Genomic DNA, 57,671 nt, shown 5'->3' with positions numbered 1-57,671 from the left:
CGCGCCCAGCAGGATCGACGAGGCGAGCAGCAGGCCCGACGAGTCGGTGTGCAGGGTCAGCAGGGCGAGCACCGTCGCGACGGCCGTCGAGATCAGGCCGATGCGCAGGATGCGGCCGTAGCCGAAGGACGCGGCGAGGCGTCCCGCCAGCGGGCCCATCGCGAGGCCCGCGAGCGCGTACGGCGTCAGCGTCCACCAGGTGGCGCCCTCGGCGCCCAGGCCGAGGCCGACCCCGGCGTCCTGGGCGAAGCCGGGCAGCAGGCCGTTCATGATGGCGAAGACGCCGGTCATGGTCAGCATGGTGGACGCGAGGAGCGACCAGGTGGCGCGCCGCTTCAGCAGGTGCGTGGCGACCAGCGGGGTGCGGGTGCGGGTCTCGAGGCGCCAGAACGCCCAGAACGCGAGCGCGGCGAGGACCAGGAGCCCGACGGCGAGCGGCCAGTTGGCGTCGGCCAGCTTGCCCGCCTCGTTGAAGGCGATAAGGAGCGCGCCGACGGAGACGACCAGGAGCGCGACGCCGGGCCAGTCCATGCGCGGCCGCTCCTCCGCGCGCGACTCGGAGGCGAGGAAGCGGACGAGGACGGCGGCGAGCGCCGCGAACGCGGTCATGACCCAGAAGATCGACGCGTAGCCGTGGTGCTCCGCGAGGGAGCCGCCCGCGAACGAGTCGACGCCCGCGATACCGCCGTTGACCGCCGTGACCAGGCCGAGCAGGGTCCCGTACCGCTTCGGGTCGGGGACCTCGACGCGCAGCATGATCAGTGCGAGCGGGATGGTCGGTCCTGACGCGCCCTGGATGACGCGGCCGACGGCGAGCGTGCCGACGGACGTGGCCAGCGCGGAGATGACGCAGCCGACGGCCATCAGGACCGTCATCCCGGTGAGCACCTTGCGGCGGCCGATCAGGTCGCCGAGGCGCGGCAGGAACAGCGAGAACAGCGCGGCGGCCGTGAAGAACGCCGTCTGGGTGACGCCGACGGCCGAGGCCGTGGTGTGCAGCTCGTCGGCCATCGTGGACAGCGCGGGGCTGAGCATCGAGGCGTTGAGCTGGAAGGCGAAACTGGCCGCGAGCAGGGCGGCCATCAGGGCGCCGACCCGGGCGGGGCGGCCCGCGCGGGGACCGCCCGCCGGGGTGTGGGGGGTGGCGTCGAGGCTCATGCCGCCGGGTCTCCGATACGGACGAGGGCGTCCACGACGAGGTTCCAGAACCGCTCGTGGTCGAGGTCGACGGCGACCTGGGTGTGGCAGTCGTCGGGCGCGGGGGCGCGCAGGTCGGTGACGGTCATGCCGAGGGTGAGCGTGCCCCGCAGCTCGATGTCGACAGGCGCCTTGCGTACGGTCATGACGCCCGGGTCGATCACGTACGCGACGGCGCACGGGTCGTGCACGGGCGGGTGCTCGAAGCCCTGGTTCTCGCGGTAGGCCTCGCGGAAGAACTCCAGCAGCTCCAGGACGAACGCGGCGGGCCCGGTGCCGACGGCCGCGATCTTCTTCTCCACCTCGGGGGTGGCGAGCGCCTGGTGGGTGAGGTCGAGGCCGACCATCGTGACCGGCCACTTCTCGTTGAAGACGATGTGGGCGGCCTCGGGGTCGATGACGATGTTGAACTCGGCGACCGGGCTCCAGTTGCCCTCGTGGAAACCGCCGCCCATCAGGACGACCTCGCGGACGCGCTCGACGATGCGCGGCTCCTTGCGCGCGGCGAGCGCGATGTTCGTCAGGCCCGCGGTCGGCACGATGGTGATCTCGCCCGGCTCGTGCGCCATGACGGTGTCGATGATGAGGTCGACGGCGTGCCGGTCGTCGAGCTCGGTGGTCGCCTCGGCCAGCTCGGGGCCGTCGAGGCCGGTGTCGCCGTGGATCTCGGCGGCGGTCTCGATCTCACGCACGAGCGGCCGCGCGCAGCCCGCCGCGAAGGGCACCCCGGTGATTCCGGCGATGGCCGCGACCGACAAGGCGTTACGGGTCACCTTCTCCAGGGTCTGGTTCCCGACGACGGTCGTCACCGCGACCAGGTCGATGTCGGGGTTGCCGTGCGCGAGGAGCATGGCGATCGCGTCGTCGTGCCCCGGGTCGCAGTCGAGAATGATCTTCCTGGCCAACGGAATGAGCCCCTTTGCTCCGAAAAACTGTCCACGGAAAGCTCACCTGTCCCCGGCCGCTTTGTCAACGCGCGTAGATGCCCATATTGCGGCGGTCTGCTTCGTACGGACCTCCAAGGAAGCGGAGGCGAGCCCTCCAGAACGATCCTAGGCGCGGACGAGCTCCACCGTCCGCGCGGCCAGCTCGCTGACGCGCACCCCGTCGAAGCCGAAGACCGCGCTGCGGACCCGGTCCTCAAGAGGCGCCGTCCACTGCTCCGGGAGGGCCGCGGCCCCGCACAGCACCCCGGCCACCGACCCCGCCGTCGCCCCGTTGGAGTCGGTGTCGAGACCGCCGCGCACCGTCAGGGCGAGGGTGTGGGTGAAGTCGCCGCCGCCGTGCAGCAGAGCTGCCGTGATCACCGCCGCGTTCGGGACGGTGTGGATCCAGCCGAGCCCCGCCGTCTCCCGCTCGACCGTGGCCAGCGTCTCCTCCCAGCTCAGACGCGCGTCATGGAGCGACGTCGTACGGCGCACGACACGGGCCAGACGGCAGCTCGCCGGGATCGTCGACAGCGCCGCGTCCAGGGCGGTGCGCGCGGACGACGCCGTGAACGCGGCGGCGACCAGCGCCGCCGCCCACATGGCGCCGTACACCCCGTTCCCCGTGTGCGAGAGCACCGCGTCACGGCGGGCCAGATACGCGGCCCGGCGCGGATCACCCGGCGAGGTCCAGCCGTAGACGTCCGCGCGGATCAGCGCCCCGATCCACTCCTGGCAGGGGTTGTCGTACGTGGCCGTCAGCGGCGGCTTCAGCCCGTTGACGAGATTGCGGTACGCCGCGCGCTCCGCCGTGAACGTCTGCGAGTACGGCAGACGCGACAGCCACACCTCACCCACCTGCTCCGTGCTGAACGCGAAACCGAACGTCTCCAGGAGATGCAGATTGAGGATCGCGTAGTCCACGTCGTCGTCCCGGCAACTGCCGTGCACCCGCCCCCGCACGCACCGCTGCCACTCCGGGCGCAGCGCCGAGGCGAACTCCTCCGACGGCGGCTCGGGTAGATAGTCGGTCAACGGCAGCGCGCCCGCCTGCCGCAGATAACGGTCGATACGGGCCCGCGTCCACACCTCGCCCTGCTCCACCGGCTTGCCGAGCATGTTCCCCGCGACACGGCCGAGCCAGCCGCCGAGGACACGGTCGGCAAGGACGCTCTCCGTGAGCGCCGGGCGTGCGGGAAGACCCGTCGGCTTCATGCCACCGGTCTACCCGCTCCGCCCCCCACCTGCCAGTACCCCAGGTCAGGTCACCCCTGGGCAGCGGGCCCCTCCTGCGGTTAAGGTCGCAGCGGCGCGACTGCCTTGACGCGAGCAAGGCCCGAAACAGCAAGGGGAGCAAGGTGGCGGACGCTGCACAGGCCGCGCGACGCGTATTGATCGCGGCCGACAAGTTCAAGGGGTCGCTCACCGCGGTGCAGGTCGCCGAGCGGGTGAGCGCGGGCCTTCGCCGGGTCGCGCCGAACATCGAGATCGCCTCCGTGCCCGTCGCGGACGGCGGCGACGGCACCGTCGCCGCGGCGGTCGCCGCCGGGTTCGAACGCCGCGAGGTCCAGGTCACCGGGCCGCTCGGCGAACCGGTGACAGCGGCGTACGCGCTGCGCGACGGCACGGCGGTCGTGGAGATGGCGGAGGCGTCCGGCCTCCAACTGCTGCCCGAAGGCGTCTTCGCGCCGCTCACCTCCACGACGTACGGCTCCGGCGAGGTCATCGCCGCCGCGCTCGACGCGGGCGCCACGTCCATCGTCTTCGGCGTCGGCGGCAGCGCCACGACCGACGGCGGCGCGGGGATGCTGGCCGCGCTCGGGGCCCGTTTCCTGGACGCGTCGGGCGCGGAGGTCGGGCCGGGGGGCGGCGCGCTCGCTGCGCTGGCCTCGGCGGATCTGTCCGGGCTCGACCCGCGCCTCTCCTCGGTGTCCATCGTCCTCGCCAGCGACGTCGACAACCCGCTCACCGGGCCCAAGGGCGCGCCCGCCGTCTACGGACCCCAGAAGGGCGCCACGCCCGAGGACGTCGCCGAACTCGACGCGGCCCTCGCGCACTTCGCGAAGATCCTCGGGGAGAGTGTCGGGCCCCAGGCCCTCGCATACGCGGAGTCGCCGGGGGCCGGGGCCGCGGGCGGTATCGGCTACGGGGCGCTCGTCGGCCTCGGGGCGAGTTTCCGGGCCGGGATCGAGGTCATGCTCGACGTCCTCGGATTCGCGCCGGCGCTCGACGGGGCCACGCTCGTCATCACCGGCGAAGGGTCTCTCGACGAGCAGACGCTGCACGGGAAGGCGCCGGCGGGGGTCGCCTCCGCGGCTCGCTCCGCGGGTATCGAGGTGGTCGCGGTCTGCGGCCGTCTGGCGTTGGACCCGTCCGCGCTCGGCCGCGCCGGGATCCGGCGGGCCTACGCGCTGACGGAGATCGAGCCGGATGTGGCGCGGTGCATCGCCGAGGCGGGGCCCATCCTGGAGGAGCTGGCGGAGCGGATCGGCACGGATTTCCTGACCTGAGCGGGGTCGCGCCGCTAGGGGTGCGGGTCGGTCGTGGCCGGTGACACAGCGCCCCGCGCTTCTTGAGCGCGGGTGCCGCACCGTCGCGGCTGGTCGCGCAGTTCCCCGCGCCCCTGAGCATCTGCCCCCTTCGCGTCGTTCTCGTGCGCGGGCTTCGTCGTGGTCGCTCGCGCAGTTCCCCGCGCCCCTGAAGGCCTGCGGCTTCGCCGCGCCTTCCCCGCGGGACGCGCCCCGCGATGAGATGCCGCACGCAGTGCGCGTCTCAGGGGCGCGGGGAACGGCGCGAGCAGCCACGGCGGTGCGGCGCTCGTCGATGGACAAGACGGCGCACGCAGTGTGCGTCTCGGGGGCGCGGGGAATGGCGTGAGCAACCACGGCGAAACCCGCGTCCGTCGACGGACAGGCCGGCGTCGGCGGATCGCGCGCCGCACCCCTACGATCCCGGTGACAACCGATACGCGTCCAGCGCCAGCGTCATCTCCATGAGATCCCTCGGGCGCGACAACGACCGCGAGGTCAGTTGTTCCAGGCGGCGCAGGCGGTTGAACACAGTGTTCCGGTGGCAGTACAACCGCCCAGCGGCCCGCCCGGCAGACCCTTCACAGGCCAGCCACGCGTCAAGCGTCTCCAAGAGCACGGCCCGGTCCCCGGGTTCGAGCGAGAGCAACTCGCCGAAGACCCCGGAGACCAGCCGCTGGGCGAGATCCGGCTGGCTGACCACCAACGCCGTAGGCATACGCTGGTCGAGCCGCATCACCCCGCTCGACTCCGGCGGACACGTCCGCAACGCCAGTTCGGCCAGCCGCCGCGCATGCCCCAGCTCGGCGAGCCCCGTGACGACGGGACTCAGCCCGCCGGGGCCCGGGCACCGCCCGTCCAGGAGGGCCGCCAGTTCGTCGAGCTCCCGGCCCGCCCCGAGCGCGACCACCCCCACCTCACCGTCGGCCCGCATCCGCCAGACGAACCGGAACCCGGGGTCCTGGATCCGCCGGTGGAACGCCTCCCGCACGTCCCGCCGTTCGACGCGGAGGACGACGACCGCGTACGGCCCGTGCTCGGGAAGGTCGAGCCCGGCGGCGGCCCGCGCCGCGAGGCCGGGGGCCGGGCGGCCCTCGAGGAGCGCGTCGAGCAGCGCCTGCATCTGCTCGTCCGTGCGCCGCCGGAGCTCCAGCTCCGTGGCCCGGTACGCCTCCGACGCCGCCTCCGCCTGGGCGTCGACAGCCGCCCACACCATCGTCGCGGACCGCATGAGGGCGGAGAGCCGGTCGGGTTCGCGGCCGGCGCTCTCCATCAGGGCGTCCCAGACGAGGTACCCCGCGTTGCGGTAGGCGTGCACCAGCAGGTCCAGGGGCAGCCCTTGTCCCGCCCGGCGCCGTCCCGCCTCCTCCGCGTACGCCAGATCCCCGCGCGGGGAGTCGCGCGGCGCGGAGATCGTCTCGATGCCGATCCGCATCGCTTCCTCGGCCTCGCGCCACTGGACGTCGTACGGCAGCACGCGCGCGTACACGTCGGAGAACGCGGACAGCTGCCGCAGATGCTCGTCGACCAGCTCGGGCACCCGTTCGAGCAGCGTTGTGCACGCCTCCTTGAGGAGCTTCCAGTCCTGCCCGGTGCGATGCCTGCGCCCGCCCATCGCCCCTCCCCAACACCTCGTAAAGCGACGGCAAAGGACTTTCTCGTACGTCCGGAGGATGCCATCCCGCGCCCGTCCCCGGCAGGCCTCTGACACGGGGTCTTGTGCGCGCGCACAACCGAGGCGGGCGGGCGCTGGGCCCGCGCAGCGATTCCCGGGCCGCCCGTGGACGGGCCGCCCGCGCGGTGCTGTCGTGAGCGCCACCGGTCCAGGGAGGGACACAGAGTGACCGATGCACAAGGGGAGGGCCTCGCCGTCGACACGATGTCGGTCGGCTACGGCCCCGTACGCGCCCTGCGCGAGGTGACGCTGAAGGTGCCGCAGGGCGCCTGCGTCGCCGTGCTGGGCGGCAACGGCGCGGGGAAGTCGACGCTGCTGCGCGCCGTCTCGCGCACGCTGCCATTCCACGGTGGGGCGGTCACGTCCGGCGAGGTGCGGTTCGGCGGGCGCCGGATCGGTGGCCTGTCCGCCGACCGCGTCGTGGCCGCGGGCGTCTGCCACGTACCGGAAGGGCGGCGGGTGTTCGCCCGGATGACCGTCGCCGACAACCTGCGGGCCGGCGCGCTCGGCTCGACGGGTTCCCGCGCCGACAAGGCGGCGGCGCTGCGCCGCGTCCACGAACTGTTCCCGGTCCTCGCCGACCGGGCGCACCAGCGTGCGGGGCTGCTCTCCGGCGGCGAACAGCAGATGCTGGCGGTCGGCCGCGCCCTGATGGCGGGCCCGCGCCTGCTCCTGCTCGACGAGCCGTCGCTTGGCCTCGCCCCGCTGATGGCGGCGCGGATCGCCGACACGATCCGGGAGATCAACGCGCAGGGCGTCGCCGTCCTCCTCGTCGAGCAGAACGCGGCGCTCGCGCTGCGCCTCGCCTCGCACGCCTACGTCCTGGAGGTCGGCGAGATCACCCTGCACGGCCCCGCCGACGAACTGGCGGGCTCCGACGAGGTCCGCCGCCGCTACCTCGGCGTGGTGGACGAGACAGCCGCGGAGGACGCCTCCGGCGTCGTCGCCCAAGCCCCGGCCCTGCGCCGCTGGGAAGGCCCCCGATGACGCCCGGCCCGATCCGACCGGGAGGCACCCGATGACCGCCGCACCAGACACCACCACCGCCACCGGCGTCCTGCCCCTGCACGTGCGTGACCTCACCGTCCGGTTCGCCGGGCTGACCGCTCTCGACGCCATCGGCTTCACCGTCGAGCCGGGCACCGTGCACGCCGTCATCGGGCCCAACGGCGCGGGCAAGTCGACCTGCTTCAACGTGTTGTCCGGCGTCTACCGCGCCACCGCCGGCACCGTCCACCTCGGCGACCAGGAACTGACCGGCCTCTCTCCGCACCGCATCGCCGGGCTCGGCGTGGCCCGGATCTTCCAGAACCTGGCGCTGCCGCCGCGCACCACGGTCGCGGACAGCCTGATGCTGGGCCGCCACCGGCTGACCCGGACCGGGTTCGTCGCCGCCGGGCTGCGTCTGCCCTCCGCCGTCCGGGAGGAACGCGCGCACCGCGAGCGGGTCCGGGAGATCGCCGAGTTCGTCGGCATCGCCGACCAGCTCGCGACCCCGACCGGCGCCCTGCCCTACGGGCAGCAGAAGCTCGCCGAACTCGCCCGCGCCCTGTGCATGGAGCCCCGCGTCCTGCTGCTCGACGAGCCCGTCGCCGGCATGACGGCGGACGAGCGGCGCCGTACCGCCGCCGTGATCGCGGGCGTCCGCGACAGCCTCGGGATCTCCATCGTCCTGGTCGAACACGACATGGGAGTCGTCATGCGCCTCGCCGACGAGGTCACCGTCCTCGACTTCGGCCGCCGGATCGCCGGCGGACCACCGGAGCGCGTCCAGAACGATCCGGCGGTGATCCAGGCGTACCTGGGCGCACCCGCCGCCGACCGGGACCAGCGGGAAGACGAGGAGGCCGGCGCGTGACCACCTTCCTCGAACTCCTCCTCAACGGGCTCTCCATGGGCTCCGTGTACGCGCTCATCGCCCTCGGCTTCGTCGTCATCTTCCGCGCCACGGAGGTCGTGAACTTCGCCCACGCCTCGCTGCTCCTCGCGGGCGGCTACGTCACGGCCACGCTCCACGACGACATCGGTTTCTGGCCCGCGCTCGGCGTCGGCATCGCCGCCGCGGCCGTGGTCGGCGCCGCCGTCGAGTTCCTCGTGATGCGCCGCTACAGGGGGCACGACCAGTCGGTCCTCGCCATCGTCACCATCGGCGTCGACATCCTCCTGACCACCGAACTCACCCGCCGCCTCGGCACCGACGTACTGTCGATGGGCGACCCGTGGGGCGACGCCGTGCTGACCGTCGGCGGCGTGTCGATCGCGCACACCCGCATCGCCGCGTTCGTCACCGCCGCACTGCTCATCACCGCGTTCCTGCTCGTCTTCCGCTACACGTCGTGGGGCGTCGCCATGCGCGCCGCCGCCGAGAGCGGGGAGACGGCCGCGCTGATGGGCGTACGCCTGCACCGGGTGTCGCTCGGCGCGTGGGCCGTGGCGGGCGGGCTCGCCGCCGTCGCCGCGCTGTTCCTGTGCGTGTTCCCGACGCCCGGCCTGGAACGGGCCACCTCGCTCGCCGCCCTGAAGGCGTTCCCCGCCGCGATCCTCGGTGGCCTGGACTCGACCACGGGCGCGCTCGTCGGCGGCCTCGTCGTCGGCGTCACCGAGTCCCTCGCCACCGGCTACCAGAGCGAGCTGGCCTTCATGGGCCGCGGCCTCGGCGACCTCGCGCCCTACCTCGTGATGACCGTGATTCTCCTGCTGCGGCCCTCCGGCCTCTTCGGCACGAAGGAGCTGGCCCGTGTCTGACACCCTCGCCGCCACGAAGACCGCGGACCGCCCGGAGCGCGCCGCCCCGGCCCGCTCGCGCCTCACCCGCCGCAGCGGCTGGGCCGCCGCCCTCTGCGCCCTGCTCCTCCTCGCCCTGCCCTTCTACCTCGACCGGTTCTGGCTCCAGGCGGGCCTCTTCGCGATGGCCGCCGCGATCGGCGCGATCGGCCTGAACCTGCTCACCGGCGCCACCGGACAGCTCTCCATGGGCCACGCCTTCTTCCTCGCGGTCGGCGCCTACGGGTACTGCGTCTTCGCGGGGGAGCGCGGCGAGGACCTCAACGGGCTCGGGCTCCCCCCGTGGCTCGCCGCCGTCCTCGCGGTCCTCGTCGCCGGGGTCGCGGGCGGCCTGTTCAGCCCCATCGCGGGCCGCCTCAAGGGCGCGTACCTCGGTATCGCGACCCTCGCGCTGATCTTCATCGGGCAGCACGTCCTGTTCAACGCCGAGGACCTGACCGGCGGCGCCAACGGCCGCGACGTCCCCGCGATGAGCCTGTTCGGCCTCACCTTCGACGACACGCCGCTCACGGTCGCCAGCGTTCCCTTCGGCTCCGCCGAGAAGCTCTGGTACCTCGGACTGCTCCTCACGCTCGGCTGCGGCCTGTTCGCCCGCGGCGTGCTCCGGGGACGGCCCGGCCGCGCCATGAACGCCATCCGCGACCACCGCATCGCCGCGGGCGTCCTCGGCGTCCCCGTCGCCCGCTACCGGGGCGCCGTCTTCGTCCTGTCCTCGATGTACGCGGGCCTGGCCGGAGTCCTCCTCGCCCTCGTCTTCCAGCGGACGGTCCCGGACTACTTCGGCATCACGCTGTCCCTGGAGTACCTCGCGATGATCGTCATCGGCGGCCTGGGCTCGGTCGCGGGCGCGGTCGTGGGCGCCGCGTTCGTCTCCCTGCTCCCGCAGATCCTCACCCGCTACAGCGACGCCCTGCCCCTCGTCTCGGCCCCCGGCACCGGCGGCGTCGCCCCGGGCGAGGCGGCCCGCTACCTCTACGGCGCCGCCGTGGTGGCAGTGGTCCTGTTCCTACCGGGCGGTCTGGTGCAACTGGCCCGACGGACCCGTAAACACCCTCAGGAGGAATCATGACCGCCCGTACCCGCCCCACCCGCACGCTCACGGTGACCACCGTGGCCGCGCTGCTCGCGCTCACCGCCGCGTGCAGCTCCAAGGCCGAGGACGGGGGAGGGGACGAGAAGCAGAGCGCGGGCGGAGTGAAGACCGGCCAGGGCATCTCGGGCAAGACCATCGACCTCGGCGTCCTCACCGACATGACCGGCGTCTACGCGACCCTCGGCAAGAGCGTCACCCAGGCCCAGCAGCTCTACGTCAAGCAGGTCAACGCCGACGGCGGCATCTGCGGCTACCAGCTGAAGCTGACCGTCCGCGACCACGGCTACGACCCGCAGAAGGCCGTCGCCGGCTATACGGAGCTGTCACCGAAGGTCCTCGGCTTCACGCAGTTCATCGGCTCGCCGTTCGTCGCGGCGGTCGAGAAGCGCATCGACACCGACAAGGCCCTGGTCCTCCCGCAGGCATGGTCCTCGAACCTCCTCGGCAGCCCGTACGTCCGCGTCATCGGCTCCACCTACGACATCGAGACGATCAACGCGATCGACTTCCTGATGAAGGAGAAGGGGCTGAAGAAGGGCGACAAGCTCGGCCACGTCTACTTCGAGGGCGACTACGGCGAGAGCGCGCTCAAGGGCTCGCGGTTCATGGCGGAGGAAGCGGGCCTGACCGTCGTCGAGCAGAAGATCAAGCCCACCGACAACGACATGACCGCGCAGGTCGCCGCCCTGAAGAAGGCGGGCGTCAAGGCCGTCGTGATCAGCGCGGGCCCCCGCCAGGCGGCCTCCCTGGTCGGCGTGGCGGCCGCGGCGAAGCTGATGGTCCCGGTCATCGGCAACAACTCGGCGTACGCCCCGCAGCTGCTCGGCACCCAGGCGGCCCCGGCCCTGCTGGCCAACTACTACGTGGCGTCCCCGTCCCTCCCCATCGGCGCGGACACGCCGGAGGCGAAGAAGCTGGTCGAGGAGTACAAGAAGGCGTACCCGAAGGACGGCCTGGACAACGGCGTCGTGGCGGGCTGGACCGCCGCCGGCGTCTTCGGCGAGGCACTGAAGAAGGCGTGCGAGTCGAAGGACCTGACCCGCGAGAGCGTCGACAAGGCGCTGCTCTCCCTGAGCGGCTACGACATGGGCTTCGGCGTCGACCAGGACTTCACCGACCCCAAGGCCCCGTCCTCCCACAAGTCCGTCATCCTCCAGCCCGACAAGGCGGCGGTGGGCGGCCTGAAGGTGGTCAAGCAGCCCGGCGAGGCCGCGGAGGCGAAGACGTACGCGCAGAGCGCCGGATAGCCCCGTAGGGGGCGCGGGGAACTGCGCGAGCAACCACGACGAGGCGGCCCGCGAGACGAGACATGCCGCTACGGCGGGTAGGCGCGAACCACGAGGGGCCCGAGCCATGAAGGCTCGGGCCCCTCGCCACGCCGCCCAGGGGCGCGGGGACCTGCGCGCCCGGTCACGACGCGACCCGCACCCGTCCCCCCGGCACCCACCCCTACGGCGCGCAGGCGCAAAAGGGTGGGCCCGAGCCGCATCGGCTCGGGCCCACCCTTTTCACGTTCGGCGGAGCGTCAGGACTGGGCCCGCGCCTCACGCCGGTTGTCCCGGAAGTTGTTCACCCGCCGCGCCGTGGCGAACAGCGGAATGACGGCCCCGAGAACGAGCTGCAGCGCACAGCCGGTCTGGAGCAGCAGCTGCCCGCCGGGCGCGTCGAACGCCCAGGCCGCGAGGAGCCCCATGCTGAGCACGATCCAGGACAGCATGGCCACCGCGAGGCGCCCCCGCGGCTTCGGGTACTCGACCCGGCTGACCATGAGCCACGCCGTACCGATGATGGCGAGGAGCGTGGCCACGAACGGCAGCTCGAGCAGCACGATGGAGACGACGGTCAGCGCCCCGAACGGCGACGGCATCCCCTGGAACGTGCCGTCCTTCACGGTCACGCACGAGAACCGCGCGAGCCGCAGCACCACCGCGAGCAGCACCACGATGGCCCCCACCGCCGCGACTCTCTGGTGCGCGTCGTCGGCGACCATGCCGTACACGAGCACGAAGTACGCGGGCGCGAGCCCGAAGCTGATGAGGTCCGAGAGGTTGTCCAGCTCGGCGCCCATCGGCGAGGAGCGCAGCTTGCGGGCCACCAGACCGTCGAACAGGTCGAAGATCGCGGCGGCGAGCATGAGGATCACGGCGGTGGCGGCGGAGTGCCGGGCCATGCCGGAGTCGTTGCTGCCCTGGATGTGCGGGATCAGGATGCCGGTCGTCGTGAAGTAGACCGCCATGAAGCCGCACGTGGCGTTGCCGAGGGTGAGGGTGTCCGCTATCGACAGACGCAGCGAGAGCGGCATCTCCTCCGCGTCGTCGGCCGCGTCGTCGCTCACGGGCACCCAGCCTGCCTGGGTCTCTGGATCAGTCACGGTCAATTCGAGTCACCCCTGCCACGGTCTTCTGGCCGACCTCCACGTCCACCTCGACGCCCTCGGGCAGGTAGATGTCGACGCGCGAGCCGAACCGGATGAGACCGATCCGCTCGCCCTGCTCGACCTTGGTGCCGCGCGGGATGTAGGGCACGATGCGGCGGGCGACGGCGCCGGCGATCTGGATCATCTCGATGTCACCGAGTTCGGTGTCGAAGTGCCAGACGACGCGCTCGTTGTTCTCGCTCTCCTTGTTGAACGCCGGGACGAATCCGCCCGGGATGTGTTCGACGGAGGTCACGGTGCCCGCGAGGGGAGCGCGGTTGACGTGCACGTTCAGCGGGCTCATGAAGATCGCGACGCGGGTGCGGCCGTCCTTCCACGGCATGATGCTCTGCACCACGCCGTCGGCGGGCGAGATGACCCGGCCCTCGGCGATCTCGCGCTCGGGGTCGCGGAAGAACCAGAGCATGCCGGCCGCCAGAGCGGTGGCCGGTACGGCGAGCGCCGCCGCGTTCTTCGAACGGCGCGAACGGGCCAGGCTCAGTGCGGCCGTGGCCACGGTCGGGAGAAGCCACGGCGATGCTCCGCGCGCAAGGCGACCACCGGGGAAGCCGTCGCGAGGTGCAGAGGTTTGGCTGTGGGGCATGGATGACCTTCGTAGCGGATGAGGCCGCGCTGGTTACGGGGGGACGGCGGCTTTTCCGAGGAATGCTATCGGTTGCGAGCCACAACTGGGCAAGCCAGGAAGCCGAGTCGACGGCTGAAGAGTGCTGACGGGGTGTGATCTTCGTTGCGAAGAAAACACCCCGAACTAGGACATCTCGCCAGGCTCAGCCCTGGGCGCGATACTCCTCGAGCAGTCGACGACCAATGATCATTTTCTGGATTTCGGCGGTACCTTCACCGATCAGCAGCATCGGCGCCTCGCGGTACAGACGCTCGATCTCGTACTCCTTGGAGAACCCGTACCCACCGTGGATACGGAACGCGTCCTCCACGACTTCTTTGCAGTATTCGGAGGCCAGGTACTTGGCCATTCCTGCTTCGAGGTCGTTTCGTTCCCCGGAGTCCTTTTTGCGTGCCGCGTTCACCATCATCGCATGGGCGGCCTCGACCTTGGTGGCCATCTCGGCCAACTTGAACTGGATGGCCTGATGCTGGGCGATCGGCTTGCCGAAAGTGTGACGTTGCTGGGCATAGGAGACGCCGAGTTCGAAAGCACGCTGTGCGACACCGCAACCACGGGCCGCCACATTCACGCGTCCGACCTCGACTCCGTCCATCATTTGGTAAAACCCTCGGCCGGTCTGTCCGCCAAGTACACGATTGGCTGGAATGCGTAGCCCGTCCATGATCAATTCGGTGGTGTCGACGCCCTTGTAACCCATCTTGTCGATCTTCCCGGGGATGGTGAGGCCGGGGCGGACCTCACCGAATCCGGGTTCCTTCTCGACGAGGAAGGTCGTCATCGACTTGTGCGGCGCCGTTCCTTCGGCATGACCTTCATCACTCCGAGTGAGAACCGCCACAAGTGTTGACGTTCCGCCGTTGGTCAGCCACATCTTCTGACCGTTCAGGACGTACTCGTCGCCGTCCTTGACCGCCTTGGACGTGATGGCCGACACATCGGAGCCGAGCGCCGGCTCGGACATCGAGAACGCGCCGCGCACCTCGCCGAGCGCCATCCGCGGCAGGAAGTACTCCTTCTGCTCCTGCGTGCCGTGCTGCTTGAGCATGTACGCCACGATGAAGTGCGTGTTGATGATGCCGGAGACCGACATCCAGCCGCGCGCTATCTCCTCCACGCACAGCGCGTACGTGAGCAGCGACTCGCCGAGCCCCCCGTACTCCTCCGGGATCATGAGCCCGAACAGGCCCAGCTCCTTGAGCCCGTCGACGATCTCCTGCGGGTACTCGTCGCGGTGCTCGAGCTCGGTCGCGACCGGGATGATCTCCTTGTCCACGAAGTCCCGCACCGTGGAGAGAATCTCCCGCTGCACGTCGTTCAGGCCGTGGGTCTGGGCGAGTCGGCTCATCACTTCTCCTGGGACTTGAGCTCGGGGCGGCCGGGCTGTTCGCCGCCGCGCTCCTTGATGTACGTCTCGGTGGGCACCATCACCTTGCGGCGGAAGACGCAGACGAGCGTGGAGTCCTGCTTGTAGCCCCTGGTCTCGACGTACACGATCCCGCGGTCGCTCTTGGACTTCGACGGGGTCTTGTCGAGGACGGTCGTCTCGCCGTAGATCGTGTCGCCGTGGAAGGTCGGCGCCACGTGCTTGAGCGACTCCACCTCCAGGTTGGCGATCGCCTTGCCGGAGACGTCCGGGACGGACATGCCGAGCAGCAGGGAGTAGATGTAGTTGCCGACGACGACGTTCTTGCCGAAGTCCGTCGTGCTCTCCGCGTAGTTGGCGTCCATGTGGAGCGGGTGGTGGTTCATCGTCAGCAGGCAGAAGAGGTGGTCGTCGTACTCGGTGACCGTCTTCCCGGGCCAGTGCTTGTAGACGTCCCCGACGGTGAACTCTTCGTAGGTGCGGCCGAATTGCATGGTGTCTTACGCCTCCGGGGCCTCGAACTTCGACGTGCGGCGCATGCCGGCCGCACGGCCCTTACCGGAGATGACCAGCGCCATCTTCCGGCTCGCCTCGTCGATCATCTCGTCGCCGAGCATCGCCGAGCCCTTCTTCCCGCCCGCCTCGGACGTGTAGTACTCGTACGCGTCCAGGATCAGCTCGGCGTGGTCGTAGTCCTCCTGCGAGGGGGAGAAGACCTCGTTGGCCGCCTCGACCTGGCCGGGGTGGAGCACCCACTTGCCGTCGAAGCCGAGGGCGGCGGCGCGGCCCGCGACCTCGCGGAACCCGTCCACGTTCTTGATCTGGAGGTAGGGGCCGTCGATCGCCTGGAGGTCGTTGGCGCGGGCCGCCATCAGGATCTTCATCAGGATGTAGTGGTAGGCGTCGGCGCCGTAGCCGGGCGGCTGCTCGCCGACGACCAGGGACTTCATGTTGATCGACGCCATGAAGTCGGCCGGGCCGAAGATGATCGTCTCGATGCGCGGGGACGCCTCGGCGATGGCGTTGACGTTGTTCAGGCCGCGCGCGTTCTCGATCTGCGCCTCGATGCCGATCTTGCCGACCTCGAAGCCCATCGTCTTCTCGATCTGCGTGAGCAGCAGGTCCAGGGCGACGACCTGGTCGGCCGTCTGGACCTTCGGCAGCATGATGCAGTCGAGGTTGGGGCCCGCGCCCTCGACGACGGTCACGACGTCGCGGTAGGTCCACTCGGTCGTCCAGTCGTTGACCCGCACGACGCGCGTCTTGCCCGTCCAGTCGCCCTCGTTGAGGAACTTGACGATGGTGTGCCGGGCCTCCGGCTTGGCGAGCGGCGCGCAGGCGTCCTCCAGGTCGAGGAAGACCTGGTCGGCGGGGAGGCCCTGGGCCTTCTCCAGGAAGCGCGGGTTCGAGCCCGGGACGGCCAGGCACGAGCGGCGCGGGCGGAGACGGTTGACCTGTGTCATGCGGGGACCTCCAGTGGGTCGAGCTTGTTCGCTAGCCGGATCTCGTCGACGATACGGCCGATGATCTCCGTGATGCCGAAGTCCTTGGGGGTGAAGACGGCGGCGACACCCGCCCGCCTCAGCTCCTCGGCGTCGGCGTTCGGAATGATGCCGCCGACGATGACGGGGACGTCGGTGGCGCCCGCCTCGCGCAGCCGGACGAGCACGTCCGGCACCAGTTCGGCGTGCGACCCGGACAGGATCGACAGGCCGACGCAGTGCACGTCCTCGGCGAGCGCGGCGGACACGATCTGCTCGGGGGTGAGCCGGATGCCCTGGTAGACCACCTCGAACCCGGCGTCGCGGGCCCGGACGGCGATCTGCTCGGCCCCGTTGGAGTGCCCGTCGAGGCCCGGCTTGCCGACGAGGAGGCGCAGCTTGCCGCCCAGCTCGTCCCCTGTACGGCGGACCTTCTCGCGGACCTGGGCGAGCGGTGTGCCCTCCTCGGCGGCGACCGCGACCGGCGCGGACGAGACCCCGGTCGGCGCCCGGAACTCGCCGAACACCTCGCGCAGGGCCTCGGACCACTCGCCGGTCGTGACCCCGGCGCGGGCGCATTCGAGCGTGGCCTCCATGAGGTTCTCGGTGCCGGCGGCGGCCTCCTTCAGGCGCTCGATGGCCTGCTGGGTGGTCGGGTAGTGGAACGGGTCGCCCAGGCCCTGGCGGTCGGTCGACTCCTGGCGTGTGGCGCGCCATTCGCCGATGGCCCGGACGACCCGCGCCTCCACCTGGTGGTCGACGGTCATGATCGCGGCGTCCAGGTCGGCGGTGAGCGGGTTCGGCTCGGTCGACTCGTAGATGTTGACGCCGACGATCTTCTCCTCGCCGCCCTCGATCCGCGCCCGGCGCTCCGCGTGCGAGGCGACGAGCCGGGACTTGAGGTAGCCCGACTCGACGGCGGCCATCGCGCCGCCCATCTCCTGGATCCGGTCGATCTCGGCGAGGGACTCGGCGACCAGCGCGTCGACCTTCTTCTCGATGACGTGGGAGCCCGCGAAGATGTCCTCGTACTCCAGGAGGTCGCTCTCGTGGGCGAGGACCTGCTGGATGCGGAGCGACCACTGCTGGTCCCAGGGCCGGGGGAGGCCGAGCGCCTCGTTCCAGGCGGGCAGTTGGACGGCACGCGCGCGTGCGTCCTTCGACAGCGTCACGGCCAGCATTTCGAGCACGATCCGCTGGACGTTGTTCTCCGGCTGCGCTTCGGTGAGGCCGAGCGAGTTGACCTGGACGCCGTAGCGGAAGCGGCGCTGCTTCGCGTTCTCGATGCCGTACCGCTCGCGCGTGATCTGGTCCCAGATCCGCCCGAACGCCCGCATCTTGCACATCTCCTCGATGAAGCGGACGCCCGCGTTCACGAAGAAGGAGATCCGGGCCACGACGTCCCCGAACTTCTCGGCGGGGACCTGCCCTGAGTCGCGTACGGCATCGAGAACGGCGATGGCGGTGGACATCGCGTACGCGATCTCCTGGACCGGTGTGGCCCCCGCCTCCTGGAGGTGGTACGAGCAGATGTTGATCGGGTTCCACTTGGGGATGTGGGAGACCGTGTAGGCGATCATGTCGGTCGTCAGGCGGAGGGACGGGCCCGGCGGGAAGACATGCGTCCCCCGGGACAGGTACTCCTTGACGATGTCGTTCTGCGTCGTGCCCTGCAGGGCCGCGATGTCGAGGCCCTGCTCCTCGGCGACGACCTGGTAGAGCGCCAGAAGCCACATCGCCGTGGCGTTGATGGTCATCGAGGTGTTCATCCGGTCCAGGGGGATGTCCTGGAAGAGCCGCCGCATGTCACCGAGGTGCGAGACCGGCACCCCGACCCGGCCGACCTCGCCGCGGGCGAGGATGTGGTCCGGGTCGTAGCCGGTCTGGGTCGGCAGGTCGAAGGCGACCGACAGACCCGTCTGCCCCTTGGCGAGGTTGCGCCGGTACAGCTCGTTGGACGCCTCGGCCGTGGAGTGGCCGGCGTACGTGCGCATCAACCACGGACGATCTTTCTGACGCTCAGTCATGAGCCCATGCCCTCCCGGTCTCAGACGTTGCGGAAGCGGTTGATCGCGTCGATGTGCCGGGCGCGCTTGTCGTGGTCGCGCACGCCGAGACCCTCCTTGGGCGCGAGCGCGAGGACGCCGACCTTGCCCTGGTGGAGGTTGCGGTGCACGTCGTACGCGGCCTGGCCGGTGTCCTCCAGGGCGTAGGTCTTGGAGAGCGTCGGGTGGATCTTGCCCTTGGCGATCAGGCGGTTGGCCTCCCACGCCTCGCGGTAGTTGGCGAAGTGCGAGCCGATGATCCGCTTCAGCGACATCCACAGGTAGCGGTTGTCGTACTCGTGCATGTAGCCCGACGTGGAGGCGCAGGTGGTGATCGTGCCGCCCTTGCGGGTGACGTAGACCGAGGCGCCGAAGGTCTCGCGGCCCGGGTGCTCGAAGACGATGTCGATGTCCTCGCCGCCGGTGAACTCGCGGATGCGTTTGCCGAAGCGCTTCCACTCCTTCGGGTCCTGGGTGCGCTCGTCCTTCCAGAACTTGTAGCCCTCGGCGTTGCGGTCGATGATCGCCTCGGCGCCCATCTTCCGGCAGATGTCGGCCTTCTGCTCGCTGGAGACGACGCAGATCGGGTTGGCGCCGCCCGCGAGCGCGAACTGCGTGGCGTAGGAGCCGAGTCCGCCGCTGGCGCCCCAGATCAGGACGTTGTCGCCCTGCTTCATGCCGGCGCCGTTGCGCGACACCAGCTGCCGGTAGGCCGTGGAGTTCACCAGGCCGGGCGCCGCCGCCTCCTCCCAGCTGAGGTGGTCCGGCTTCGGCATCAGCTGGTTGGACTTGACGAGCGCTATCTCGGCCAGGCCGCCGAAGTTCGTCTCGAAGCCCCAGATGCGCTGCTCGGGGTCGAGCATCGTGTCGTTGTGGCCGTCGGAGGACTCCAGTTCGACGGAGAGGCAGTGCGCGACGACCTCGTCACCGGGGTTCCAGGCGTTCACGCCGGGCCCGGTGCGCAGGACGACGCCCGCGAGGTCGGAGCCGATGATGTGGTACGGCAGGTCGTGGCGCTTGGTCAGCTCGCTGAGGCGGCCGTAGCGCTCCAGGAAGCTGAACGTGGAGACCGGCTCGAAGATCGAGGTCCACACCGAGTTGTAGTTGACCGAGGAGGCCATGACGGCCACGAGGGCCTCGCCGGGGCCGAGTTCGGGCACCGGCACCTCGTCCAGGTGGATCGACTTGCGCGGGTCCTTCTCGCGGGAGTCGAGCCCGGCGAACATCTCCGCCTCGTCCTTGTGCACGGTGATCGCGCGGTACGAGTCGGGCAGCGGCAGGGCGGCGAAGTCGGCAGACGTGGCGGTCTGCGACTGAATCGCGTCCAGGATTTCCTTCACGGTGGTGCCTCCGGCGGTGAGCGTCGAGGGAAACGCTGAGTCGGGGTGGTGTGGCTGCGGATGAGGGGTGGTGCGTGCCGTCGGTTCGGCGGGGTGGTGCGTGGCAGCGCTTGGTGTGGCGCGGAAGGGTGCCTGTGACGCAGGCGTCCGGGCGCGCACGCCACGTCGGTCGTGGTGTGCGGGGACAGCCGGCGTACGGAAGTTCTCTGCACGCCGGCCGCCCGGACTTCCTTCAACGTATGGCACACCGTGACAGCTGGCAAGGCACTCCGTGCCACAAATTTCGCTCAGGTGTCATGTTTGAGCAACAGGTGAGCGATGATCGATCATTCGAGGTCAGGGGCTGGTTACCGCCGCGTAGAGGGATCGATGATCGATCAGTGGCGTCCGGTGCCGGTCGCGGCGGGCATGCAGAAGGCCCCTGACGTGGCACTCCGTGCCAGGTCAGGGGCCTTGCTCGTACAGGGTTGCTCTAGCGGTTCCTGAGGGCTTCCTCGATGGTGCGCATGACCTCCGGGAGCGGCGCGTCCGTGCGCGCCACCGTCACGAGGACCTCGCCCGAGTGCGACACCTGCGCTGCCGGGGGAGCGGCGGGGGTGCGGCCCGCCCCGATGCCGCTGCCGAACGTGCGGCGCACGATGGCGAAGGCGTGGTCCAGCTGCGCCTCCACGTCGCCCTGGCCGCCCGCCCGCAGCCAGCGGCGCAGGACGTGGTTGTGGGCGGTGACGACGGCGGAGGCGGCGACCTCGGCGAGCAGCGGGTCGTCGTTGCCGTCGTGGTGCGCCTGCTCGTCGAAGTGGCCGAGCAGATAGCGGGTGAAAAGCCGCTCGTAGCGGGAGACCGAGGCGATCTCGGCCTGGCGCAGCGTCGGCACCTCGCGGGTCAGTTGATAGCGGGCCACGGCCACCGCGGGCGCCCCCGCGTACATCTTCATGACTTCCTTGATGCCCCGGCAGACGGTGTCCAGCGGGTGCTCCAGGGGCGGCGCCGCGTTCAGGACCGCCTCGGCGCGGACCAGGGTGTCGTCGTGGTCCGGGAAGATCGCCTCTTCCTTCGAACGGAAGTGGCGGAAGAAGGTGCGGCGCGCGACGCCCGCCTGCGCGGCGATCTCGTCGACCGTCGTCGCCTCGTACCCCTTCGTGGCGAAGAGCTCCATCGCCGCGGCCGCCAGCTCACGGCGCATCTTGAGCCGCTGGGCGGCCGCCCGGTTGCCGGCGGCGCTCTCCGGGGCGTCGGTCGTAGCGGGGGTACGGGAGGACTGGTCGGCCTTGGGCATGGACCGAACGTACTGCATGTACGTTCCAAAAGGCTCCCCGGTGAGCGGGCCGCCCGAGGCTCCGAGCAGCCCGCCCCACCCGTTTCCGGTCCCGGGGTCCGGCTCAGCGCCGGGCATATTCGCGGAAGCCACGTCCCGTCTTGCGGCCGAGGCAGCCCGCGGCCACCAGGTGTTCGAGCAGGGGCGCCGGGGCGAGGCCCGGGTCGCGGAACTCGCGGTGCAGCACCTTCTCGATGGCGAGGGAGACGTCCAGGCCGACCACGTCGAGGAGTTCGAACGGGCCCATCGGATAGCCGCCGCCGAGCTTCATCGCGGCGTCGATGTCGTCGAGCGTGGCGTAGTGCTCCTGCACCATCTTGACCGCGTTGTTCAGGTACGGGAACAGCAGAGCGTTCACGATGAAACCGGCGCGGTCCCCGCAGTCCACCGGGTGCTTGCGGATGGCGACGGTCAGGCCGCGAACGGTGGCGTGCACGTCGTCCGTGGTCAGGACGGTCCGCACGACCTCGACCAGCTTCATCGCCGGGGCCGGGTTGAAGAAGTGCATGCCGATCACGTCCTGCGGGCGCGCGGTGGCGCGGGCGAGGGCGACGACGGGCAGCGACGAGGTCGTGGTGGCGAGGATCGCGCCGGGCTTGCAGACCTTGTCGAAGACGGCGAACAGCTGCCGCTTGATCTCCAGGTCCTCGGCGACGGCCTCCAGGGCCAGATCGACGTCGGCGAACGCGTCGTAGGTCCCCGCGGGCGTGATGCGGGCCAGTGTCCGGTCCGCGGCCTCCGCCGTCATCCGGCCCTTGGCGACCGAGCGCGAGAGGGACTTCCCGATCCGCGCCCTGGCCTTCTCCGCCTTCTCCTCGCTGCGGGCGGCGAGGACGACGTCGTAGCCCGCCTTCGCGAAGACCTCGGCGATCCCGGACGCCATCGTGCCCGAGCCCGCGACGCCGACGGAGCGGACGGTGCGGGTCGGTCCGGCGGTCGCGCCGTCCGACGGGGTCAGGGCGTCCGGCACGACGACCGGGCTGCCCGGCTCCTCGTACGTGTAGAAGCCGCGGCCCGCCTTGCGCCCGGTCAGGCCCGCCTCGCTGAGCTGCTTGAGGACGGGCGCGGGCGCGTGCAGCCGGTCGTGCGACTCCGCATACATGGCGTCCAGGACGGTGCGCGCCGTGTCGACGCCGATCAGGTCGAGCAGCGCGAGCGGACCCATCGGCAGGCCGCACCCGAGCTTCATCGCGGCGTCGATGTCCTCGCGGGAGGCGTACTTGGCCTCGTACATCGCGGCGGCCTGGTTGAGGTAGCCGAACAGCAGCCCGTCGGCGACGAAACCCGGCCGGTCGCCCACCGCGACGGGCTCCTTGCCCAGTTCGAGCGCGAGGTCGGTGACGGCGGCGACGGCGACCGGCGCGGTCAGCACGCTGGACACCACCTCGACGAGCTTCATCGCCGGGGCCGGGTTGAAGAAGTGCAGCCCGATGACGCGCTCGGGCCGCGCGGAGTCGGCGGCGAGCCGGGTCACCGACAGCGCGTTGGTGCCCGTCGCGAGGATGGTCCCGGGACGCACGATGTCGTCGAGCGCGCGGAAGATCTGCTGCTTGATCTCGTACGACTCCGGGGCGACCTCGATCACCAGGTCGGCGTCGGCCGCGGCCCGCAGATCGGTGAACGTACGGAACCGGGCGAGCAGTTCCGCCCGCTCCTGCCCGGTGAGGTGCTCGCGGCGCACCGCACGCGCCGTCGAACCTTCCAGGGCCACGACCGCCTGCGCTGCGGCGGCCTCGCTGATGTCGATGCCGATGACCTCGCGGCCGGCGCGGGCGAGGACCTCGGCGATGCCGGTGCCCATGGTGCCCAGGCCGACGACGGCCACGGTAGAGATGCGGGACAGGGGAGCGTCCATCCGGGAACTCCAGAGGTGAGGGTGGTGTGCCGTGCCAACTGCACCGCTGCGCACGGGAGATGCGACCGGCCCTGTCCCGGAGCCAGGTCGTGCTGGATTGCGTCGGTAGCGCGTACCGAACCGACCGCACTCGCGGCGGCTGCGTCACCAGGCCGCCCTGAGTGGTACTGCGGGAAGTGTGCCCCGCTCAGATGAGATTAACCAGTGGGTAACGAGCGCGCCAGCCCTCGTCGTTGCCCAGTCGCTGTGATCTACGTCGCCGCAGACCCCCCGCGTCTACCCTCGACTTCATGGACGAAGAGTCGCGAACGGTGACGGAACGCATCCGGAAGGAATCCGGCGGGACGCCCGCCTTCGATCAACTGGCCGCCACGCGTGACCCGGAGGAGCTGGCCGCGGTGCTCACCGCGCCGCAACAGCCTCTCTGGGCTCGCGAGTTGGCCGCCTACCGGCTGGGCATGGCCGGTGACAGCCGTGCCTTCGAGTCCCTCGTCCTGCTCCTGAACCACCGCGATCCGGAACGCTGCGCCGCCGCGGCACAGGCGCTGGCCGCCCTGCGCGACCCGCGCACCGCCCGCGCGGCGGCGGCCCTCGCCACCAACGAACTGCGCGTCGCCTACGCCCTCCACCCGGTCCGTCTGCTCACCCAGCTGAGAGCGCCCGAGTCGGCCCCGGCCCTGATCACGACGCTCCGCCGCCGCCTGGCCCCGCACGACCCGTACCGCAAGGTGGCGCTGGCCTGCGTGGAGGGGCTCGGCAGCCTCGCGGACCCGCGCGCCCGCGAGGTCCTCACGGAGGCGGCGACGCACCCGCGCCTGGCGATGGCGGCGGCGGCGGCCCTGGCCCGCTTACCGCAGGGCTGAGCGCTCTCAGCCCCGGAAGCCGAGCATCCCGTGCAGGACCGACCCCTTCGACCTCGGGGCCTCGGGCGAGGCGGCCGCCTTCGTGCCCAGCGGTTTCGGGTCCGGCTGCTTCTGGCACACCGCGTCGACGTCACCGGTGCCGCGCGGCACCTTTCCCGAGGCGAGGTACGCCGACAGGTGCTTGTCGAGGCAGGCGTTCCCGCTGAGCGTGATCCCGTGGTTGCCGCCGCCCCGCTCGACGACGAGGCTCGATCCGCCGAGGAGGCGGTGCATGGTGACGCCGCCCCGGTACGGGGTCGCCGCGTCGTCCGTCGCCTGGAAGAGCAGGACCGGCGGCAGCGTCAGGTTCGTGACGTCGGGCGGGGTGAGCGTCGCCGTCGGCCAGAACGCGCACGGCGCGTTGTACCAGGCGTTGTTCCAGGTGGAGAACGGCGCCTTCGCGTGTGTCCGGGTCTGGTCCGCGCGCCACTGCCGCCAGTCGCGCGGCCAGGGCGCGTCGCGGCACTGGACGGCCGTGTACACGCTGTAGCCGTTGTCCCCCTCGGCGTCGATCGCCGCGAAGGTGTCGTAGGCCTCGACGAGCGGGTCCGGGTCCTTCCGCTTCACGTACGCGGAGAACGCGTCGGCCAGGTAGGGCCAGTAGCCGTCGAAGTAGCCGCCGGGCAGGAAGGTGTCCTCCAGCTCGCCCGCGCCGACCTTCTTGCCCGCGGGCTTCTTCGCGAGCGCGTCCCGCATCGCGTACCACTGGGCCCCGACCTTCGCCGGGTCCTTGCCGAGCTTGTAGGTCGCGTCGTTCTTGGCGACCCAGGCGAGGAAGTCCTGGTGGCGGTCGTTGAAGGCGACGTCCTGGCGCAGGTTGTCCTTGTACCAGACGCCCGTGGGGTCGACGACCGAGTCGAGGACGAAGCGCCGGACCCGGTCGGGGTAGGACCGCGCGTACACCGCGCCGAGGTAGGTGCCGTACGAGTAGCCGAAGTAGTTCAGCTTCTTGGCGCCGAGCGCGGCCCGGATCGCGTCCATGTCGCGCACGGTGCTGCCCGTGTCCAGGAACGGCAGGACGTCCGCGTACTTCTTGCCGCACGCGCGCGCGAAGCCCTCGGCCCGCTTCAGCTGGGCCCGCTCGACCGCCTGGGTCTTCGGCACGCTCTGCGGGCGTACGGGCTTGAAGTAGCCCGGCGAGCAGTCGAGCGCCGGTTTGCTCCTGCCGACGCCGCGCGGGTCGAACCCGATGACGTCGTACTGCGCGGCGACCGACTTCGGCAGGCCCGCCGCCACGAACCCGGCGAGCTGGAGCCCGCTGCCGCCTGGGCCGCCCGGGTTCACCAAAAGCGGCCCTTGTGACGTCTTCGCGGTGTGCGGGACGCGTGACAGGGCGAGGGTGATCTGGCGCCCCCGCACGCGCGCGTGGTCGAGCGGTACCCGCAACGACGCGCATTGCAGCGTCGGGTACTCCTTCGTCGCGCACTTCTTCCAGGTGAGGGCGGCGGCGCGGGGGCCCGCCTCGGCGGTGGCCGCCGGGACGAGAGCGGAGGCGGCGAGCGCGGCGATGCCGCACAGAGCGACTGTGCGTGTCTTCACGTGCGGCATGTTTCCTTGATCGCCGGGCCGCGATATCCGTTCGGCGCGAAGTTGACCCGATCGCGTGGCACATCACGGCGTGGCGTGCGCGAGAACGGCGCGCGGACAGGCGCTCAGAGCAGGGTCAGCTGCGTCGGCCCGGCCGGGCCGTGGGCCGCCACCGGCTCCGGTGCGCGGACGCGCCGGGGCAGACCGGGGCGCGAGGGCCCGATCCCGTACTCCTCGGCCAACTCGTGCACCTGCCGCGTCAGCCTGCGCTGGTACCACTTGGGGGCGTACGCGCCCTCCGCGTACAGCCGCTCGTAACGGCGTACGAGGGAGGGGTGGTGCCGCGCGAGCCAGGCCATGAACCACTCGCGGGCGCCGGGGCGCAGATGCAGCACGAGCGGTGTCACCGAGGTCGCGCCGGCCTTGGCGACGGCCCGTACGGTCGCCCGCAGCTGCTCGGGGCGGTCGCCGAGGAAGGGGATCACCGGCGCCATGAGCACCCCGCAGCCGATCCCGGTGTCGGCGAGGGCGCGGACGACGTCGAGGCGGCGCTCGGGCGCGGGCGTGCCCGGCTCGACGGTGCGCCACAGCTCCTGGTCGACGAAGCCGACGGAGACCGAGACCCCGACGTCGGTCACCTCGGCGGCCTGCCGCAGCAGGTCGAGGTCGCGCAGGATCAGCGTGCCCTTGGTCAGGATCGAGAACGGGTTGGCGTGGTCGCGCAGCGCCTCGATGATGCCGGGCATCAGCCGGTAGCGGCCCTCGGCCCGCTGGTAGCAGTCGACGTTGGTGCCCATCGCGATGTGGTCGCCGGGCCAGCGGCGCGAGCCGAGGTGGTGGCGGAGCAGCTCGGGCGCGTTCACCTTCACCACGATCTGGCTGTCGAAGCCGAGCCCCGTGTCCAGGTCGAGGTAGCGGTGGGTGTTGCGGGCGAAGCAGTAGACGCACGCGTGCGTGCAGCCCCGGTACGGATTGACCGTCCATTCGAACGGCATCCGGGACGCGCCCGGCACCCGGTTCACGATCGAGCGGGCCCGGATCTCGTGGAAGGTCACGCCGCGGAACTCGGGGGTGTCGAGGGTGCGGGTCGTGACCGTCTCGGCGCCGAACAGCGCGGCGTCGGGCGCCCGGCCGTGTTCGGCCCGGTCGTCCGTGAGGTTCTCCCAGCGCATGCCGCCTCCTCCGATAGTGCTGCCCCCGCTGGTGCTGTGCTGCCCCCGCGCCCCACAATAGAACACATGTTCCCTTGATCGTGCGGACGTGTCCCGGCCCTGTGAGCACCCCGGTTTGGGCGGCCCGCGCGGGGGGTGGTTGGCTTGGGCGGCCCACAGGAAACAAGTGCTGGAGGAAAAGCCATGGCGCAGGTCGAGGCCACCACGGAACGCGTCGTCGCCGCCAAGCCCGACGACGTCTTCGACGCCCTCGCCGACTACAGCGGCACCCGCCCCAAGCTGCTGCCCGAGCACTTCAGCGAGTACGAGGTGCGCGAGGGCGGCGACGGCGAGGGCACCGTCGTGCACTGGAAGCTCCAGGCCACCAGCAAGCGCGTCCGCGACTGCCTGCTCGACGTCACCGAGCCCACCGACGGCGAACTGGTCGAGAAGGACCGCAACTCCTCGATGGTGACGACCTGGCGCGTCACCCCGGCCGGCGAGGACCGCTCGCGCGTCGTCGTCACCACGGTGTGGAACGGGGCGGGCGGCATCGGCGGCTTCTTCGAGAAGACGTTCGCCCCCAAGGGGCTCGGCCGCATCTACGACGCCGTGCTCGCCAAGCTCGCCGCCGAAGTGGAGAAGTGACGCCGTCCCCCTCTTCGGGACCGGCGTTTCGAAGAGGGGGCGAACAATGATCTGCCGCTCACCGTTTCGAGTGGTTTTCGTTTCGCGCCCGTTGTACGCCGTAGGGCTCCGACCGGCGCATTCGTCGTTCGAGCGCCTCTGACGTGCGCCTCGTCGCGCTTGCCCCCCGTTGTCGCGTAATGCGAGAAATGGGCGGCGCAAGGGCGACGAGGGGAGCAGTACGTGGGCACGACGACGCTGGTGACCGACCCCGTGCGGGAGCGGGAAGAACCGGGCGGCATCGCGGAGTCGGCTCCGGTCGCCGCCGCCCCGGTGGTCGAACAGGCGGCCGTGGAGCGGCAGTCGGCCGAGGACGCGCTGAGCCCGCGCCGGGTGCGGATGGTCTTCGTCGGCCTGATGCTGGCGCTGCTGCTCGCCGCCCTGGAGCAGATGATCGTCGCCACCGCGCTCCCGAAGATCGTCGGTGAGCTGCACGGCCTCGACAAGATGTCCTGGGCGATCACCGCCTACCTGCTGACCTCCACCATCGGCCTGCCGATCTACGGCAAGCTCGGCGACCTCTTCGGCCGCAAGGGCGTCTTCCAGTTCGCCATCGTCGTCTTCGTCATCGGCTCCGCGCTCGCGGGCCGGGCGCAGAGCATGGACCAGCTCATCGCCTTCCGCGCCGTCCAGGGCGTCGGCGCGGGCGGCCTGATGATCGGCGTGCAGGCGATCATCGGCGACATCGTGCCGCCCCGCGAGCGCGGCCGGTACATGGGCCTGATCGGCGCCGCGTTCGGCCTCGCCTCGGTCGCGGGACCGCTGCTCGGCGGCTACTTCACCGACCACCTCTCGTGGCGCTGGTGCTTCTACTTCAACGTCCCCTTCGGCCTGCTCACCCTCGCCGTCACGGCCGTCGTCCTGAAGCTCCCCAAGCCGACGAAGAAGCCCAAGCTGGACGTCCTCGGCGCCTTGCTGCTCGCCTCGGCCTCGACCTGCCTCGTCCTGCTGACCAGCTGGGGCGGCACGGAGTACGCGTGGGGCGACCGGGTCATCATCGGCCTCGGCGCCGGGGCGGTCGTCTCCGCCGCGCTGTTCGTGGTCGCCGAGAAGTACGCGGCCGAACCCCTCATCCCGCTGCGGCTGTTCCGCGACTCCGTCTTCAACCTCAGCGGGTTCGTCGGCATGGTCGTCGGCGTCGCCCTGTTCGGCGCGGCCAGCTACCTGCCGACGTTCCTGCAGATGGTCGACGGCGCCACCGCCACCGAGTCCGGGCTCCTCATGCTCCCCATGATGGGCGGCGTCGTCGGCGCCTCCATCCTGTCCGGCCAGCTCATCAGCCACACCGGCCGCTACAAGCTCTACCCGGTCCTCGGCGGCGCCCTCTCCAGCCTCGGCATGTACCTCCTGTCACGCCTGGAGGTCGACACCCCGCGCCTCGAGTACAGCGTCTACATGGCGATCCTCGGCGCGGGCATCGGCCTGATCATGCCGGTCCTCGTCCTCGCCGTGCAGAACGCGGTCCGCCCGAGCGACCTCGGCACCGCCACCAGCGCCAACAACTACTTCCGGCAGATCGGCGGCAGCGTCGGCGCCGCGATCTTCGGCACCCTCTTCGCGGGCCGGCTCGCCGACGCCCTCGCCGACCGGCTCCCGGAGGGCGGCGGCGCCGGGATGCCCGCCGGGACCGACGCCGAATCGATCACCCCGCAGCTCGTGCACGCGCTGCCCGAGGCGCTGCGCACCCCGTACATCCAGGCGTACGCGGACGCGATGCCGCGCATCTTCCTCTACCTGGTGCCGGTCCTCGTCCTGGGCCTGATCCTCGCCTTCTTCATCAAGGAGACACCTCTGTTGTCCAGCACCGCCCCCGCCGAGAACCACGTCGACCCGACCGTCCCCGTCCCCGTGCCCTCCGCCGTGCAGGCGCAGGAGCGCGGTCCCTACGCCGCCGGGGTCCCCGTCTGCGGCACGGTCCGGCACTCCGACGGCACCGCCGTGCCGCGCGCCGCGCTCACCTCATCGACGTCGGCGGCACCCAGATCGGGCGCGGCGCCAGCGGTGACGACGGCCGGTACGCGCTCTCGACCCCCGGCGCGGGCAGCTACGTGCTCATCGCGGCGGCGGGCGGGCACCAGCCGCAGGCCGTGACGGTCACCGTCGGCGAGCGCCCCGTCGACCTGGACGTGGTGCTCGGCGGCGCGGGCCGCCTCGCCGGGTCCGTCCTCACCGCCGACGGCACGCCCGTACGGGACGCGATCGTCACCCTGACCAATGTGCACGGCGAGGTCGTGTCGACCACCCGCAGCGGGCGCGAAGGCGCCTACGTCATCACCGAGTTGGTGGCGGGGGAGTACACCCTCGCGGCGAGCGCCCCCGCGTTCCGCCCGGCGGCGCTGCCCGTCACCGTGATGGCCTCGCGCGAGACGCGGCAGGACGTGGAGCTGGCGGGCGGCGCGGTGCTGCGCGGCACCGTGCGCGCCGGGGGCGGGCGGCCGGTGGAGGAGGCCCGGGTCACGCTGCTCGACGCGGCGGGCAACGTGGTCGACACGCTGACGACCGGCGCCGACGGCACGTTCCGCTTCGTCGACCTGTCGTCGGGCGAGTACACGGTCATCGCGGCGGGCTACCCGCCGGTGGCGACGGTCCTCCAGGTCGCCGGGGGCGGCCGTACGGAGCGCGATCTGCAGCTGGGTCACGAGGACTGACGGCGGCCCGGTGCCTGTCAAGGGTCCCGCCCCAATTCCCCGGTAAGCAGGCGGGTGTTGAACGGCCGCGCGTACCGTGGAAGCAGGCGGTACGCACCCCCTTCGGCGTGCCGGAGGGAAGGAGGCGGCGATGGCGGACACCGGTCGTTCCCCACAGGGCCGCGTCCCGCTGGCCGTGGTCGTCGTCGACCAGGCGGGCCGCGTCTCGCACTGGAGCACGGGCGCCCGCCGCCTCTTCGGCCCCGGCCGGCACGACGCGGTGGGGCGGCCCGCGGCCGACCTGCTGCCCGTGTCGGGGGCGCTGCCGCAGGAGCATGACATCCCGGCGCGGGGCGCGTTCGGCGTGTACGACGACGAGCTGGGGCCCGACCTGGAGGAGACGCTCGGCGGGCGGACCGCCTACCCGGCGGCGGGGCGGGCCCGGCTCGACACCAGCGCCGGGCCGCGCGACCGCATCGACGTCCTGTGGTGGGCGTACCCGCTGGTCGGCCCGGGGCCCGAGCGGCTGCTCGTGCTCGCCGCCGACGCGCGGAAACTGAGCTTCGACACGGGCCCGGACGGCACGGGGAGGCCCGTGGCGGGGGAGCGGATCGCCCCCGGGTTCGCCCTGCACACCGACTTCCCCGCCGCCGACGAGCTGGCGCGCGGGCTGCCCGAGATCCTGCCCAGCATGAGCGTGCGGGAGAGCGCCCGCATCGTCTCCCAGGTCCTCGAACTCGGCTACCCGGTCCTGGAGTTCAGTCAGCACGACCGCGTCCCCGTCACCGCCGACTGGGGCGTCTCCCGGCGCACCGAGCGCAAGGCGCGGCGCGCGGAGGCGGCCCGCGCGGCGGCGGCCGGGGTGCCGTCCCCGCGCACCTCGCCCGAGGACGCCGAGGACGCCCAGGACGCCAAGGAGGCGGACGACGCGGAGGACGCCGAGGACCTCGAGTACGTGGCGGTGCGCGAGCGCCTGGAGTTCCTCAACGAGGTGAGCGGGCGCATCGGTTCGTCCCTCGATCTCTCCCGCACCATCGTCGAGGTCAGCAAGGCGGTCGTACCCCGCTTCACCGACGTCGCCGGGACCTATCTGCGGGAACAGGTCGTCGCGGGCGAGGGGTTCCCGGAGGGGCCGCCCGACGAGACGACGATGTGGCACCGCGTCGCCGTCGAGCACACCGACGAGCCGGGCCGCTGGGACGACGTGGTGCCGGTCGGCGAGTCGATGCCGTTCCCGGCGCACACCCCGTTCTTCCAGTGCATGACGACCGGGGAGCCGGTCCTCGTCCCGTACATCTCGGAGGAGATGGGCAACGGGATCGCCTCGCAGTTCGAGAAGCGCGACATCCGCCCGCTGATCACCCACCGCTCCATGCTCGTCGTCCCGCTGAAGGCGCGGAACGTCGTCCTCGGGTTCATGATCCTGCTGCGCCACCAGGAGCGGCCGCTCTTCAACGACATGGACCGCGTCACCGGCGCCGAGCTCGCGGCCCGCGCAGGCCTCGTGCTCGACAACGCGCGGATGTACACCTACCAGGAGGCCGTCGCCGAGACGCTCCAGGACAGCATGCTGCCGCACATCGAACCGCACATGCCGGGCTGCGACATCGCCACCCGCTATCTGCCCGGCACCCTGCTCGGCCGGGTCGGCGGCGACTGGTTCGACTCGATCAAACTGCCGGGCGCGCGCACCGCCCTCGTCGTCGGCGACGTGATGGGGCACGGGCTCAACTCGGCGGCGATGATGGGCCAGTTGCGCACCGCCGTGCAGACCATGGCCGCCCTCGACCTGCCCCCGGCCCAGCTCCTGCGCAACCTGTGCGACCTGGCCCAGCGCCTCGGCGAGCACTACCTCGCCACCTGCCTCTACGCGGTCTACGACCCCATCGCCGGCGCGCTGCACCTGGCCAACGCCGGACACATCCCGCCGGTGATCGTGCGCGCCGCCGACGGCCGCAGCGAACTCCTCGACCTGCCGACCGGCGCCCCCATCGGCGTGGGCGGCGTGCCGTTCGAGTCCGTGCGCCTGCCCGTCGCACCCGGCGACCGCCTCGTGATGTGCACGGACGGCCTGGTCGAGGTGCGCGGCGAGGACATCGGCGTGGGACTCGCGACACTCTGCGAGTCGGCCGCCCACCCCGCCGCCTCCATGGACGACGCCTGCGACACCATCATCCGCTCCCTCGCCGGACGCGGCGGCCGCAAGGACGACGTGGCACTTCTCATGGTCCGCATGGGCGGCATCGAGACCGAGGACGTCGCCCAGTGGGAGCTCGGCCAGGAGGCGGCCGAGGTGCCGCGCGCCCGCGCGCTCGTCCGCGCCCAGCTCGCCCGGTGGGGGCTGACGAGCATCGCGTACGCGGCCGAACTCCTGGTCGGCGAGCTCGTCACCAACGCCGTACGACATGCCCGTGGCGGCCGTGTGCGGCTGCGCCTCGTACGCTCCGGCACGCTGCTGTGCGAGGTGGAGGACACCGACCCCACGCTGCCGACGCTGTGCGGCGCGGGCCCCGGCGACGAGTACGGCCGGGGCTTGCGGCTCGTCGCACACCTCGCGCGCGGATGGGGCGCGAGCCGGACGGCGACGGGCAAGACGGTCTGGTGCGAGCTGGCCACGCGACCGGGCTTGTGAGGCGCACCCCGGCGCGGTAGACCGGGCTGGTAGTTCGGCGGAGTCCGCGGGCGCACCTGGGGGAGCAGTCATGAGCGTGACCGAGCGCTACAGAACGGCGTGGGAAGGGTTCTGGGAGGACGCCCCGGGGGAGCCCGGTGCCGTCTTCTGGGACGCCGAACCGGCCCTCACCGTGGGGCTGCATCTGGCGCTCTTCGAGCCGGAGTTGGCCCAGGCGGGGCTGCCCCTGGTGGACCTCGGGTGCGGCAACGGCACCCAGACCCGCTTCCTCGCCGACCGCTACCGCAGGGTGATCGGCGCCGACCTGTCCGCCGCCGCGCTCGACCGCGCCCGGCACGCGGACCCCGCGGAACAGGCCGACTTCCGGCAGCTGGACGCCACGAACGCGGAGCAGGTGGCGGCTCTGCACGCCGAGTTGGGGGACGTCAACGTCTACATGCGCGGCGTCCTGCACCAGTGCGAGCCCGCGGACCGCCAGCCGCTCGTCGACGCGGTGGCCGTGCTGACCGGCGAGCGCGGGCGCGCCTTCGTCGTCGAGCCGGCGGAGCGCGCCGGGGCGATCCTGCGCGGGCTCGCGCGCCACCCGGCGGGGCCGCCGCCCAAGCTGGCCCCGGTCTTCGCGCACGGCCTGGCCCCGGGCGAGGTCGCCGACGCCGCCGTGCCCGGGTACGTCATGGCGGCGGGCCTCACGGTGCTGGCCTCGGGCGAGCTGCCGCTGCTGACCACGGAGTACACGGCCGACGGGAACCGGATCGAGTTGCCGTCGAGGTGGCTGGTGGTGGGGCGGGGCGACCGGCACTGAGCGGGCGGCGCCGAGCGACCGGTACTGAGCGAGCGGCGCCGAGTGAGCGTTCGGCGCGGGGTGCGTAGGTTAGCTTAGGCTTAGCTAACTAATCCTTGCGTCAGGAAGCGGTGGGGCGATGCGAACGCCTGTAGTCTCGTCCGATCTCTCCTGGGTGGCCGAGGCCGTCCGCCCCCGCCCGGCCGTCGGCGCGCGCGTCGCGCGGCTGCTCGACGACCTGGGCGGGGTGCACGGCGCGCGGCGCGACGCGATCGCCGCCGCGTTCTGGGACGACGTGCGCGGGCTCGGCGCCCCGCTCGTCGAGCCGATCGAGGGCGAACCCGGCCACCGCACCCTCACGTTCCTCTACCGCGGCAACCGGGCGACCCGGCACGTCCTGCTCTTCAGCAACCGCCTCGTCGACCGCACGCGCCTCGCCGACGCCCTGCTCCACCACGTCCCCGACACCGACATCTGGCACCTCGGTCTGCGCCTGCGCGCCGACCACCGCGGTGCCTACCGCATCGCCGCCGACGTCTCGACCGGCGCCCCGCCCGCCGACCCGGCGCTGCTCCAGACGTTCCTGCGGACCCTCCAGCGGTACGCGGGCCCCGATCCGCTCAACCCGCGCACGATCCCCTCCCGCTGGGGCGGCCCCGACTGCTCCGTCTTCGCCCTGCCCGACGCGCCCGGGCAGCGCTGGGAGCGCCCCGCGCGCGCGGGGGAGCCCGGCCGGGTCGAGCGGCACCGGGTCGAGAGCCCGGCCCTCGGCGCCGCCCGCGACGTCTGGGTCTACCTGCCGCCCGGCCGCGACCACCGCGACCTGCCCGTCGTCGTGCTCGGCGACGGCGACATGTGGCTGGGCGGCATGGGCCTGCAGGACTCCCTCGACGTCCTGATCGCCGACGGCACCCTGCCGCCGCTGATCGTCCTCGCCCCCGACTCCGTCGACGGACCCACCCGCTGGCGCGAGATGAGCGCCCGCGACTCCTACGTCACCTTCCTCGCCGACGACGTCCTGCCCTGGGCGGCGGGCCGCTGGCCCCTCACCACCGACCCGCGCCGCACCGTCGTCGCCGGACAGAGCCTCGGCGGGCTCACCGCTTTGTACGCGGGGCTCGTGCGCCCCGAGCGGTTCGGCAACGTCCTCGCGCAGTCGGCGTCCCTGTGGTGGCACCCGGGGCTCTCGGCCGAGGGCGGGGTGCCGCAGACGCCGGTCGTCGGCGTGCCGTGGCTCGTACGGCGGTACGCGCAGGAGGCGTCCCGCGATCTGACGGTGCACCTCGACGTGGGTCTGCACGAGGGTCCGATGGTCGGTTACAGCCGCGCGCTGTACGACGCGCTGGCCCCGGCGGGGCACCGGATCACGCTGGACGAGTTCAACGGCGGCCACGACTACGCCTGTTGGCACGGAGCGCTCGTCGACGCGCTGGTGCGGATGCTGAACGCCTGATCAGAGCCCGGCGCCGCGGCGATATTGGTCTAGACCCTTGAGAGTTTCAGGGAGTTATCCACAGGCCTGGTGAGGGGTGGCCCGATCCGCGTACGGTGCTGCTCATGAAGATCCTCATCAGCGCCGACATGGAGGGCGCCACGGGCGTGACCTGGCCGGCCGACGTCCTGCCAGGCACCCCGCAGTGGGAGCGCTGCCGGTCGATGTTCACCTCGGACGTGAACGCGGCGGTGCTCGGCTTCTTCGACGGCGGCGCCGACGAGGTCCTCGTCAACGAGGCGCACTGGACGATGCGCAACCTGCTCCTTGAGCAGCTCGACGACCGCACCGAGATGCTCACCGGGCGCCACAAGTCGCTCTCGATGGTCGAGGGCGTCCAGCATGGCGACGTCGACGGCATCGCGTTCATCGGCTACCACGCGGGCGCGGGCATGGAGGGCGTCCTCGCCCACACCTACCTGGCCAACCAGATCACCGGCGTGTGGGTCAACGACGTCCGGGCCAGCGAGGGCCTGCTCAACGCGCACGTGGTCGCCGAGTACGGCGTCCCCGTCGTCCTCGTCACCGGCGACGACCACGCCTGCGACGACGCCCTCGGCTACGCGCCCGAGGCCCGCAAGGTCGCCGTCAAGGACCACGTCTCCCGGTACGCGGCGGTGTGCCGCACCCCCGCGCGCACGGCCGCCGACATCCGGGCCGCCGCCCAGGACGCCGCGTCGCTCGCCGTCCGGTACGAGCCGATGCGGGGCGGCCCGTTCACCGTCGAGGTCGAGTTCGACGCCGAGCACCTCGCCATGGCGTCGACCGTCGTCCCCGGCGTCGAGCGCGTCGGCGAACGCAGGATCGCGTACACCCACGAGACCATGTACGAAGGCATCCGCACCTTCAAGGCGGTCACCACGATCGCCTCGGCCGCGGTGGAGGAACAGTATGGCTGAGCAGCACCTTCCGACGATCGACATCGACGAGAAGGCGCTCGACGAAGTCGTCACCTTCACCTCCGAGCTGATCCGGATCGACACGACCAACCGCGGCGGCGGCGACTGCAAGGAGCGCCCCGCCGCCGAGTACGCGGCGGCCCTGCTCTCCGAGGCGGGCCTGGAGCCGACGATCCTGGAGCGCACCCCGGGCCGCGGCAATGTGGTGGCGCGCATCCCCGGCACCGACACCTCCGCCGACGCCCTCCTGGTCCACGGCCACCTGGACGTCGTACCGGCCGAGGCCGCCGACTGGAGCGTGCACCCCTTCTCCGGCGACGTCGTCGACGGCGTCGTGTGGGGCCGCGGCGCCGTCGACATGAAGAACATGGACGCGATGATCCTCGCGACCGTCCGGCACTGGGCCCGCGTCGGATTCCGGCCCCGGCGCGACATCGTCATCGCCTTCACCGCCGACGAGGAGGCCAGCGCCGAGGACGGCTCGGGCTTCCTCGCCGACCAGCACGCCGACCTCTTCGAAGGCTGCACCGAGGGCATCAGCGAGTCCGGGGCCTACACCTTCCACGACGGCGCGGGCAAGCAGATCTACCCGATCGGCGCGGGCGAGCGCGGCACCGGCTGGCTCAAGCTCACCGCGCGCGGCAAGGCGGGCCACGGCTCCAAGGTCAACCGGGCGAACGCGGTGACGCGCCTCGCCGCCGCCGTCACCCGCATCGGCGCCCACGAGTGGCCCGTCCGCCTCACGCCCACCGTCCGCGCGGCCCTCGGCGAACTCGCCGCCCTGTACGGCATCGAGGCCGACGCGCACGCGCCGGACTTCGACGTCGACGCGCTGCTCGGCAAGCTCGGTCCGGCCGCGAAGCTCGTCGAGGCGACCGTCCGCAACAGCACCAACCCGACGATGTTCCACGCCGGTTACAAGGTCAACGTGATCCCAGGCGAGGCCGTCGCCCATGTCGACGGGCGGTTCCTGCCCGGCGCCGAGGACGAGTTCCGCGCCGCCCTCGACCAGCTCACAGGGCCCGACGTGGACTGGGAGTTCCACCACCGCGAGGTCGCGCTCCAGGCGCCCGTCGACTCGCCGACCTTCGCCAAGATGCGGGCCGCCGTCGAGGAGTTCGCGCCCGAGGGACACACCGTCCCGTACTGCATGTCGGGCGGCACCGACGCCAAGCAGTTCTCCCGGCTCGGCATCACCGGCTACGGCTTCGCCCCGCTCAAGCTCCCCGAGGGCTTCGACTACCAGGCGCTCTTCCACGGCGTCGACGAGCGGGTGCCGGTCGAGGCGCTGCACTTCGGCGTGCGGGTCCTGGACCGGTTCTTGCGCTCGGCATAGGCACGGCCCCGACCCACGCGACGCACTAGGAAAAGACGGAGGACACGAAGAATATGGAGGGTCCGGAGTAAATGGGGGGCGGGAACGACATGGTGCAGACGCAGGGCCACGGCTCATGGCCGTCGCCGATCGACGCCGCGCTGGCCGCGGCGCACGACGGCAGGCCGGAGTACGTGGGGTTCATCGGCGACGAAGCCTGGTGGACCGAGCCACGGCCCACCGAGGCGGGCCGCCGCGCCCTCGTGCGCCGCAGGCCCGACGGCACGGAGGAGTCCGTCCTGCCCGCGCCGTGGAACGTGCGCAGCCGCGTCATCGAGTACGGCGGCCGCCCCTGGGCCGGCGCGGACCGCCCCGAGGGCCCGCTCCTGGTCTTCGTGAACTTCGCCGACCAGCGCCTCTACGCGTACGAGCCCGAGGCGCCGGGCGCTGAGCCGCGCCCGCTGACCCCGCTCCGCGCCGTCGGCGACGGACTGCGCTGGGCCGACCCGCAGCTCCACCCCGACCGGGGCGAGCTGTGGTGTGTCCTGGAGGAGTTCACCGGCGAGGGCCCGACCGACGTGCGGCGCGTGGTCGCCGCCGTCCCGCTCGACGGCTCGGCCGCCGAGGACCGCACGGCGGTCCGCGAACTGAGCGACGACGCCCACCGGTTCGTCACCGGCGCCCGGCTCTCCCCGGACGGCCGACGTGCGGCGTGGATCGCCTGGGACCATCCGCGGATGCCCTGGGACGGTACGGAGCTGCTGGTCGCGGACGTGACGGAGGAGGGCACCTTCGGCCCGGCGCGGACCGTGGCCGGTGGACCCGAGGAGTCGATCTGCCAGGTCGAATGGGCGGCCGACGGGACGCTCCTCTACTCCGGCGACGCGAGCGGCTGGTGGAACCTGTACCGGCTCGACGTGACCGGTGACGGCCTCGGCGCGGCCCGGCCGCTGTGCCCGCGCGACGAGGAGTTCGGCGGGCCGCTGTGGAAGATCGGCCTCAGCTGGTTCAAGCCGCTGGAGGCCGGCCTCGTCGCCGTCGTGCACGGGGTCGGCGCCACCGCGCTCGGCGTCCTCGACCCCGAGACCGGCGAGGTCGTCGACACCGCGGGCCCCTGGACCGAATGGTCCTCCTCGCTCGCCGTGCACGGCAGCCGCGTCGTCGGCGTCGCCGCCAGCCCGCGCACCGCGCCCGAGGTCGTCGAACTCGACACCGCCACCGGGCGCGCCCGCGTCATCGGCGCCGCGCACCGGGACCCCGTCGACCCGGCGTACTACCCCGAACCGCAGATCCGCACCTTCGAGGGGCCCGACGGCCGCTCCGTGCACGCCCACATCTACCCGCCGCACAGCCCCACGCACGCCGCGCCCGACGACGAACTGCCCCCGTACGTCGTGTGGGCGCACGGCGGCCCCACCGGCCACTCCCCGCTCGTCCTCGACCTGGAGATCGCCTACTTCACGTCGCGCGGCATCGGCGTCGCCGAGGTCAACTACGGCGGCTCCACCGGCTACGGCCGGGAGTACCGCAACCGGCTGCGCGAACAGTGGGGCGTCGTCGACGTCGAGGACTGCGCGGCCGTCGCCCTCGCCCTCGCCGCCGAAGGCACCGCCGACCGCGACCGGCTCGCGATCCGTGGCGGCAGCGCGGGCGGCTGGACCAGCGCGGCGTCTTTGACCAGCACGGACGTCTACGCGTGCGGGACGGTGATCTACCCGATCCTCGACCTGACCGCCTGGGGCAGCGGCGAGACCCACGACTTCGAGTCGCAGTACCTGGAGACCCTCGTCGGCCCGCTCGCCGAGGTCCCCGCGCGCTACGCCGAACGCTCCCCGTCCGAACACGCGGACCGGCTCACCGCGCCGTTCCTGCTCCTCCAGGGCCTCGACGACGTGATCTGCCCGCCCGCGCAGTGCGAGCGTTTCCTCGAACAGGTCGAGAGCGAGGGGCGGCGCGTGCCGCACGCCTACATCGCCTTCGAGGGGGAGGGGCACGGGTTCCGGCGGGCCGACACGATGGTGCGGGCGCTGGAGGCCGAACTCTCCCTGTACGCGCAGGTGTTCCGCCTCGACGTGGCCGGAATCCCCACGCTGGAGCTCACCAAGTGACGGCTGCCGCGTCGTTGGTCCGTCCCCCGCGTCTCGCCCCCGGGGCCCGGGTCGCCGTCGTCGCGCCGAGCGGGCCCGTCCCGAGGACCGGCTGCAGGCGGGGCTCGACCTTCTGCGGGGCTGGGACCTGGAACCGGTCGTGCTGCCGCACGTCCTGGAGGCGCACCCGGACCTCGACTACCTGGCCGGGACGGACGCGGACCGGGCGGCCGACCTCCAGCGGGCCTGGTGCGACCCCGGCATCGACGCGGTGCTGTGCGCGCGGGGCGGCTACGGGGCCCAGCGCATCGTCGAACTGCTCGACTGGGCCGCGATGCGCGAGGCCCGGCCCAAGGTGTTCGTCGGATACAGCGACATCACCGCGCTGCACGAGGCGTTCGCGGTGCGGGTCGGTGTCTCCACCCTGCACGGGCCGATGGTCGCGGCGGCGGACTTCCTGAAGAACGCGCGGGCGCAGGAGCACCTGCGGGCCACGCTGTTCGCGCCGGAGTCCGTCCAGGTGATCCGGGGCGCGGAGGGCGCGGGCGTCCTGGTGCCCGGGGTCGCGCGGGGCGTCACGCTGGGCGGGTGCCTCTCGCTGCTCGCGGCGGACCTCGGGGTACGGGGGGCGCGGGGGTCCGCGCGGGGCGGGTTGCTCTGCCTGGAGGACGTGGGGGAAGAGGCGTACCGGGTCGATCGCTACCTCACGCAATTGCTGCGGGCCGGATGGCTGGACGGCGTCGCCGGGATCGTCCTCGGCTCCTGGGCCCAGTGCGAGCCGCTCCGCGGGGTGCTGAGGGATCGACTCGGGGGGCTCGGGGTGCCGGTGGTCGAGGAGTTCGGGTTCGGGCACGGGGAGGGTTCGCTGACGGTGCCCTTGGGGGTGGCGGGGCGGCTGGATGCCGGGGCGGTGACGCTGACGCTGGACGAGCCGGCGCTGAGGTGACCCTGCGCGGTGCGCGGGCGCGGCTTTCGGCGTGCCGCCCCGCGCCCCGGGCGACGCGTCCGCCGAGCAATGCCGGTTCCCGACCGCGCCCCCGTCGTGGCTGGTCGCGCAGTTCCCCGCGCCCCCTAGCGGGCGCGTCTGCCGAGTGATGCCGGTTCCCGACCGCGGCCCCGTCGTGGCTGATCGCGCAGTTCCTCGCGCCCCTTGGTGGGCGCGTCTGCCGGGTGATGTCGAGTCGCCTCCGCCGCGCCGTCGTGGTTGCTCGCGCAGTTCCCCGCGCCCCTGGAGACATGCGGCTTCGTCGCGCCTCCTTCAGCCCGTGCGGCGCGGGGAACAGCGACCACGACGAAAGCCGCGCCCCGCGAACCCGCTTGGGTCTACGGCGAATGGGCCACCCGGGGAGAAAACACCGCGCACGCCCATTGACCGCCCCCTGACACGTGTCACACGATGACCACGCCGCAAACTTACCGGTCGGTACAACCCGCGTGGAGGCCAACGTGTCCCGAGCCGTCCCCAGAGTCCTCAGCACCCTAGGCGCGGCGGCACTGGCCCTCCCCCTCGCTCTCACCACCCCCACCACGGCCTCGGCCGCGACCACGGCCACGACGAGCGCACTCGGCGCCTACACCGTCACCCCGCTCACATTCACCCTCACCACCGGCGGCCGCCGATGCACCGTCGACGCCGACCTCTACCGCCCCGCCGGCGTCGACGCCCAACACCCCGCCCCCGCCGTCCTCACCACCAACGGCTTCGGCGGCTCCAAGTCGGACGGTTCCACCGACGCCACCGGCAAGGCCTTCGCGCAGCGCGGCTACGTCGGACTCGCCTATTCCGGCCTGGGGTTCGGCACGTCGGGCTGCCTCATCTCCCTGGACGACCCCCGGATCGACGGCAGGGCCGCCTCCGCCCTGGTCGACTTCCTCGCCGGCACCCGCGCCGCGGATGACGGCACGACGATCGACTACGTGAGCGCCGACAGGAAGGGCGACCCGCGCGTCGGCATGATCGGCGGTTCGTACGGCGGCGCGATCCAGATGGCGACGGCCGCCGTCGACCACCGGGTGGACGCGCTGGTCCCGCTGATCACCTGGAACGACCTGGCCTACTCGCTCGACCCGCAGAACGCCGCGGAGCGCGACGTCCCCGGCGTCTTCAAGTGGCAGTGGACCAACGGGTTCTACCTGATGGGCGAGGGACAGCCGCTGCTTGAACCCTCGCTGGACCCGTCCCGCGTCAACCGGCTCGGCTGCCTGCACTTCGTCGACGACGCCTGCGAGACGATCCGCACCCTCAACTCGGGCCGCTACCCGGCCGACAAGACCCGCGCGCTGCTCACCTACGCCCGCTCCGTGTCCCCGGTCTCGTACCTGAAGGACGTGAAGGCGCCGACGCTGCTCGTGCAGGGGCAGGCCGACAGCCTGTTCAACCTGAACGAGGCCAGGGCGAGTTACGAGACCCTCCGCGCCCAGGGCACCACCGCCAAGATGATCTGGCAGTCCTGGGGGCACAGCGGCGGCCTCACCGACCCCGCGAGCGGTGAGCTGAACCTGTCGCAGGGGAACCTGGAGACCAGCTACGTCGGCCGGCGGATCCTCGCCTGGTTCGACCGCTACCTCCATCAGGACAAGGGCGTCGACACCGGGCCCGCCTTCGCCTACTACCGCGACTGGATCGACGACCCGGACGCGACGTACGCCACCGCGTCCGCCGTCCCCGCCCTGTCGCGGAAGCTGTACCTGTCCGGGGACGGGAAACTCGTCGACGACAAGGCGAAGGTCGCGCGGGGCAGCCGCACCTACCGCAACTGGCCGATCCCCACCAGCCACTCCGAGTCCTCCCTCGCCGGTCTCATCGGACTGTCGGACTCCGCGCCCCGCGACACCCGTGGCACCTACCTCGACTGGACCACGCAGCCGCTGGCCTCGGCGACCGATGTCGTGGGCGCCCCGAAGGCGACCCTGGACGTGGTCTCGCCGAGGACCGAGCGCGTGCAGCACTCCGCCGACGCCGCCGACAAGCTCGTCCTCTTCGCGAAGCTGTACGACGTCGCGCCGGACGGCTCGAAGACGCTCGTGCACCGCCTCGTCGCCCCGGTCCGTGTCCCGGACGTCACGCGCCCCTTCACCGTCACGCTCCCCGGCATCGTGCACCGCTACGAGAAGGGGCACCGCATCCAGTTCGTGATCGCCGCGAGCGACGACGCGTACGGCGGCAACAAGGGGATCAAGCCCGTCACCGTCGTCAGCGCCCCTGAGGACACCGGCACCGTGGAGCTGCCCGTGGTGGCCCCGTAGCCCGCCCCGCTGTCACCCGTACGGGCCCCGGCCGCTGCGCGATCACCCGCTCCCCGCCCATGCTGGGCGGAGAGGCAGCGACGGAAGGGTCCGTGATGAGCCCCAAGGACAGCGTGAGCTCCGACAAGAGCGGCGGCTCCGGCACGTTCACCCCTGCCAGGATCGCCGTCCTGGTCCTGGCCGTCCTCGTCCTGGTCTTCATCTTCGAGAACACCCGCGAGGTGAAGATCCGGCTGCTCGTCCCCGAGGTCACGATGCCGCTCTGGGGGGCGCTTCTGACGGTCGCCGTCATCGGCGCCATCTGCGGGGGCTACGCCGTCGCCAGAAGACGCAAGTAGGACGGCCCCGCGTGCACCCGCGTACATCGCCTCCATCCGCATACATCGGGTACATCGCGTACATCGCGTACGTCCGCGTGCATCGCCTCCGTCCGCGTACGTCTGCGTAGGGTGGCCGGATGGCCGCTCACCTCGCCCAAGGTCCCCGTGTCGCGCTGCGGCACATCGCTCGCGCCGACGCGGGCGAGTTCACCGCGCGGGCCCGCGAGAGCCAGGAACTGCACCGGCCCTGGCTCTTCCCGCCGCTGACGGCGGAGGCGTTCGCCGCGTACGCGGGGCGGCTCGTCGACGACCCCACCAAGCACGGCTTCCTGGTGTGCGAGCGTGACGTGCCGGACGGCGGGGACACCATCGCCGGGTTCATCAACATCAACAACATCGTCCAGGGCGGCTTCCGCAGCGGCGCCCTCGGCTACGGCGCCTTCGCGCACGTCGCCGGGCGCGGGCTGATGACGGAGGGGCTCGGCCTGGTCGTCCGGTACGCGTTCGGGGCCCTCGCGCTGCACCGGCTGGAGATCAACGTGCAGCCCGGCAACGCCGCCTCCATCGCGCTGGCCCGGCGCGCCGGTTTCCGCCTCGAAGGCTTCTCCCCGGACTTCCTCCACGTCGACGGGGCCTGGCGCGACCACGAGCGCTGGGCGCTCACCACGGAGATGACCGCCGCCGGGACCGGCGCCGCTTTTGCGCAATCCTGACCGGGGCGGCCCCTGGTCAGCTCGCCGTCGACCATGTTCCATGGTCATCGGGGGCGGGCCGCGCCCCGTGACACCGGGAGGCAGCCATGACCGTCGTCCGCCGTGAGGTACTGACGCTGCCGGGCGCGGCACTCGGCCCGGTCAACCCGCTGCCGCCGCTGCGGCCCCTCGCCGATGTGCACCAGGCGCATGAGCCGGACGAGCGCTTCAAGGAGGGCCTGCCCCTCGACATGGCCCGCCAGCTCGGCTACGAGCCGCTGCGCAGTCTGCTTCCCGTGCGGATCCGCGACGGGTACGGGCGCGACCGCGCGCCGCTCGACCTCGACACCGTCGTCATCGAGAACGACCGGCTGAAAGTGACCGTCCTGCCCGGGCTCGGCGGCCGGATCGCGTCCCTGTTCCACAAGCCGACCGGGCGTGAACTCCTCCACCGCAACCCCGTGTTCCAGCCCGCCGCCTTCGCGCTCAACGGCGCCTGGTTCTCCGGCGGCATCGAGTGGAACATCGGCGCCACCGGCCACTCCACCCTGTCCTGCGCGCCCCTGCACGCCGCCCGCGTCACCGCGCCCGACGGCACCGAGATGGTGCGCCTGTGGGAGTGGGAGCGCCTGCGCGACCTGCCGTTCCAGGTCGACCTGTGGCTGCCGGAGGGCTCCGACTTCCTCTACGCGGGCGTCCGCGTCCGCAACCCCCACGAGAAGCCCGCACCCGTGTACTGGTGGTCGAACATCGCCGTGCCCGAACAGCGCCGGGTCCTCGCGCCCGCGCGCGAGGCCTGGCACTTCGGCTACGAGCGGGCCCTGCGCCGCGTCCCCGTGCCCGAGCACGGCGGCACCGACCGCACGTACCCCCTGAACAGCGAGTTCCCCGCCGACTACTTCTACGAGATCGAGGACGGGCGGCGCCGCTGGATCACCGCCCTCGACGACGCAGGGCACGGGCTCGTCCACACGTCGACCGAGGTGCTGCGCGGCCGGAAGCTGTTCCTGTGGGGCAGCGGCAGCGCGGGCCGCCGCTGGCAGGAGTGGCTGACCGAGCCCGGCACCGAGGGGTACGCGGAGATCCAGGCGGGCCTCGCGCGCACCCAGCTGGAGCACGTACGTCTGGAGGCGGAGGGGGAGATCAGCTGGCTGGAGGCGTACGGGCCGCTGGCGGCCGACGCGGCGACCGTGCACGCGGCGGACGACTGGGACGCGGCGGTCGACGAGGTCGAGGTGCGGCTCGAACAGGCGCTGCCGCGCGCCCGCGTCGAGGCCGCGTACGAGGCGTGGCGGCCGCACGCCGACTCCGAGCCGGGGCAGCGGCTCGCCGTGGGATCCGGGTGGGGCGCGCTGGAACTCCTGCGGACAGGATGGAAATTGGCCGGCACCCCGTTCGACGCGTCGACGCTCGGCGAGGCGCAGGCGCCCTGGCGGGAGCTGCTCGAGACCGGCGTCTTCCCAGAACCGCGCCGGGTCGGCGCGCCCGGCCCCTCGCTGACCGCCCCCGCCTGGCGGGACATGCTGGAGACGGCGCCCGCCCGGCCGCTGTCCGAGTACCACCTCGGGGTCGCGCAGTGGCACGCGGGGGACCGGGCGCAGGCCGTGCGCAGCTGGGAGCGCGGCCTCGAACTCGCCGCGTCCGACTGGCCGTTCCTGCGCTGCCTCGCGGTGGCCGACGCGACCGACGGCCATCTGGAGCGGGCCGCCGACCGGTACGCCGAGGCCTTCGACGACCTGTGCGCGGAGCGGCGGGACGCGGGCGAGGCGTGGGTGACGGTGACGGCCGCGCTCGGCCGCGAGGCGATCGAGGCGCTGCTCGCGGCGGGACGCCCCGCACAGGCGCGGCGGGTCTGGGACGGGCTGCACGCGGCGACGCGGGCGCGCGGGCGGTTCCGCCTGATCGAGGCGCAACTCCTGCTGGCGGAGGGCGACGTGGCGGGCGCGCGGGAGATCTTCGAGGAGGGCTTCGAAGTCGCCGACCTGCGCGAAGGGGCCGAAGTGCTCGGGGAGACGTGGCAGCGCGTCGCGCCGGGCGAGCCGGTGCCCGCCCGCTACGCCTTCCGGATGCGCCCAGGACCCGCCGACCCGGCGGAGTCCGACGACACGCCCTAGGGCCTGTCTTCAAAATCCCGTCTGCCCCGCGACGCCTGGCACGCACTCTCGCCGCACCGGGCACAAGGCCAAGTACGTCCAGTACGAGGCCTTGCACCCGGCACGCCGAGAGCACGCACCAGACGCCGCGGGGCCGCCCTCCGGGCGACGACGGGATTTTGAAGACAGGCCCTAGGACTCGGCGGCCACCTGCCGGTCCACGTACTCGAAGATGGCGCCGTCGGGGTGCAGCGCGATGAGGTTGCGCCCCGCCGGGGTGGGGACCGGGCCCGCGACGACCTTCGCGCCCGCCGTCGTGAGGACCGCCTGGGCCTCGTCCACGTCCCGGACGGCGATCGTGGCCGACACCTTGCGCAGCACCTCGAGCTCCTGCTCGGGGCCGCTCATCAGCAGGAAGCAGCCGACGGCGGCGACCGCGACCCCGCCGCGCTCGAAGCGCATCGCCGTGCTGCCGGTGAGCTGTTCGTAGAAGGTCACGGAGGACTCCAGGTCCTCGACGCAGATGCGCAGCGTAGTGCCCAGGATCTCCATGCGGACGAGCCTAGTTGACGCCGCGGCGAAGCGTGATCACTTCTGGCCGCTCGCCGCGCGCACGTAGTCCGCGGAGCGTAGAACGCCCCTGTTTGGCTGCCGGTGACCCGGGGGACGCGGGAAGCTCCACCCACCATGTCCTCGGGACTCGGGACTCGGGAGGAGACCGTGAGCCGACCGCATGTACTGATCGTCGGTGCCGGGTTCGCCGGGTACCGGGCCGCTCGCACCCTGGCCCGGACCGCGCGCGGCAGCGGGCACCCGTTCGACGTCACCGTGCTCAACCCCACCGACTACTTCCTGTACCTGCCGCTGCTGCCCCAGGTCGCCGCGGGCAGCCTGGAGCCGCGCCGGGTCACCGTGTCGCTGCCCGGGACGCTGCCGCCCCGGGTGCGGCTCGTCCTCGGCGAGGCCGGCGCGGTGGACCTAGCGGAGCGGACCGTTCACTGCACCGGCCCCGAGGGGCAGCGCTCCACCCTGCGCTACGACCGGCTGGTGCTCGCCGTCGGCAGCGTCAACAAGCTCCTTCCGGTGCCCGGCGTCGCCGAGCACGCGCACGGCTTCCGCGGCCTGCCCGAGGCGCTGTACCTGCGGGACCACGTGACCCGGCAGACCGAGCTGGCCGCGGCCGCGTCCGACCCGGCGGAGGCGCGGGCCCGCCGCACGTGCGTCGTGGTCGGCGCGGGCTACACCGGGACCGAGGTCGCCGCGCAGGGGCAGCTCCTCACCGACTCGCTCGCGCGCGGCCGGGCCCGGACCCGCTGGCTGCTCGTCGACATCGCGCCACGCGTCCTGCCGGAGCTCGACGCGCGGCTCTCCCGCACCTCGGGCAGGGTGTTGCGGGAGCGCGGCGTGGAGGTGCGCACCGGCACGTCCGTCCAGGAGGCGACGAGAGAAGGGGTGCGCTTGAGTGACGGCGAGTTCGTTCCCTGCCGCACCCTCGTGTGGTGCGTCGGTGTCCGCCCCGACCCCCTCGTCGAGCGCCTGGGGCTGCCGATGGAGCGCGGGCGGCTGCTCGTCGACCCGTTCCTCGCCGTCCCCGGACACGAAGAGGTGTACGCGTGCGGCGACGCGGCCGCCGTACCCGACCTGGAGAAACCCGGCACGTCCGCCCCGATGACGGCGCAGCACGCCTGGCGGCAGGGCAGGACGGCCGGGCTCAACGTGGCCGCGTCCCTCGGCCGGGGCATGCGGCGCGCCTACCGGCACAAGGATCTCGGCTTCGTCGTCGACCTCGGCGGCGCCCAGGCCGCCGCCGACCCGCTCGGCGTACCGCTGGCCGGACCGCTCGCGGGCGCCGTCACCCGCGGCTACCACCTGGCCGCACTGCCCGGGAACCGGATCCGTGTCGCGGCGGACTGGCTCCTCGACGCGATCCTGCCCCGCCAGGCCGTCCAGCTCGGCCTCGTCCGCTCCGGCTCCGTCCCTCTTGACACGGCCTCGCCTGAGCTGGCCCGCACCCCGGGCGCCGCCCCCACCGCCCCGTAACCGCCCGAAGCATCGCCTTAAGGAGGCACCACCCCCATGCCCACGCTCACCGAGACCGAACTCCATGACCTCGCCCAACAGCTGCGGGTCGACGCCGTGCGCGCGGCGGACGCCGCCCAGTCCGGGCATCCGACCTCGTCGATGTCGGCCGCCGACCTGGTGGCCGTGCTCTTCGCCCACCACTTCCGCTACGACTTCGCCCGCCCGGCCCACCCCGGCAACGACCGTTTCATCCTGTCCAAGGGCCACGCCTCACCGCTGCTCTACGCCGCGTACAAGGCGGCCGGCGCCATCGACGACGCCGAACTGCTCACCTTCCGCACCCTCGGCAGCCGCCTCGAAGGGCATCCGACCCCGCAGCGCCTGCCGTGGGTGGAGACGGCCACCGGATCGCTCGGGCAGGGCCTGCCCGTCGGTGTCGGCATCGCCCTCGCGGGCAAGCGGCTGGACCGGATCGACTACCGCGTGCACGTCCTGTGCGGCGACAGCGAACTCGCCGAGGGCTCGATCTGGGAGGCCGCCGAGCACGCCGGGTTCGAGCACCTGGACAACCTGACCGTGACCGTCGACGTCAACCGGCTCGGCCAGCGCGGACCCACCCGCCACGGCCACGACCTCGACGCGTACGCCCGCCGCTTCCAGGCGTTCGGCTGGCACACGATCGAGATTGACGGACATGACGTGGCCGCCATCGACCGTGCCTACGCCGAGGCCCGTGACACCGTCGGCCAGCCCACCGCGATCATCGCCCGCACCTTCAAGGGCCGGGGCGTCGCCGCCGTCGAGGACCGCGAGGGCATGCACGGCAAGCCGCTGCCCGACGCGCGGGACGCCATCGCCGAGCTGGGCGGCGACCGGGGCGTCCGCGTCGAGGTCGCCGCGCCGCCCGCCGCCCGCGCCCTGCACTCCGTGCAGAACGGCCACCTCGACCTGCCCCGCTACGAGACGGGCGACGAGGCCGCCACCCGGGACGCCTACGGCTCGGCGCTGACCGCGCTCGGCACCGCCCGCGGCGACGTCGTCGCCCTGGACGGCGAGGTCGGCGACTCCACCCGCGCCGAGTACTTCGCGAAGGAGCACCCCGAGCGGTACTTCGAGTGCTACATCGCCGAGCAGCAGCTCGTCGCGACGAGCGTCGGGATGGCGGCGCGCGGCTGGCAGCCGTGGGCGTCCACGTTCGCCGCGTTCCTGACCCGCGCCCATGACTTCGTCCGGATGGCCGCGGTCAGCGGCGCCGGGCTCAACCTGGCCGGTTCGCACGCCGGTGTCGCCATCGGTGAGGACGGGCCCTCCCAGATGGGCCTGGAGGACCTGGCGATGTTCCGGGCCGTGCACGGTGCGACGGTCCTCTACCCGTGCGACGCCAACCAGACGGCGCGGCTCGTCGCCGCCATGGCCGACCTGAGCGGCATCCGCTATCTGCGCACGTCGCGCGGGAAGTCGCCGGTGATCTACTCGGCGGACGAGGAGTTCCCCGTCGGCGGCAGCAAGGTGCTGCGTTCCAGCGGGGAGGATCGGGTGACGCTCGTCGCCGCGGGCGTCACCGTGCACGAGGCGCTGCGCGCGGCCGACGAGCTGGCGGGCGCGGGCATCGCCGTCCGCGTCGTCGACCTGTACTCGGTGAAGCCCGTCGACCGCACCACCTTGCGCGACGCGGCGCGCGACACCGGCTGCCTGATCACCGTCGAGGACCACCGTTCGGAGGGCGGCCTCGGCGACGCGGTGGCCGAGGCGTTCGACGACGGTGTCCCGACGCCGCGGCTGGTCCGGCTCGCGGTCCGTGAGATGCCCGGTTCGGCGAAGCCGGAGGAGCAGCTGCGGGTCGCGGGGATCGACGCGGCGAGCATCACCGCCGCCGTCGCCCTCCTCGTCGAGCAGGACATCACGCCCTGAACCGACGCATTTCCCGGAGCGTGAGTAAAACCCTTACGCACGACGGGAGTTGAGGTTTGCCCAGGACCTGAGCGGTGACTCGGATGCCGAGGCCGTCGTGGCGCGCCGCGATGTGCGGGGCGGGCCGGACCGCGCCCCGACCGGGCGGCGGCCGGCCCGTCGCCGTGTCAGGACCGTGCACCCGCACGCCGCGGACCACGGCGGCCGGTACCGCGACCGAGCGCGAACCGAACCAGTCCGAGGAGGGCGGCTCCCCATGACCGTGGTCCCTGCACAGCAATCAGGCGGCGGAGGCGGCACCAGCGGCCTGTACGACGTACTCGAACTCGTGCTTGACCGCGGGCTCGTCATCGACGCGTTCGTCCGGGTCTCGCTGGTCGGCATCGAGATCCTGAAGATCGACATCCGGGTCGTGGTCGCCAGCGTCGACACCTACCTGCGCTTCGCCGAGGCCTGCAACCGCCTCGACCTGGAGGCGGGCCCGCACCGCAGCCCCGGCCTCCCCGACCTCATGGGCGGATCGGACGACGCGTCGGACAGCGGTCGCAGCAAGGCGAAGGGCGCGCTGTCCGGCGCCGCCGAGACCCTGTCGGATGCCTTCGGCCAGGCGCGTGAGGAAGGCCGGTCCGCGAGCACCCGCCGCCGGAAGGAGCAGGCATGACCGGCACGTACATCTACGGCATCGCCGCCACGGGCCACCCCTCGCTGCCGGACGGCATGGAGGGCATCGGCGACCCGGCCCGCAAGGTCAGGCTCGTCGGGGCGGGCCCGCTCACCGCGCTCGTCAGCGACGCCCCCGACGGGCTGCGGCCCAAGCGGCGCGACCTGCTCGCCCACCAGAACGTGCTCGCCGAGGCGGGTGCGGGCGGCCCCGTCCTCCCTCTGCGGTTCGGCAGTCTCGCGCCGGACGACGAGGCCGTCGCGGCCGTCCTCGCCGAACGCGCCGACCACTACGGGGAACGGCTGCGGGCGCTCGACGGCAAGGTCGAGTACAACGTCAAGGCGCAGCACGACGAAGAGGCCGTCCTGCACCGGGTGATGTCCGAGAGCCCCGAGGTCCGCACCCTCGCCGAGGCCAACCAGCAGGCGGGCGGCGGCAGTCACGAGGAGAAGCTGCGGCTCGGTGAGATGGTGGTGGCCGCCGTGCAGGCGCGCGAGGCGCGGGACGCAGTGGAGCTGCAACGGCTCCTCGAACCGTCGGCCGACGCGGTCTCCGCCGGACCGGCCGGCACGGGCTGGCTCGCCAACGTCTCGTTCCTCGTCGACCGCGCGTCGTCCGAACACTTCCTCGCGGCCGTCGACACCGTCCGCCGCGACCACCCGCAGTTGGAACTCCGGGTCAACGGGCCGCTCCCGCCGTACAGCTTCGTGGAGCCGGGTCCTTCGGCACCGGTCGGCACGGAATGAGACCAGGCAGACCGGCACATCTCAGGAGGGGCAAGTGAACCGAGCAGCTCTCGGCCTCGCGGTAGGGGCCGGATACGTCCTCGGACGTACGAAGAAGATGAAGCTGGCGTTCGCCGTCGGCACGATGGTCGCGGGCAAGCGGCTGAAGCTGAGCCCGCGCGCGCTTGGCGAGCTCGTCACCACGCAGCTCGACAAGAACCCGCAGTTCAAGGAGATCGGCGACCAGCTGCGCCAGGATCTGCGCGGCGTCGGCACGGCCGCGACCGGCGCCCTCGTGGAGCGCCAGATCAACGGCCTGGCCGGACGGCTGCACCAGCGCACCCAGGGCGTCCAGGACCGCATCGCCGGGGTCGCCCCCGACACGGACGACGTGCGGGACGCGGGGGAGAAGGTGACGGGCGGCCTCGTGCCGGGGCGCCGCGAGGAGCAGCAGGAAGAGGAACAGGACGAGAGGGACGAGCGGAACGAGCGGAACGAGCGCGACGAGCGGGACGACCGCGACGACCGCGACGAGGGCGCCCCGCGCGAGGAGAAGTCCTCGTCGAACGGGCGGGCCCGCACCTCCCCGCGCACCGCGAAGAAGGCCCCGGCCCGCAAGACCGCCGCCGCCGGAAAGACGGCGGCGGGCAAGACGGCCGCCAAGAAGACGACCGCGGCCAGGAAGACCGCGAGCGGCGCGACCCGCACCGCCTCGCGCGGCGCGAAGGGGGCCGGCGGCCGTGGCTGACTCCCCGAACCCCACGAAGGCGCTCGGCGGCATAGCGCAGAGCCAGGCCGTCGACCAGCTCAAGGCGGAGTTCCAGCACTACCTCGCGGCGCAGGCCGAACGCGTGCTCGTCGGCGTGGGCCGCAAACTGGGCGAGACCACGGTCAGGCTCACCGACATCGCCGAGGGCAACAGCCCCGGCTTCGCCAAGCTCGCGCTCGACGGCGGCCGCAAGATCGCCGAGGGCAAGAGCCCGGTGCGCGCCGCGGTGGAGCTGGGCGCGGGCCGCCTCAAGGACAAGGCCGTCGGGGCGTTCAAGAGCCTCGGCGGCAAGGGGAAGCGCAAGGGCGGCGCGGGCAAGAAGCCCACGGTGATCATGGAGTTCATCGACGTCGGCGTGGACCTGCGCACGGCGTACGACCAGTGGACGCAGTACCAGGAGTTCTCCACCTTCGCCAAGGGCGTCAAGAACGCCAACCGCGCCGACGACACCACCTCCGACTGGCAGCTCAAGGTCTTCTGGTCCAACCGCAGCTGGAAGGCGCGCACCACCGAGCAGCTCCCCGACGACCGGATCCAGTGGACCTCCGAGGGCGCCAAGGGCACGACGAAGGGCGTCGTCACCTTCCACCCCCTGGCCGACCGCCTGACCCGGGTCCTGCTGATCATCGAGTACTACCCGAAGGGCCTGTTCGAGAAGACGGGCAACATCTGGCGCGCCCAGGGCCGCCGCGCCCGCCTGGACCTCAAGCACTTCGCCCGCTTCGTGACCATCCGCGGCGAGGCGTCCGACGGCTGGCGCGGCGAGATCCGCGACGGCGAGGTGGTCCTGTCCCACGAGGACGCCCTCGAAGAGGAACAGCGACAAGAACAGGAGGAGGGCCAGGAGGAGGGACAGGAGCACGAGCTCCGGGAGAAGGCCGGCGACGACGCGTACGAGGAGGAGTACACCGGCGAGGACGAGGAGCCGGAGTACGAGGACACCGCCGACGAGGGCGAGGACCCCGACGGCGCCGAGGACGAAGCCGAGTCCGAGTACGACGACGCGTACGAGGACGAGGCCGAGGACGAGGCCGAACCGGACGACGAGTACGAGGACCGGCGCCCGGCAGCGGCCGGCGGCGCTCGCCGCTGACCCCGCGCGACGGAGCGGGACTTCACCGGAGAAGTCCCGCTCCGCGCATCTCGGGGTCAGGCCGCGGCAGCGGTTTTGCGGCACAGGATCTCCCCGTGCAGCACCGCGAACCACGCGTCCTCCCGCGCGCCCCATTCCCGCCACGCCTCGGAGACCGCCGTCAGCTGCGCGGGGGTCGCGTGGCCGCCGCCCGTGGCCCGGTCCGCGTAGGCGGAGGCGACGGTGCGGTCCGCCCACAGGCCGCTCCACCAGGCGATCTCGTCCGGTGTCGCGTAGCACCACGTGCCGGCGGTGGCGGTGATGTCCTCAGCGGCGAACCCGGCCTCCAGGGCCCATGACTTCAGGTGGCGCCCGGCGTCCGGCTCACCGCCGTTGGCGCGGGCGACGCGGCGGTACAGATCCAGCCAGTCGGTCATGCCCGGCGACCGCGGGTACCAGGTCATCGCCGCGTAGTCGGAGTCGCGTACGGCGATGATGCCGCCCGGCCTGGTGACGCGCCGCATCTCGCGCAGCGCCTGGACGGGGTCGCCGACGTGTTGCAGCACCTGGTGTGCGTGCACGACGCAGAACGTGTCGTCGGGCCAGTCCAGGGCGTGCACGTCGGCCGTCGTGAAGTCGACGTTGCCCACGCCCCGTTCGGCGGCCGTGGCCCGCGCCTGGTCCAGGATGCCGGGCGCGTGGTCGGCGCCGGTGACGTGGCCGTCAGGGACCAGTGCGGCCAGGTCGGCGGTGATCGTGCCGGGGCCGCAGCCGATGTCCAGGATTTTCATGTGCGGCTTGAGCGAGCCGAGCAGGTAGCCCGCCGAGTTGGCGGCGGTGCGCCAGGTGTGCGAACGCAGCACGGACTCGTGGTGGCCGTGGGTGTAGACGGCGGTCTCCTGCGACGGCGACATGACCCGATCCCTTCACGGTGCGACGACGCGCCCGGAGCGACCGCCCCGGGCGACATGGTCAACGTACGCCGCGCAGCCGGATCGTGAGATATCCGTCTTGGTATGTGGACGACGGTGCGTCACAGTATGCTCAGCGGGCGGTACACGCGCAGCGCCTCGTGCTGCTTGTCCACCGTCAACTCCCGCCCGCACTCGATGACTTCACCGTCGAACGCGAGCGGCGTGCCCGGCGAGATGCCGTCCACGTGCAGCTTGGTGAGCCGGGTCGCGGAGTGGAACGGGGAGCGGGAGAGCGGCCCCGACAGGGCCGCCGCGAGCAGCCGCACGCTCGGCAGGCGTCCGGCGCTGACGGTGCGGACGTCGAGGAGGCCGTCGGCCAGGTTCGCGCGGCGGCCGGCCGTCAGGCCCATCCGCCGGTAGGTGCAGTTCCCGGCGAACAGGAGCCACAGCGGGCGCTTCTCGCCATGTACGTGGACCTCGAGCGGGTGGTCGCGGCGCAGGACGTGCACGGCACCCACGACATCGGCCAGGCGGCCGCCGATCCGGCCCGACCAGCGTTCGCGCTCGCGCACCAGCTCCGGGTAGACGCCGAGGCTGAACGTGTTGAGGAAGATCCCGGAGGCCTTGTCCGAGCGGAACCGGCCCACGTCGACGGCGACCGCGTCACCGCCCACGACGGCCCGCACGAGATCCCCCGCGTCCTCGATGCCGAGGTCATACGCGAAGTGGTTGAGGGTGCCCCCGGGCAGCACGGCGAGCGGCAGGTCGTGCTTGAGCGCCACCTGCGCGGCCGTGTTCACCGAGCCGTCGCCGCCCGAGATGCCGAGCGCGCGGGCGCCCTTCGCCGCCTTCTCCAGGGCATCCGGGATCTCGGCGCCCTCGCACTCCACGAACTCGGCGAGCGGCAGCGCGTCCCGCAGCACCTTCACCCGCTCCGGCGTGCCCGCCTGCGTGTTCACCACCATGACCAGGCCCTCGCCGTCGGGCAGCGCGGGCACGTCCTCCACGAGCGGGCGCCCCGGGGACGGCATCTGGTCGCGGGTCGGCACCAGACCCCGTACGGCGAAGGCGGCGCCCACCCCGAGCGCCGCGCCCGCGATCACGTCGCCGGGGAAGTGGGCGCCCGTGTAGACGCGGGAGGCGGCCACCGAGAACGCCACCGGGGCGACGACCGCGCCCCAGCCGCGCGACTCCAGGGCCACACCCGTCGCGAACGCCGCCGCCGAGGCCGAGTGGCCCGACGGGAACGACGTCGTGAACGGCTGCCGCTTCAGCCTGCGCACTATCGGCACCGCGTCCAGCGCCGGCCGCGACCTGCGCACCGACCGCTTGCCGATCGTGTTGATCGTGGCGGACGCCACCGCGAGGGAGGCGACTCCGCGCAGGGCGGCCCGGCGGGCGCGCGGCGAGCCGGTCGCCGCGAGCGCCGCGCCCACGCCGAACCACAGCACGCCGTGGTTGGCGGCCTTGCTCAGCGCGGGCAGGACCCGCTCGGCGCCGGGCCAGCGGCGCTCGGCGGCGGTCTCGAACAGGCGCATGTCGAGGGAGGCGAGGCGGCCGCGCAGGGAGGGGCCCGGTCGCGGCGCTTCCTCCGTGGCTCTCGGCAGCTTGGAGATGTCGAAGTCGGCACACATGCCACGACGACTACCCCGGGGCGGGCCCCGCACCCAGGCGCGCACGCCCTATTCGTTTGCCCGTCACCCGCACAGCCGTCCACAATGCGCAACCATGGGACATCTGGAAGCCGCGCACCTCGAGTACTACTTGCCGGACGGGCGGGCGCTGCTCGGTGACGTCTCGTTCCGCGTCGGCGAGGGCGCGGTCGTCGCCCTGGTCGGACCGAACGGGGCGGGCAAGACGACCCTCCTGCGGCTGATCTCCGGTGAGCTCCAGCCGCACGGCGGCTCCGTCACGGTCGGCGGCGGGCTCGGTGTGATGCGCCAGTTCGTCGGCTCCGTGCGCGACGAGACGACCGTCCGCGATCTCCTCGTCTCGGTGGCGTCGCCGCGCATCCAGGAGGCCGCGAAGGCCGTCGACAAGGCCGAGCACGCGATCATGACCGTCGACGACGAGGCCGCGCAGATGGCGTACGCGCAGGCGCTCTCCGACTGGGCCGAGGCACAGGGCTACGAGGCGGAGACGCTGTGGGACATGTGCACCATGGCCGCGCTCGGCGTCCCCTACGACAAGGCGCAGTTCCGCGAGGTGCGCACCCTCTCCGGCGGTGAGCAGAAGCGGCTCGTCCTCGAAGCGCTCCTGCGCGGCCACGACGAGGTCCTCCTCCTCGACGAGCCGGACAACTACCTCGACGTGCCCGGCAAGCGCTGGCTGGAGGAGAAGCTCCGCGAGACCCGCAAGACCGTCCTCTTCGTCTCCCACGACCGCGAGCTGCTCGCCCGCTCCGCCGAGAAGATCGTCAGCGTCGAGCCGGGCCCCGGCGGCGCAGACGCCTGGGTGCACGGCGGCGGCTTCGCCACCTACCACGAGGCCCGGCGCGAGCGCTTCGCCCGCTTCGAGGAGCTGCGCCGCCGCTGGGACGAAAAGCACGCCCAGCTGAAGAAGCTCGTGGTCAACCTGCGCCAGGCCGCCTCCGTCAGCCACGAGATGGCGTCCCGGTACGCCGCCGCGCAGACCAGGCTGCGCAAGTTCGAGGAGGCCGGGCCGCCGCCGGAGCCGCCGCGCGAGCAGGACATCACGATGCGGCTCAAGGGCGGCAGGACCGGCATCCGGGCCGTCACCTGCGCGAACCTCGAACTCACCGGCCTTATGAAACCCTTCGACCTGGAGGTCTTCTACGGGGAGCGGGTCGCGGTCCTCGGCTCGAACGGCTCGGGCAAGTCGCACTTCCTGCGCCTGCTCGCCGGGGACGAGTCCGTGGCGCACACCGGGAACTGGAAGCTCGGCGCCCGCGTCGTCCCCGGCCACTTCGCCCAGACCCACGCCCACCCCGAGCTGCAGGGCCGCACCCTGCTCGACATCCTGTGGCGCGACCACGCCAAGGACCGCGGCGCCGCGTCGTCCCTGCTGCGCCGCTACGAGCTGACCGCGCAGGCCGAGCAGAAGTTCGAGCGCCTCTCGGGCGGCCAGCAGGCCCGCTTCCAGATCCTGCTCCTCGAACTGGAGGGCGCCACCGCCCTGCTGCTCGACGAGCCCACCGACAACCTCGACCTCGAATCCGCCGAAGCGCTCCAGGAGGGCCTGGAGTCCTTCGACGGCACGGTCCTCGCCGTCACCCACGACCGCTGGTTCTCCCGCGCCTTCGACCGCTACCTGGTCTTCGGCACGGACGGCAAGGTCCGCGAGACCCAGGAGCCGGTCTGGGACGAGCGCCGGGTGGACCGGGCGCGGTAGCCGAGGCCGTCTGTGCTCCCTCGCCACCCTCACCGTACGCTGCGTAGTCGGGCGCGTACGACGAGCGGTGCCGAGGCATGAGGAGACGCGGTGGTGAGGACGTCCTTCCGTACGGGCGACGTCGATCAGGCCATGGAGGCGATCAAAGGGGCCTTCTACACCAATCAGCTGGACGTCCTCGCGGCGCCGGAACGGTTCGGGGCCGCCTTCGAGGTGCTCGAACTCGGCGGCATCACCGTCGGCGACCTCGCCTGCGGCGCCGACGTCCGGGTCAGCTGCGGGGAGCTGGGCACGTACCACGTCAACATCCCCGTCGGCGACCCGATGTCCTGGCACCAGGCCGGCGGGCCCGAACGCATCACGACGCAAGGGCGGGCCGCCCTGTTCCAGCCCGTCGGGTCGACCGTCGTCGACCGCTGGGCCGGCAGCGGACGGATCATCGCCCTGAAGGTGGAGCGGGAGCTCCTGGAGCGCCGGATCGAGGAGCTGACGGGGCGGGTGCCGCGCGGCCCCGTCCCGCTCGGCCCCGAACTCGACCTGACCCGCGGCCCCGGCAGGACCTGGGCGCGGCTCGTGCGCGTACTCCTCGACGACCTGCACGGGACGGCCGGGCTGCTCGAACACCCGCTGGTCGCCGAGCCGTTGCGGGACGCCGTCCTCAACGGCCTCCTCCTCGCCGCCGACCACCCCTACCGCGAGCAGCTCGACCGGCCCGCCCCGCATCTGCGCCCGAGCCCCGTGAAACGCGCCATGGACGCCATGCGCGAGCGCCCCGAACACCCCTTCACCACCGCCGAACTCGCCGCCGAGGCACGGGTCGGCGTCCGCCGCCTCCAGGAGACCTTCGCCCGCTACGTGGGCGTGCCGCCGATGGCCTATCTGCGCACCGTCCGCCTGGAGCGGGTGCACGAGGAGCTCCGCGCCGCCGACCCGCGCACCACCACCGTCAGCGAGATCGCGTTCCGCTGGGGCTTCGGCCACCTCGGCCGGTTCGCCGAGCAGTACCGCGCCAAATACGGCACGACCCCCTCCCGGACCCTCCGCGAACCCCCGCCCTGACGTACGCCGCGCAATCCGGACAGCGAGCGCGCTCCGCGGATCGTGGGCGCGGGGGCGGCGGGCCTACTG

General features: G+C 72.3%; 44 protein-coding genes and 2 pseudogenes (1 of these 46 only partly in view). 28 read left to right on the top strand and 18 right to left on the bottom strand.

From position 1 onward, the window contains the following. The 3 genes from C1N81_RS13975 to C1N81_RS13965 all read right to left on the bottom strand — a co-directional run. Window positions 1–1,158, bottom strand: partial view of a uridine transporter UriT gene (locus C1N81_RS13975; RefSeq protein ID WP_394429133.1) — the 5' portion only. 285 nt of this gene lie to the left of the window's left edge; only the first 1,158 of its 1,443 coding nucleotides appear in the window; the start codon lies at window positions 1,156–1,158; its stop codon lies off the left edge, out of view. Next, on the bottom strand, window positions 1,155–2,102 hold the full coding sequence (locus C1N81_RS13970; RefSeq protein ID WP_394429132.1) for a uridine-preferring nucleoside hydrolase UriH: 948 nt from the start codon (window positions 2,100–2,102) through the stop codon (window positions 1,155–1,157). The genes C1N81_RS13975 and C1N81_RS13970 overlap by 4 nt, the downstream gene beginning before the upstream one ends. A 147-nt stretch (window positions 2,103–2,249) precedes the next feature. Further along, the gene (locus tag C1N81_RS13965; RefSeq protein ID WP_394429131.1) at window positions 2,250–3,338 is read right to left on the bottom strand and encodes an ADP-ribosylglycohydrolase family protein; all 1,089 of its coding nucleotides are present in this window, start codon (window positions 3,336–3,338) and stop codon (window positions 2,250–2,252) included. Between the two features lie 143 nt (window positions 3,339–3,481). Between C1N81_RS13965 and C1N81_RS13960 the strand changes: the two genes are divergently transcribed. Next, on the top strand, window positions 3,482–4,633 hold the full coding sequence (locus tag C1N81_RS13960) for a glycerate kinase (protein ID WP_394429130.1): 1,152 nt from the start codon (window positions 3,482–3,484) through the stop codon (window positions 4,631–4,633). A 433-nt stretch (window positions 4,634–5,066) separates the two neighbouring features. Here C1N81_RS13960 and C1N81_RS13955 read toward each other — a convergent pair whose 3' ends face one another. Then, window positions 5,067–6,266, bottom strand: coding sequence for a PucR family transcriptional regulator (locus tag C1N81_RS13955; RefSeq protein ID WP_394429129.1), 1,200 nt, complete (start codon window positions 6,264–6,266; stop codon window positions 5,067–5,069). 264 nt (window positions 6,267–6,530) lie between these two features. Here C1N81_RS13955 and C1N81_RS13950 point away from each other — a divergent pair, with 264 nt between their 5' ends. The 5 genes from C1N81_RS13950 to C1N81_RS13930 are packed head-to-tail and all read left to right on the top strand — an operon-like array spanning window position 6,531 to window position 11,450. Further along, the gene (locus C1N81_RS13950; RefSeq protein WP_394437935.1) at window positions 6,531–7,313 is read left to right on the top strand and encodes an ABC transporter ATP-binding protein; all 783 of its coding nucleotides are present in this window, start codon (window positions 6,531–6,533) and stop codon (window positions 7,311–7,313) included. A gap of 31 nt (window positions 7,314–7,344) precedes the next feature. Beyond that, window positions 7,345–8,184 carry an ABC transporter ATP-binding protein gene (locus tag C1N81_RS13945; protein WP_394429128.1) on the top strand — a complete coding sequence of 280 codons (840 nt, stop codon included), beginning with the start codon at window positions 7,345–7,347 and terminating at the stop codon, window positions 8,182–8,184. Continuing rightward, entirely contained in the window at window positions 8,181–9,071 is an 891-nt protein-coding gene (locus tag C1N81_RS13940) for a branched-chain amino acid ABC transporter permease (RefSeq protein WP_394429127.1), read from the top strand. Before C1N81_RS13945 ends, C1N81_RS13940 begins: the two co-directional genes overlap by 4 nt. Next, window positions 9,064–10,179, top strand: a complete 1,116-nt coding sequence (locus C1N81_RS13935) for a branched-chain amino acid ABC transporter permease (RefSeq protein WP_394429126.1) — start codon at window positions 9,064–9,066, stop codon at window positions 10,177–10,179. Before C1N81_RS13940 ends, C1N81_RS13935 begins: the two co-directional genes overlap by 8 nt. After that, a complete protein-coding gene (locus tag C1N81_RS13930; protein WP_394429125.1) occupies window positions 10,176–11,450 on the top strand; it encodes an ABC transporter substrate-binding protein in 1,275 nt (424 codons plus the stop codon). The genes C1N81_RS13935 and C1N81_RS13930 overlap by 4 nt, the downstream gene beginning before the upstream one ends. Window positions 11,451–11,728: 278 nt before the next feature. On the opposite strand, the gene pssA is transcribed toward C1N81_RS13930, so the two are convergent. The 9 genes from pssA to C1N81_RS13885 all read right to left on the bottom strand — a co-directional run bounded on the left by pssA (window position 11,729) and on the right by C1N81_RS13885 (window position 22,667). Then, entirely contained in the window at window positions 11,729–12,505 is a 777-nt protein-coding gene (gene pssA / locus C1N81_RS13925) for a CDP-diacylglycerol--serine O-phosphatidyltransferase (RefSeq protein WP_394437933.1), read from the bottom strand. 61 nt (window positions 12,506–12,566) lie between these two features. After that, window positions 12,567–13,223: a phosphatidylserine decarboxylase gene (locus C1N81_RS13920; RefSeq protein ID WP_394429124.1), complete on the bottom strand. Its 657-nt coding sequence runs from the start codon at window positions 13,221–13,223 to the stop codon at window positions 12,567–12,569. 184 nt (window positions 13,224–13,407) lie between these two features. Next, window positions 13,408–14,613 (bottom strand): acyl-CoA dehydrogenase family protein, encoded by a 1,206-nt coding sequence (locus tag C1N81_RS13915; RefSeq protein ID WP_394429123.1) that lies wholly within the window; start codon window positions 14,611–14,613, stop codon window positions 13,408–13,410. Next, the gene (locus tag C1N81_RS13910; protein WP_394429122.1) at window positions 14,613–15,125 is read right to left on the bottom strand and encodes a MaoC family dehydratase; all 513 of its coding nucleotides are present in this window, start codon (window positions 15,123–15,125) and stop codon (window positions 14,613–14,615) included. Before C1N81_RS13910 ends, C1N81_RS13915 begins: the two co-directional genes overlap by 1 nt. A 6-nt stretch (window positions 15,126–15,131) precedes the next feature. Next, the gene (locus tag C1N81_RS13905; protein ID WP_361072833.1) at window positions 15,132–16,094 is read right to left on the bottom strand and encodes an HpcH/HpaI aldolase/citrate lyase family protein; all 963 of its coding nucleotides are present in this window, start codon (window positions 16,092–16,094) and stop codon (window positions 15,132–15,134) included. After that, complete coding sequence (locus C1N81_RS13900) at window positions 16,091–18,139, bottom strand: protein meaA (protein ID WP_394429121.1); 2,049 nt, start codon at window positions 18,137–18,139, stop codon at window positions 16,091–16,093. Before C1N81_RS13900 ends, C1N81_RS13905 begins: the two co-directional genes overlap by 4 nt. A 20-nt stretch (window positions 18,140–18,159) precedes the next feature. Continuing rightward, entirely contained in the window at window positions 18,160–19,497 is a 1,338-nt protein-coding gene (ccrA, locus tag C1N81_RS13895) for a crotonyl-CoA carboxylase/reductase (RefSeq protein ID WP_394429120.1), read from the bottom strand. 472 nt (window positions 19,498–19,969) lie between these two features. Then, the gene (locus C1N81_RS13890) at window positions 19,970–20,791 is read right to left on the bottom strand and encodes a TetR family transcriptional regulator (protein WP_394429119.1); all 822 of its coding nucleotides are present in this window, start codon (window positions 20,789–20,791) and stop codon (window positions 19,970–19,972) included. 85 nt (window positions 20,792–20,876) lie between these two features. Then, complete coding sequence (locus C1N81_RS13885; RefSeq protein WP_394429118.1) at window positions 20,877–22,667, bottom strand: 3-hydroxyacyl-CoA dehydrogenase family protein; 1,791 nt, start codon at window positions 22,665–22,667, stop codon at window positions 20,877–20,879. Between the two features lie 290 nt (window positions 22,668–22,957). Here C1N81_RS13885 and C1N81_RS13880 point away from each other — a divergent pair, with 290 nt between their 5' ends. Beyond that, complete coding sequence (locus C1N81_RS13880; protein ID WP_394429117.1) at window positions 22,958–23,530, top strand: adenylosuccinate lyase; 573 nt, start codon at window positions 22,958–22,960, stop codon at window positions 23,528–23,530. A 6-nt stretch (window positions 23,531–23,536) separates the two neighbouring features. On the opposite strand, the gene C1N81_RS13875 is transcribed toward C1N81_RS13880, so the two are convergent. Beyond that, window positions 23,537–25,117 (bottom strand): alpha/beta hydrolase, encoded by a 1,581-nt coding sequence (locus C1N81_RS13875; protein ID WP_394429116.1) that lies wholly within the window; start codon window positions 25,115–25,117, stop codon window positions 23,537–23,539. A 104-nt stretch (window positions 25,118–25,221) separates the two neighbouring features. After that, on the bottom strand, window positions 25,222–26,268 hold the full coding sequence (locus C1N81_RS13870) for an Rv2578c family radical SAM protein (protein ID WP_394429115.1): 1,047 nt from the start codon (window positions 26,266–26,268) through the stop codon (window positions 25,222–25,224). Window positions 26,269–26,451: 183 nt separating this feature from the next. Between C1N81_RS13870 and C1N81_RS13865 the strand changes: the two genes are divergently transcribed. The 13 genes and pseudogenes from C1N81_RS13865 to C1N81_RS13805 all read left to right on the top strand — a co-directional run bounded on the left by C1N81_RS13865 (window position 26,452) and on the right by C1N81_RS13805 (window position 45,139). Then, window positions 26,452–26,895 carry an SRPBCC family protein gene (locus C1N81_RS13865; RefSeq protein ID WP_394429114.1) on the top strand — a complete coding sequence of 148 codons (444 nt, stop codon included), beginning with the start codon at window positions 26,452–26,454 and terminating at the stop codon, window positions 26,893–26,895. 222 nt (window positions 26,896–27,117) lie between these two features. After that, window positions 27,118–29,582 (top strand): annotated as a pseudogene (locus tag C1N81_RS13860) (MFS transporter). 130 nt (window positions 29,583–29,712) lie between these two features. Next, window positions 29,713–32,193, top strand: coding sequence for an ATP-binding SpoIIE family protein phosphatase (locus C1N81_RS13855; RefSeq protein WP_394429113.1), 2,481 nt, complete (start codon window positions 29,713–29,715; stop codon window positions 32,191–32,193). A 70-nt stretch (window positions 32,194–32,263) separates the two neighbouring features. Next, on the top strand, window positions 32,264–32,995 hold the full coding sequence (locus C1N81_RS13850; RefSeq protein ID WP_394429112.1) for a class I SAM-dependent methyltransferase: 732 nt from the start codon (window positions 32,264–32,266) through the stop codon (window positions 32,993–32,995). A gap of 118 nt (window positions 32,996–33,113) precedes the next feature. Continuing rightward, window positions 33,114–34,427 carry an enterochelin esterase gene (fes, locus tag C1N81_RS13845; protein WP_394429111.1) on the top strand — a complete coding sequence of 438 codons (1,314 nt, stop codon included), beginning with the start codon at window positions 33,114–33,116 and terminating at the stop codon, window positions 34,425–34,427. Window positions 34,428–34,531: 104 nt separating this feature from the next. Next, on the top strand, window positions 34,532–35,365 hold the full coding sequence (locus C1N81_RS13840) for a M55 family metallopeptidase (protein WP_394429110.1): 834 nt from the start codon (window positions 34,532–34,534) through the stop codon (window positions 35,363–35,365). After that, window positions 35,358–36,701, top strand: coding sequence for a M20/M25/M40 family metallo-hydrolase (locus tag C1N81_RS13835; protein WP_394429109.1), 1,344 nt, complete (start codon window positions 35,358–35,360; stop codon window positions 36,699–36,701). Before C1N81_RS13840 ends, C1N81_RS13835 begins: the two co-directional genes overlap by 8 nt. Before the next feature lie 89 nt (window positions 36,702–36,790). After that, window positions 36,791–38,788, top strand: coding sequence for a S9 family peptidase (locus C1N81_RS13830; protein WP_394429108.1), 1,998 nt, complete (start codon window positions 36,791–36,793; stop codon window positions 38,786–38,788). Next, window positions 38,785–39,713 (top strand): annotated as a pseudogene (locus C1N81_RS13825) (LD-carboxypeptidase). The gene C1N81_RS13830 and the pseudogene C1N81_RS13825 overlap by 4 nt, the downstream one beginning before the upstream one ends. Window positions 39,714–40,213: 500 nt before the next feature. After that, window positions 40,214–42,013, top strand: a complete 1,800-nt coding sequence (locus C1N81_RS13820) for a CocE/NonD family hydrolase (protein WP_394429107.1) — start codon at window positions 40,214–40,216, stop codon at window positions 42,011–42,013. A 95-nt stretch (window positions 42,014–42,108) separates the two neighbouring features. Then, on the top strand, window positions 42,109–42,351 hold the full coding sequence (locus C1N81_RS13815) for a LapA family protein (RefSeq protein WP_394429106.1): 243 nt from the start codon (window positions 42,109–42,111) through the stop codon (window positions 42,349–42,351). A 119-nt stretch (window positions 42,352–42,470) separates the two neighbouring features. Further along, window positions 42,471–43,046, top strand: coding sequence for a GNAT family N-acetyltransferase (locus C1N81_RS13810; RefSeq protein WP_394429105.1), 576 nt, complete (start codon window positions 42,471–42,473; stop codon window positions 43,044–43,046). Window positions 43,047–43,132: 86 nt separating this feature from the next. Continuing rightward, complete coding sequence (locus tag C1N81_RS13805) at window positions 43,133–45,139, top strand: DUF5107 domain-containing protein (RefSeq protein ID WP_394429104.1); 2,007 nt, start codon at window positions 43,133–43,135, stop codon at window positions 45,137–45,139. Between the two features lie 171 nt (window positions 45,140–45,310). On the opposite strand, the gene C1N81_RS13800 is transcribed toward C1N81_RS13805, so the two are convergent. Then, window positions 45,311–45,670 carry a VOC family protein gene (locus C1N81_RS13800; RefSeq protein ID WP_394429103.1) on the bottom strand — a complete coding sequence of 120 codons (360 nt, stop codon included), beginning with the start codon at window positions 45,668–45,670 and terminating at the stop codon, window positions 45,311–45,313. 168 nt (window positions 45,671–45,838) lie between these two features. On the opposite strand from C1N81_RS13800, the gene C1N81_RS13795 reads away from it, so the two are divergent. The 6 genes from C1N81_RS13795 to C1N81_RS13770 all read left to right on the top strand — a co-directional run bounded on the left by C1N81_RS13795 (window position 45,839) and on the right by C1N81_RS13770 (window position 52,299). Further along, window positions 45,839–47,158 (top strand): NAD(P)/FAD-dependent oxidoreductase, encoded by a 1,320-nt coding sequence (locus tag C1N81_RS13795; protein WP_394429102.1) that lies wholly within the window; start codon window positions 45,839–45,841, stop codon window positions 47,156–47,158. 36 nt (window positions 47,159–47,194) lie between these two features. After that, window positions 47,195–49,051, top strand: coding sequence for a transketolase (locus tag C1N81_RS13790; protein ID WP_394429101.1), 1,857 nt, complete (start codon window positions 47,195–47,197; stop codon window positions 49,049–49,051). Window positions 49,052–49,307: 256 nt separating this feature from the next. Beyond that, a complete protein-coding gene (locus tag C1N81_RS13785) occupies window positions 49,308–49,712 on the top strand; it encodes a gas vesicle structural protein GvpA (RefSeq protein WP_394429100.1) in 405 nt (134 codons plus the stop codon). Continuing rightward, window positions 49,709–50,458 carry a GvpL/GvpF family gas vesicle protein gene (locus C1N81_RS13780; protein WP_394429099.1) on the top strand — a complete coding sequence of 250 codons (750 nt, stop codon included), beginning with the start codon at window positions 49,709–49,711 and terminating at the stop codon, window positions 50,456–50,458. The genes C1N81_RS13785 and C1N81_RS13780 overlap by 4 nt, the downstream gene beginning before the upstream one ends. Before the next feature lie 34 nt (window positions 50,459–50,492). Then, the gene (locus tag C1N81_RS13775) at window positions 50,493–51,185 is read left to right on the top strand and encodes a DNA primase (RefSeq protein ID WP_394429097.1); all 693 of its coding nucleotides are present in this window, start codon (window positions 50,493–50,495) and stop codon (window positions 51,183–51,185) included. Next, window positions 51,178–52,299 carry an SRPBCC family protein gene (locus tag C1N81_RS13770; RefSeq protein ID WP_394429096.1) on the top strand — a complete coding sequence of 374 codons (1,122 nt, stop codon included), beginning with the start codon at window positions 51,178–51,180 and terminating at the stop codon, window positions 52,297–52,299. Before C1N81_RS13775 ends, C1N81_RS13770 begins: the two co-directional genes overlap by 8 nt. Before the next feature lie 56 nt (window positions 52,300–52,355). On the opposite strand, the gene C1N81_RS13765 is transcribed toward C1N81_RS13770, so the two are convergent. Together C1N81_RS13765 and C1N81_RS13760 are read right to left on the bottom strand one after the other, a co-directional pair. Further along, a complete protein-coding gene (locus tag C1N81_RS13765; RefSeq protein ID WP_394429095.1) occupies window positions 52,356–53,192 on the bottom strand; it encodes a class I SAM-dependent methyltransferase in 837 nt (278 codons plus the stop codon). Window positions 53,193–53,311: 119 nt separating this feature from the next. Beyond that, window positions 53,312–54,826 (bottom strand): bifunctional phosphatase PAP2/diacylglycerol kinase family protein, encoded by a 1,515-nt coding sequence (locus tag C1N81_RS13760; RefSeq protein ID WP_394429094.1) that lies wholly within the window; start codon window positions 54,824–54,826, stop codon window positions 53,312–53,314. A gap of 94 nt (window positions 54,827–54,920) precedes the next feature. On the opposite strand from C1N81_RS13760, the gene C1N81_RS13755 reads away from it, so the two are divergent. Continuing rightward, window positions 54,921–56,543, top strand: a complete 1,623-nt coding sequence (locus tag C1N81_RS13755; protein WP_394429093.1) for an ABC-F family ATP-binding cassette domain-containing protein — start codon at window positions 54,921–54,923, stop codon at window positions 56,541–56,543. Window positions 56,544–56,633: 90 nt separating this feature from the next. After that, window positions 56,634–57,602, top strand: coding sequence for an AraC family transcriptional regulator (locus tag C1N81_RS13750; protein ID WP_394429092.1), 969 nt, complete (start codon window positions 56,634–56,636; stop codon window positions 57,600–57,602). Window positions 57,603–57,671 lie beyond the last annotated feature (69 nt).

The sequence above is a fragment of the Streptomyces sp. SGAir0957 genome, from assembly GCF_043523415.1.
The sequence above is the reverse complement of the archived record's forward strand: the minus strand, read 5'-3'. Positions and strand labels throughout refer to the sequence as shown.

Excerpts from the sequence above, each read along its gene's own strand:
- C1N81_RS13965 (WP_394429131.1), bottom strand. The coding sequence starts at position 3,338 with ATGAAGCCGACGGGTCTTCCCGCACGCCCGGCGCTCACGGAGAGCGTC.
- C1N81_RS13955 (WP_394429129.1), bottom strand. The coding sequence starts at position 6,266 with ATGGGCGGGCGCAGGCATCGCACCGGGCAGGACTGGAAGCTCCTCAAG.
- C1N81_RS13950 (WP_394437935.1), top strand. The coding sequence starts at position 6,531 with ATGTCGGTCGGCTACGGCCCCGTACGCGCCCTGCGCGAGGTGACGCTG.
- C1N81_RS13945 (WP_394429128.1), top strand. The coding sequence starts at position 7,345 with ATGACCGCCGCACCAGACACCACCACCGCCACCGGCGTCCTGCCCCTG.
- C1N81_RS13930 (WP_394429125.1), top strand. The coding sequence starts at position 10,176 with ATGACCGCCCGTACCCGCCCCACCCGCACGCTCACGGTGACCACCGTG.
- pssA (WP_394437933.1), bottom strand. The coding sequence starts at position 12,505 with ATGCCGCTCTCGCTGCGTCTGTCGATAGCGGACACCCTCACCCTCGGC.
- C1N81_RS13920 (WP_394429124.1), bottom strand. The coding sequence starts at position 13,223 with ATGCCCCACAGCCAAACCTCTGCACCTCGCGACGGCTTCCCCGGTGGT.
- C1N81_RS13915 (WP_394429123.1), bottom strand. The coding sequence starts at position 14,613 with ATGAGCCGACTCGCCCAGACCCACGGCCTGAACGACGTGCAGCGGGAG.
- C1N81_RS13910 (WP_394429122.1), bottom strand. The coding sequence starts at position 15,125 with ATGCAATTCGGCCGCACCTACGAAGAGTTCACCGTCGGGGACGTCTAC.
- C1N81_RS13905 (WP_361072833.1), bottom strand. The coding sequence starts at position 16,094 with ATGACACAGGTCAACCGTCTCCGCCCGCGCCGCTCGTGCCTGGCCGTC.
- C1N81_RS13900 (WP_394429121.1), bottom strand. The coding sequence starts at position 18,139 with ATGACTGAGCGTCAGAAAGATCGTCCGTGGTTGATGCGCACGTACGCC.
- C1N81_RS13890 (WP_394429119.1), bottom strand. The coding sequence starts at position 20,791 with ATGCAGTACGTTCGGTCCATGCCCAAGGCCGACCAGTCCTCCCGTACC.
- C1N81_RS13885 (WP_394429118.1), bottom strand. The coding sequence starts at position 22,667 with ATGGACGCTCCCCTGTCCCGCATCTCTACCGTGGCCGTCGTCGGCCTG.
- C1N81_RS13880 (WP_394429117.1), top strand. The coding sequence starts at position 22,958 with ATGGACGAAGAGTCGCGAACGGTGACGGAACGCATCCGGAAGGAATCC.
- C1N81_RS13875 (WP_394429116.1), bottom strand. The coding sequence starts at position 25,117 with ATGCCGCACGTGAAGACACGCACAGTCGCTCTGTGCGGCATCGCCGCG.
- C1N81_RS13870 (WP_394429115.1), bottom strand. The coding sequence starts at position 26,268 with ATGCGCTGGGAGAACCTCACGGACGACCGGGCCGAACACGGCCGGGCG.
- C1N81_RS13865 (WP_394429114.1), top strand. The coding sequence starts at position 26,452 with ATGGCGCAGGTCGAGGCCACCACGGAACGCGTCGTCGCCGCCAAGCCC.
- C1N81_RS13855 (WP_394429113.1), top strand. The coding sequence starts at position 29,713 with ATGGCGGACACCGGTCGTTCCCCACAGGGCCGCGTCCCGCTGGCCGTG.
- C1N81_RS13850 (WP_394429112.1), top strand. The coding sequence starts at position 32,264 with ATGAGCGTGACCGAGCGCTACAGAACGGCGTGGGAAGGGTTCTGGGAG.
- fes (WP_394429111.1), top strand. The coding sequence starts at position 33,114 with ATGCGAACGCCTGTAGTCTCGTCCGATCTCTCCTGGGTGGCCGAGGCC.
- C1N81_RS13840 (WP_394429110.1), top strand. The coding sequence starts at position 34,532 with ATGAAGATCCTCATCAGCGCCGACATGGAGGGCGCCACGGGCGTGACC.
- C1N81_RS13835 (WP_394429109.1), top strand. The coding sequence starts at position 35,358 with ATGGCTGAGCAGCACCTTCCGACGATCGACATCGACGAGAAGGCGCTC.
- C1N81_RS13830 (WP_394429108.1), top strand. The coding sequence starts at position 36,791 with ATGGTGCAGACGCAGGGCCACGGCTCATGGCCGTCGCCGATCGACGCC.
- C1N81_RS13815 (WP_394429106.1), top strand. The coding sequence starts at position 42,109 with ATGAGCCCCAAGGACAGCGTGAGCTCCGACAAGAGCGGCGGCTCCGGC.
- C1N81_RS13810 (WP_394429105.1), top strand. The coding sequence starts at position 42,471 with ATGGCCGCTCACCTCGCCCAAGGTCCCCGTGTCGCGCTGCGGCACATC.
- C1N81_RS13805 (WP_394429104.1), top strand. The coding sequence starts at position 43,133 with ATGACCGTCGTCCGCCGTGAGGTACTGACGCTGCCGGGCGCGGCACTC.
- C1N81_RS13800 (WP_394429103.1), bottom strand. The coding sequence starts at position 45,670 with ATGGAGATCCTGGGCACTACGCTGCGCATCTGCGTCGAGGACCTGGAG.
- C1N81_RS13790 (WP_394429101.1), top strand. The coding sequence starts at position 47,195 with ATGCCCACGCTCACCGAGACCGAACTCCATGACCTCGCCCAACAGCTG.
- C1N81_RS13785 (WP_394429100.1), top strand. The coding sequence starts at position 49,308 with ATGACCGTGGTCCCTGCACAGCAATCAGGCGGCGGAGGCGGCACCAGC.
- C1N81_RS13780 (WP_394429099.1), top strand. The coding sequence starts at position 49,709 with ATGACCGGCACGTACATCTACGGCATCGCCGCCACGGGCCACCCCTCG.
- C1N81_RS13765 (WP_394429095.1), bottom strand. The coding sequence starts at position 53,192 with ATGTCGCCGTCGCAGGAGACCGCCGTCTACACCCACGGCCACCACGAG.
- C1N81_RS13760 (WP_394429094.1), bottom strand. The coding sequence starts at position 54,826 with ATGTGTGCCGACTTCGACATCTCCAAGCTGCCGAGAGCCACGGAGGAA.
- C1N81_RS13755 (WP_394429093.1), top strand. The coding sequence starts at position 54,921 with ATGGGACATCTGGAAGCCGCGCACCTCGAGTACTACTTGCCGGACGGG.